The 44,419-nt window shown below is 67.2% G+C and carries 39 protein-coding genes and 1 pseudogene; 32 read left to right on the top strand and 8 right to left on the bottom strand.

Annotation, left to right across the window (positions count from 1 at the left end):
• Positions 1 to 109: 109 nt before the first annotated feature.
• Together PMI15_RS18060 and PMI15_RS25350 are read right to left on the bottom strand one after the other, a co-directional pair.
• Positions 110 to 1,858 carry a bifunctional protein-serine/threonine kinase/phosphatase gene (locus PMI15_RS18060; RefSeq protein ID WP_007872381.1) on the bottom strand — a complete coding sequence of 583 codons (1,749 nt, stop codon included), beginning with the start codon at positions 1,856 to 1,858 and terminating at the stop codon, positions 110 to 112.
• Positions 1,859 to 1,923: 65 nt separating this feature from the next.
• Positions 1,924 to 3,207, bottom strand: coding sequence for a type IV pili methyl-accepting chemotaxis transducer N-terminal domain-containing protein (locus tag PMI15_RS25350; protein ID WP_007872380.1), 1,284 nt, complete (start codon positions 3,205 to 3,207; stop codon positions 1,924 to 1,926).
• 391 nt (positions 3,208 to 3,598) lie between these two features.
• Here PMI15_RS25350 and nirB point away from each other — a divergent pair, with 391 nt between their 5' ends.
• The 9 genes from nirB to PMI15_RS18015 all read left to right on the top strand — a co-directional run bounded on the left by nirB (position 3,599) and on the right by PMI15_RS18015 (position 14,947).
• Complete coding sequence (nirB, locus tag PMI15_RS18050) at positions 3,599 to 6,034, top strand: nitrite reductase large subunit NirB (RefSeq protein ID WP_007872375.1); 2,436 nt, start codon at positions 3,599 to 3,601, stop codon at positions 6,032 to 6,034.
• Positions 6,035 to 6,070: 36 nt separating this feature from the next.
• A complete protein-coding gene (nirD, locus tag PMI15_RS18045; RefSeq protein ID WP_007872372.1) occupies positions 6,071 to 6,493 on the top strand; it encodes a nitrite reductase small subunit NirD in 423 nt (140 codons plus the stop codon).
• 23 nt (positions 6,494 to 6,516) lie between these two features.
• A complete protein-coding gene (locus tag PMI15_RS25540; protein ID WP_081499635.1) occupies positions 6,517 to 6,639 on the top strand; it encodes a hypothetical protein in 123 nt (40 codons plus the stop codon).
• Entirely contained in the window at positions 6,632 to 9,571 is a 2,940-nt protein-coding gene (locus PMI15_RS18040) for a nitrate reductase (protein ID WP_007872369.1), read from the top strand. Before PMI15_RS25540 ends, PMI15_RS18040 begins: the two co-directional genes overlap by 8 nt.
• A gap of 163 nt (positions 9,572 to 9,734) precedes the next feature.
• Entirely contained in the window at positions 9,735 to 10,643 is a 909-nt protein-coding gene (gene ybiB, locus PMI15_RS18035) for a DNA-binding protein YbiB (RefSeq protein ID WP_007872367.1), read from the top strand.
• Between the two features lie 5 nt (positions 10,644 to 10,648).
• Positions 10,649 to 11,416, top strand: coding sequence for a uroporphyrinogen-III C-methyltransferase (gene cobA / locus PMI15_RS18030; RefSeq protein ID WP_007872365.1), 768 nt, complete (start codon positions 10,649 to 10,651; stop codon positions 11,414 to 11,416).
• Between the two features lie 68 nt (positions 11,417 to 11,484).
• Positions 11,485 to 12,477, top strand: a complete 993-nt coding sequence (locus tag PMI15_RS18025; RefSeq protein WP_007872363.1) for a hypothetical protein — start codon at positions 11,485 to 11,487, stop codon at positions 12,475 to 12,477.
• Positions 12,478 to 12,557: 80 nt separating this feature from the next.
• On the top strand, positions 12,558 to 13,682 hold the full coding sequence (locus PMI15_RS18020; RefSeq protein WP_007872360.1) for a sterol desaturase family protein: 1,125 nt from the start codon (positions 12,558 to 12,560) through the stop codon (positions 13,680 to 13,682).
• Between the two features lie 32 nt (positions 13,683 to 13,714).
• Positions 13,715 to 14,947: an NAD(P)/FAD-dependent oxidoreductase gene (locus PMI15_RS18015; RefSeq protein WP_007872357.1), complete on the top strand. Its 1,233-nt coding sequence runs from the start codon at positions 13,715 to 13,717 to the stop codon at positions 14,945 to 14,947.
• On the opposite strand, the gene PMI15_RS18010 is transcribed toward PMI15_RS18015, so the two are convergent.
• Positions 14,944 to 15,771 carry an AraC family transcriptional regulator gene (locus PMI15_RS18010; protein WP_007872354.1) on the bottom strand — a complete coding sequence of 276 codons (828 nt, stop codon included), beginning with the start codon at positions 15,769 to 15,771 and terminating at the stop codon, positions 14,944 to 14,946. The two genes, PMI15_RS18015 and PMI15_RS18010, sit on opposite strands and share 4 nt — an antisense overlap.
• A gap of 110 nt (positions 15,772 to 15,881) precedes the next feature.
• Here PMI15_RS18010 and PMI15_RS18005 point away from each other — a divergent pair, with 110 nt between their 5' ends.
• The 3 genes from PMI15_RS18005 to PMI15_RS17995 all read left to right on the top strand — a co-directional run bounded on the left by PMI15_RS18005 (position 15,882) and on the right by PMI15_RS17995 (position 17,930).
• Positions 15,882 to 16,832 (top strand): alpha/beta fold hydrolase, encoded by a 951-nt coding sequence (locus PMI15_RS18005; RefSeq protein ID WP_007872350.1) that lies wholly within the window; start codon positions 15,882 to 15,884, stop codon positions 16,830 to 16,832.
• Between the two features lie 315 nt (positions 16,833 to 17,147).
• A complete protein-coding gene (gene rpsU, locus PMI15_RS18000; RefSeq protein ID WP_007872347.1) occupies positions 17,148 to 17,360 on the top strand; it encodes a 30S ribosomal protein S21 in 213 nt (70 codons plus the stop codon).
• Positions 17,361 to 17,480: 120 nt separating this feature from the next.
• Entirely contained in the window at positions 17,481 to 17,930 is a 450-nt protein-coding gene (locus PMI15_RS17995; RefSeq protein ID WP_007872346.1) for a GatB/YqeY domain-containing protein, read from the top strand.
• 125 nt (positions 17,931 to 18,055) lie between these two features.
• Here the strand turns inward: PMI15_RS17995 and pmbA are convergent, their stop codons facing one another.
• Positions 18,056 to 19,471: a metalloprotease PmbA gene (gene pmbA / locus PMI15_RS17990; protein WP_007872345.1), complete on the bottom strand. Its 1,416-nt coding sequence runs from the start codon at positions 19,469 to 19,471 to the stop codon at positions 18,056 to 18,058.
• A gap of 25 nt (positions 19,472 to 19,496) precedes the next feature.
• On the opposite strand from pmbA, the gene yjgA reads away from it, so the two are divergent.
• The 3 genes from yjgA to PMI15_RS17975 all read left to right on the top strand — a co-directional run bounded on the left by yjgA (position 19,497) and on the right by PMI15_RS17975 (position 21,108).
• Positions 19,497 to 20,105: a ribosome biogenesis factor YjgA gene (yjgA, locus tag PMI15_RS17985; protein WP_157214669.1), complete on the top strand. Its 609-nt coding sequence runs from the start codon at positions 19,497 to 19,499 to the stop codon at positions 20,103 to 20,105.
• A complete protein-coding gene (mog, locus tag PMI15_RS17980; RefSeq protein WP_007872343.1) occupies positions 20,102 to 20,695 on the top strand; it encodes a molybdopterin adenylyltransferase in 594 nt (197 codons plus the stop codon). Before yjgA ends, mog begins: the two co-directional genes overlap by 4 nt.
• 74 nt (positions 20,696 to 20,769) lie before the next feature.
• On the top strand, positions 20,770 to 21,108 hold the full coding sequence (locus PMI15_RS17975; protein WP_007872341.1) for a DUF4870 domain-containing protein: 339 nt from the start codon (positions 20,770 to 20,772) through the stop codon (positions 21,106 to 21,108).
• A gap of 95 nt (positions 21,109 to 21,203) precedes the next feature.
• Here PMI15_RS17975 and cysE read toward each other — a convergent pair whose 3' ends face one another.
• The gene (cysE, locus tag PMI15_RS17970; protein WP_007872339.1) at positions 21,204 to 21,977 is read right to left on the bottom strand and encodes a serine O-acetyltransferase; all 774 of its coding nucleotides are present in this window, start codon (positions 21,975 to 21,977) and stop codon (positions 21,204 to 21,206) included.
• Positions 21,978 to 21,986: 9 nt separating this feature from the next.
• A complete protein-coding gene (locus PMI15_RS17965) occupies positions 21,987 to 22,778 on the bottom strand; it encodes an RNA methyltransferase (protein WP_007872338.1) in 792 nt (263 codons plus the stop codon).
• 110 nt (positions 22,779 to 22,888) lie between these two features.
• Between PMI15_RS17965 and PMI15_RS17960 the strand changes: the two genes are divergently transcribed.
• From PMI15_RS17960 to fabG, 14 genes and pseudogenes are all read left to right on the top strand, one after another.
• Positions 22,889 to 23,878 (top strand): inositol monophosphatase family protein, encoded by a 990-nt coding sequence (locus tag PMI15_RS17960; RefSeq protein ID WP_036839796.1) that lies wholly within the window; start codon positions 22,889 to 22,891, stop codon positions 23,876 to 23,878.
• Between the two features lie 71 nt (positions 23,879 to 23,949).
• Complete coding sequence (locus PMI15_RS17955) at positions 23,950 to 26,235, top strand: FUSC family protein (protein WP_007872334.1); 2,286 nt, start codon at positions 23,950 to 23,952, stop codon at positions 26,233 to 26,235.
• A gap of 130 nt (positions 26,236 to 26,365) precedes the next feature.
• Positions 26,366 to 26,662, top strand: a complete 297-nt coding sequence (locus PMI15_RS17950) for a phosphopantetheine-binding protein (protein WP_007872331.1) — start codon at positions 26,366 to 26,368, stop codon at positions 26,660 to 26,662.
• On the top strand, positions 26,659 to 27,327 hold the full coding sequence (locus PMI15_RS17945; RefSeq protein WP_007872329.1) for a hypothetical protein: 669 nt from the start codon (positions 26,659 to 26,661) through the stop codon (positions 27,325 to 27,327). Before PMI15_RS17950 ends, PMI15_RS17945 begins: the two co-directional genes overlap by 4 nt.
• Positions 27,324 to 28,995, top strand: a pseudogene (locus PMI15_RS17940) (AMP-binding protein). Before PMI15_RS17945 ends, PMI15_RS17940 begins: the two are co-directional and overlap by 4 nt.
• Positions 28,992 to 29,960 (top strand): acyl-CoA synthetase, encoded by a 969-nt coding sequence (locus PMI15_RS17930; protein ID WP_007872324.1) that lies wholly within the window; start codon positions 28,992 to 28,994, stop codon positions 29,958 to 29,960. The pseudogene PMI15_RS17940 and the gene PMI15_RS17930 overlap by 4 nt, the downstream one beginning before the upstream one ends.
• 7 nt (positions 29,961 to 29,967) lie before the next feature.
• Positions 29,968 to 30,588: a LolA-related protein gene (locus PMI15_RS17925; RefSeq protein ID WP_007872313.1), complete on the top strand. Its 621-nt coding sequence runs from the start codon at positions 29,968 to 29,970 to the stop codon at positions 30,586 to 30,588.
• A gap of 23 nt (positions 30,589 to 30,611) precedes the next feature.
• Positions 30,612 to 32,930, top strand: coding sequence for an MMPL family transporter (locus PMI15_RS17920; protein WP_036839808.1), 2,319 nt, complete (start codon positions 30,612 to 30,614; stop codon positions 32,928 to 32,930).
• A complete protein-coding gene (locus tag PMI15_RS17915) occupies positions 32,923 to 33,732 on the top strand; it encodes a polysaccharide deacetylase family protein (RefSeq protein ID WP_007872311.1) in 810 nt (269 codons plus the stop codon). Before PMI15_RS17920 ends, PMI15_RS17915 begins: the two co-directional genes overlap by 8 nt.
• The gene (locus PMI15_RS17910; RefSeq protein ID WP_007872310.1) at positions 33,729 to 34,400 is read left to right on the top strand and encodes a phosphatase PAP2 family protein; all 672 of its coding nucleotides are present in this window, start codon (positions 33,729 to 33,731) and stop codon (positions 34,398 to 34,400) included. The genes PMI15_RS17915 and PMI15_RS17910 overlap by 4 nt, the downstream gene beginning before the upstream one ends.
• Before the next feature lie 81 nt (positions 34,401 to 34,481).
• On the top strand, positions 34,482 to 35,675 hold the full coding sequence (locus tag PMI15_RS17905; RefSeq protein WP_036839804.1) for a beta-ketoacyl-[acyl-carrier-protein] synthase family protein: 1,194 nt from the start codon (positions 34,482 to 34,484) through the stop codon (positions 35,673 to 35,675).
• A 27-nt stretch (positions 35,676 to 35,702) separates the two neighbouring features.
• Complete coding sequence (locus tag PMI15_RS17900) at positions 35,703 to 36,539, top strand: beta-ketoacyl synthase chain length factor (protein ID WP_051001998.1); 837 nt, start codon at positions 35,703 to 35,705, stop codon at positions 36,537 to 36,539.
• Positions 36,540 to 36,557: 18 nt separating this feature from the next.
• A complete protein-coding gene (locus tag PMI15_RS17895; protein WP_007872306.1) occupies positions 36,558 to 37,067 on the top strand; it encodes a hypothetical protein in 510 nt (169 codons plus the stop codon).
• Entirely contained in the window at positions 37,064 to 37,798 is a 735-nt protein-coding gene (fabG, locus tag PMI15_RS17890) for a 3-oxoacyl-ACP reductase FabG (RefSeq protein WP_007872301.1), read from the top strand. Before PMI15_RS17895 ends, fabG begins: the two co-directional genes overlap by 4 nt.
• 76 nt (positions 37,799 to 37,874) lie before the next feature.
• On the opposite strand, the gene PMI15_RS17885 is transcribed toward fabG, so the two are convergent.
• Together PMI15_RS17885 and PMI15_RS17880 are read right to left on the bottom strand one after the other, a co-directional pair.
• Positions 37,875 to 38,648, bottom strand: a complete 774-nt coding sequence (locus PMI15_RS17885) for a glycosyltransferase family 2 protein (RefSeq protein WP_007872299.1) — start codon at positions 38,646 to 38,648, stop codon at positions 37,875 to 37,877.
• A gap of 59 nt (positions 38,649 to 38,707) precedes the next feature.
• On the bottom strand, positions 38,708 to 39,523 hold the full coding sequence (locus PMI15_RS17880) for a 1-acyl-sn-glycerol-3-phosphate acyltransferase (protein ID WP_007872296.1): 816 nt from the start codon (positions 39,521 to 39,523) through the stop codon (positions 38,708 to 38,710).
• A gap of 395 nt (positions 39,524 to 39,918) precedes the next feature.
• Between PMI15_RS17880 and mutS the strand changes: the two genes are divergently transcribed.
• Genes mutS through PMI15_RS17865 form a run of 3 tightly spaced genes read left to right on the top strand, consistent with a single transcriptional unit; the run spans position 39,919 to position 44,256 of the window.
• On the top strand, positions 39,919 to 42,528 hold the full coding sequence (mutS, locus tag PMI15_RS17875) for a DNA mismatch repair protein MutS (RefSeq protein WP_036839788.1): 2,610 nt from the start codon (positions 39,919 to 39,921) through the stop codon (positions 42,526 to 42,528).
• Between the two features lie 41 nt (positions 42,529 to 42,569).
• The gene (locus tag PMI15_RS17870) at positions 42,570 to 43,397 is read left to right on the top strand and encodes a proteasome-type protease (RefSeq protein ID WP_007872287.1); all 828 of its coding nucleotides are present in this window, start codon (positions 42,570 to 42,572) and stop codon (positions 43,395 to 43,397) included.
• Between the two features lie 16 nt (positions 43,398 to 43,413).
• Entirely contained in the window at positions 43,414 to 44,256 is an 843-nt protein-coding gene (locus PMI15_RS17865) for an alpha/beta fold hydrolase (RefSeq protein ID WP_007872285.1), read from the top strand.
• Positions 44,257 to 44,419: the final 163 nt, after the last annotated feature.

Genomic DNA, 44,419 nt, shown 5'->3' with positions numbered 1-44,419 from the left:
ACGTTCTTTTGGCGAAGCAAAAGAAAGTAAGTCGCCCGCCGGGGCGAGACCCGGCCAGCCGCCCTCAGCAAAGAGCGCAAGGGCCGGAACAAGACCCGGCTCAACCCCCTCAACGAGGCAAAAACAACAACCAATAAATCAACAAAACATTCACCACCACACTGACCGCCAACAACAACTTCCACAACATCACCGGATCCCGCTCAATCAACGGCGTCCCCTGCGGCGCAGTCAGCGGCCGGGAGGCGCCGCGTTCCAGCGCCAGCAGCAACTCTTCGGCGGTTTCAAAGCGCCGGCGCTTGTCGCGCGCCACGGCCTTGAGCACGATGTGGTCGAGCCAGATTGGCACCTCCGGATTGATCCGGCTGGGCGCGACCGGGTCGCGGTAGTAGCGGCCGGCCTGGTAAGGCAGCACCTCGCCATAAGGCAGCCGCGCGGTCAGCAACTGGTATAGGGTGACGCCCAGCGCGAACAGGTCGCTTTGCGCGTCCGGCAATTCCTCGGGCCCATCGCTGCCTGTGGCGCTGAAGCCCCATTGCTCGGGATTGATGAAGCTGGGGGTGCCGGCGTGCAGCTTGCGCATGGCTTCGGGCTCGCGCCCGCTGAGCGCCACACCCAGGTCCAGCAGGCGCAGCACGCCGTCTTCGCCCTGGTGCAGGTTGGCGGGCTTGATGTCGCGGTGGATCACGCACTGGCGGTGCAGCCGGCCCAGCGCGCGCGCCGCCTGGGTGGCCGCGCCCAGCACCTGTTCCACGCTGAATTTGTGGCCGCGTTCCAGCAGCTGCTGCAGCGTCTCGCCGCTGTGCCAGTCGTACAGCAGGTAAAAAGCGCTGCGCTCCTGCCCGGCCGGCGGACTTTCGTGAAGCCTGACCAGATGGCCCGCCGCCGGGCCCGACTGCATGCGCATGGCCAGCCAGGCCTCGTGCGCCAGCATGGCGCGCTCCTCGCCGTCGTGGGACCGCGCGGGGTTCAGGGCCTTGAGGGCGTAAAGCACCCGCGTGCCGGGGTCGCGCACCTGGTACAGCACATGGATTTCGTTGTCGGCCACTTTCGCGGTCACCACGAGGCCGTCGATCACGTCGCCGACCTTGAGTCTGGGCGGCACCGGCAGGGTTTGCGCAATACGGCTCACATCCTGCAGGGTGGCGTCGAGCAGGCCGCGCACCCGCACCACGACGGCCGTCAGGTTGTCGTTGCTGCCGGCGGCCAGGGCGGCATCGACCAGCCCCTGGCTGGCCAGCTGGGAGCCGCCCTCCTCCTGCAGGCCGGCAAAATCCCGCAGCCGCGCATCGCGCAGCACGCCGTGCACGCCGTCGGTGACGAGCACAAACACATCACCCACCTGCAGGTCGCCCTGCATGTAATCGACCACCACATGGTCTTCGGCACCCACCGAGCGCAGCAGCTGGTGCCTGAAGTCGGGATGGTTGACCGCATGGTCGTGCGTGAGCTGCTGCAAAGCGCCGCCGCGCAGCAGATAAGCCCGTGAATCGCCCACATGCGCCAGGGTATAGGACTGCCCGCGCAGCACCAGCGCCGTGAGGGTGGTCAGGCCCACGGCCGGCTGGCGCCGGCGGTTGATGCCGGCCAGCCAGGCGTTCTGCGCGCCGATGATGCGGTCCAGCGCCACCGTGGTGTCCCAGGTTTCGGGCGTGCCGTAGTAGTCGCGGACCAGGCTGGTGACCGTGGTTTGCGCCGCTTCCCGGCCCATGCCGCCGGTGCTCACGCCGTCGGCCACCGCCACGATGGAGCCCATGCCCTCCTGTCCCGGCTCGGGCAGCATGGCCGCGCAGAAGTCCTCGTTGCTGTTTTTGCGGCCCGCCAGCGTGGCGAAGCCAATGTCCAGATCAAATGCCATGCACCAATGTAAGCAAGTTCAATGCCCGATATTGGTGCATTGCAACAATGCACCGGACTGGCGCCCTAACCGACGAGCATCTGCATGCTGCGCTCGTACTGCACCGAGAGCTGCTCGAACACGTCCAGCAGGTCCTCGCTGGCGGTGGCCAGGCCTTCCAGCCGCTTGACATCCTTGCCCCTGGCGATGCCGGAGGCGCCGGCGCGCATCTGCGCCCAGCCCGCGGCAGCCTTGTCCAAGGATTCGCGGATCTCCTTGCTGGTCAGCGGGATGTCGTTCAGGTATTGCAGCGCCTTCTCAAAAGCCGCCTGCGACTCGGCCATGCCTACTTCGCTGCGCTGGGAGGCCGTGCCGCCCAGGACTTGCAGCAAGGCGTATTTCGCGAAGCGCTGGCTCAGCATGCGCTGCCGGCCGGCCAGGTTGAGCATCTGCAGCGGCGGCATGGCGCCGGCGCTTTCAAGGATGGCGGTCATGCGCTCGGCTTCCTGCAGCAGCAGTTCGGCGAGCTCGTCCAGGTGCGCCATCTCGCCGGCCGCCCGGCTTGCCTCCAGGGCCGGCTTCAGGCGCGCCCAGGTCACGCTCACCTGCCCCAGCAAGTCGCCAAACGTGGGCTTGGACAGGCTTTTGCCGAGAGCGGCAATGTTGGCGTCTATGCGCTGCACCGACTCCTGGAGCAACTGCGCCACGCGCTCGGGCTGCACGCCCGCCAGCCGCAGCAGCGCCAGCTTGACCAGGCGCTGCGACAGCATGCGCAGTTGGCCCGAGCGGTTGACGTCTTCGGCGAAACGGGCCGAATGGATGATGTGCTGCGACACCTGGCCCAGGCGCTGGTTGGTGTGCATGGAAGCGGTGCGCAGAATCTGGAAGGCGTCGTCGTCGGACATCTGGCGGGCGCGCATCAGGATGCCCTTGGCGCGGTCCACCACCTTGCGCTCTTCGAGGCGGCCGGCGATGTCCCGCATCTCGCCCTGCAGGGCCTGCTCGCGCTTGAAGCGGGCCTGGGCCAGGTGGATCAGCGGCCGCAGGCGCTGCGGGCTGTAGCCGTTGACCACATAGGCGTGGACCCCGACCTCGGTGGCGCGCGTGATTTTTTCCGCATCGCTGTCGCTGGTAAACACCAGGACGGGGCAAGGCGCGGTCTCGCCGATCACCTGCAACAGCTTGAACAAGGCCTCATCGGGCAGCGCATCGTGGCAAACCAGCACGTCGGGCGCCTGGCGCAGCACTTCCTGCACCAGTTTGCTGCGCTCGTGGAGCAGCCCCAGGACCTGGATGCCGGCCGCCTCAAGGTCTGAGACCAGCGGGTGGGTGCCGGCGGGGCCGTTCAGGTTTACCAGTGCGGAAGTCATACAAATCAATAGCTTGGGAGGGAAATGAGGCTGGCCAGGATGCAAGTCGCGCGCCACGCGCCGGCTGCGGATTCAGGGCGCGGCTTGCAGGCCAATGATATGGCACAAGTTTTGCATTAGCTATCGCGGGCGTAACGACGCGCCCGACCTTAGCGAATGCACTGCGGGTCCTGCGCACAACGACGTGCGTAATGGTGTGCCTCATACCGGGTCAACGGCCCGGATCCCTGTTGACCGGGAGAGAGCATCATGAATTTCATCCTGTTTCCTGCAAGCCAGACCGGCTTGCACCCTCTGACAAGCCGCGTGGACGCGTGCCTGCGCGACCTGCGCGGCACGGCCGTGGCATGACGTTTGCACCTAGAAACATTGAATCCCCTGGAGTAGCCCCATGAAAAAATCAAAACTGGTAATGGTCGGAAACGGCATGGCCGGCGTGCGCACCCTGGAAGAGTTGCTCAAGGTCGCCCCCGACCTGTACGACATCACGGTCTTCGGCGCCGAGCCCCATCCCAACTACAACCGCATTCTGCTGTCGCCCGTGCTGGCCGGAGAGCAGACGCTGGACGAGATCGTGCTGAACTCCTGGGACTGGTACAAGGACAACCACATCACGCTGCATGCCGGCAAAAAAGTGGTGGAAGTCGACCGCGTCAAGCGCATCGTGCGCGCCGAAGACGGCACCGAAGAGGAATACGACCGCCTGCTGATGTGCACCGGCTCCAACCCCTTCATCCTGCCGGTGCCGGGCAAGGATCTGCAGGGCGTGATCGCCTACCGCGACATCGCCGACACCAACGCGATGATCAAGGCCTCCGAGAAATACAGGAAGGCGGTCGTCATCGGCGGCGGCTTGCTGGGCCTGGAAGCGGCCAACGGCCTGATGCTGCGTGGCATGGAAGTCACCGTGGTGCACGTCATGCCCTGGCTGATGGAGCGCCAGCTCGACGACGTGGCGGGCAAGCTGCTGCAGAAATCGCTGGAAGACCGCGGCCTGAAATTCATGATCGGCGCGCAGACACAGGAACTCACCGGCAACGAGGAAGGCCGCGTGAAGTCCATCAAGTTCAAGGACGGCACCGAAGTGGCCACCGACCTCGTGGTCATGGCGGTGGGCATACGCCCCAACACCCAGCTGGCCGAATCCATGCGCCTGCATTGCAACAAGGGCATCGTCGTCAACGACACCATGCAGACCGTCACCGACGCGCGCATCTACTCGGTGGGCGAATGCGCGGCGCACCGCGGCATCGCCTACGGCCTGGTCGCGCCGCTGTTCGAGCAGGCCAAGGTCGCGGCCAACCACCTGGCGCAGTTCGGCATAGGCCGCTACTCGGGCTCGCTGACCTCCACCAAGCTCAAGGTCACCGGCATCGACCTCTTCAGCGCCGGCGAGTTCATGGGCGGCGAGGGCGCCGAGGAAATCGTGATGAGCGACCCCTTCGGCGGTGTCTACAAAAAGCTGGTCATCAAGGACGACAAGCTGGTCGGCGCCTGCCTCTACGGCGACACGGTGGACGGCAGCTACTACTTCAAGCTGCTGCGCGATGGCCGCAGCATCAGCGACATCCGCGACAAGCTGATCTTCGGCGAGTCCAACCTCGGCGACGCGGGCCACGAAGGCCAGAACAAGGCCGCGCTGATGGCCGACGACGCGGAGGTCTGCGGCTGCAACGGCGTCAACAAGGGCACCATCTGCAAGGCCATCAAGGAAAAAGGCCTGTTCACGCTCGACGAAGTGCGCAAGCACACCAAGGCCAGCGCCTCCTGCGGCTCCTGCACCGGCCTGGTCGAGCAGATCCTGATGTTCACGGCCGGAGGCGACTACTCGGCCACGCCCAAGCTCAAGGCCATGTGCGGTTGCACCGACCACGGCCACCAGGCGGTGCGCGACGCCATCCGCGCCAACAAGCTGCTGACGATTTCCGAGGTCTTCAAATTCATGGAGTGGAAGACGCCCAACGGCTGCGCCAGCTGCCGCCCGGCCGTCAACTATTACCTGATCAGCACCTGGCCCAAACAGGCCAAGGACGACCCGCAAAGCCGCTTCATCAACGAGCGCAGCCACGCCAACATCCAGAAAGACGGCACCTACAGCGTCATTCCGCGCATGTGGGGCGGAGAGACCACGGCCAGCGAACTGCGCCGCATTGCCGACGCGGTGGACAAATACAAGATACCGACCGTCAAGGTCACCGGCGGCCAGCGCATCGATTTGCTGGGCGTGAAAAAAGAGGACCTGCAAAACGTCTGGAAGGACATCGGCATGCCCTCCGGCCACGCCTATGCGAAGGCCCTGCGCACGGTGAAAACCTGCGTGGGCAGCGAATGGTGCCGCATGGGCACGCAGGACAGCACGCAGATGGGCAAGGACCTGGAGCGCGCGATGTGGCGCATGTACGCGCCGCACAAGGTGAAATTCGCCGTCAGCGGCTGCCCGCGCAACTGCGCTGAATCCGGCATCAAGGACGTCGGCATCATAGGCGTCGATTCGGGCTGGGAAATGTACATCGCCGGCAACGGCGGCATCAAGACGGAAGTGGCCCACTTCTTCACCAAGCTCAAGACCGCGGCGGAGGTGCTTGAATACACCGGCGCCTTCTGCGAGCTCTACCGCCAGGAAGGCTGGTACCTGGAGCGTACGGTGCACTACGTCAACCGTGTCGGCCTCGACTATGTGAAGAAAAAAATCCTGGAAGACCACGAAGGCCGCAAGGCGCTGTGGGAACAGCTCCAGTTCGCGCTCGACGGCGAACCGGACCCCTGGTTCGACCTGAAAGAAGCGTCCGTGGACGCCCGCCAGTTCGAAAAACTCACACCCGCCTGACCGATTGCCCGTCCAAGCCTGAATTGAGAGATCACTATGTCTGAATGGAAAAAAATCTGCCTGGTCACCGACATCCCGGTGCTCGGCTCGCGCCGTGTCTCACGCGCCAAAGGTATTGATGTGGCCGTGTTCCGCAACGACCAGGACCAGGTGTTTGCACTGCTGGACCGCTGCCCGCACAAGGGCGGCCCGCTGTCGCAGGGCATTGTGTTTGGCACCAGCGTGGCCTGCCCTCTGCACAACTGGACCATAGGCCTGGCGGACGGCTGCGCCAAGCAGCCCGACGAGGGCTGCACGCCCAAGTTCAGCTGCAAGGTGGAAACGGGCCAGGTCTTCCTGGACGCCACCGAGCTGGCCACGCTGGCGCTGGATTTGCAGCCGCCCCGCGCGGGCCCTGGCGCCTCTGCGGGCGCTTTGGGTGACGAAAGCTTCGCCGTGCAGGCGCCCCACACGGCATAAGTGAAAAGGGCGGTAACTCTTTCATGACTGAAACCCGATCAACGTGCCCTTGCTGCGGCGTCGGCTGCGATCTGACAGCTTACGCTGTTGATCGCTTTGCGATGCACGACAAAGGCCGCAGCCTGGGCCTCGTCCACCATGGTTGAGACTCGGTCAACCTGTCCTTATTGCGGCGTCGGCTGCGGCGTCATTATTGAGTCACAAGGTGACGAGATCACCGGCGTGCGCGGCGACCCGGACCACCCCGCCAATTTCGGCCGGCTCTGCACCAAGGGTTCCACGCTGGCGCTGACGGCCTCGGCCGCCGTCACGCGGCAAACGCGGCTGCTGCAGCCCATGCGGCGCGAGCACCGCCATGAAGCGCCCAGGCCCGTGTCCTGGGACAGCGCGCTGGGTTTTGCCAGCGAAAGTTTTGCGCAAATCATCCGCGACCACGGCCCGGACGCGGTGGGCTTTTATATTTCGGGCCAGTTGCTGACCGAGGACTATTACGTCTTCAACAAGCTGGCCAAGGGCCTGATAGGCACCAACAACGTCGACACCAATTCGCGCCTGTGCATGAGCAGCGCGGTGGCCGGCTACAAACAGACGCTGGGCGCCGATGCGCCGCCCGCCTGCTACGACGACGTCAACCATGCGCAGTGCATCTTCATCGTCGGCAGCAACACGGCCTATGCCCACCCCATCCTGTTCCGCCGCATCGAGGACGCCAAGGCCGCCAACCCGGCGCTCAAGATCATTTTTTGCGACCCGCGCCGCACCGACACCGCCGAGATCGCCGACCTCTACCTGCCCATACAACCGGGCACCGACGTGTCGCTGTTCAACGGCATGCTGCACATCATGCTGTGGGAAGGCTGGACCGATACGGCCTACATCGCCGCGCACACCACGGGTTTTGACGCGCTCAAGGCCACGGTGCGCGACTACACGCCCGACCTGGTGGCCGAGACCTGCGGCATCAAAAAGGAAGACCTGCTGGCCGCAGCCAGACTGTTCGCCACCTCGGCCGCCACGCTAAGCCTGTACTGCCAGGGCCTGAACCAGTCCAGCAGCGGCACCGCCAAGAACGCCGCCCTGATCAACCTGCACCTGGCCACCGGCCAGATCGGCAAGCCCGGCGCCGGGCCGTTTTCGCTGACCGGCCAACCCAACGCCATGGGTGGGCGCGAGGTGGGCGGACTGGCCAACCTGCTGAGCGCGCACCGCGACCTGGTCAATCCCGCACACCGCGCGGAAATCGCCGCCCTGTGGGGCGTGCCCTCGGTGCCGGAGAAACCCGGCAAGACCGCGGTCGAGATGTTCCAGGCCGCCGCCGACGGCGAGATCAAGGCCTTGTGGATTGCCTGCACCAACCCGGCCCAGTCCATGCCCGACCAGGCCACGGTGCGCCGTGCGCTGGAGCGCGCCGAACTGGTGATCGTGCAGGAGGCTTTTGCCACCACTTCGAGCTGCGACTATGCCGACCTGCTGCTGCCCGCCACCACCTGGGGCGAAAAAACCGGCACGGTGACCAACAGCGAGCGCCGCATCAGCCGCGTGCGCCCGGCCGTGGCCGCACCCGGGGAAACACGCCATGACTGGGCCATCGTGGTGGACTTCGCGCAGCGGCTGGAAAAGCTGCTGAAGGCGGGCAAGCCTGAGCCTCTCCCCGAGGAAGAGGCGGACATCGCCGAGGCCCCGCCCCCTCTTCCCCGCAGCACCCTCTTCCCCTACCCCCTGAGCGACGCCGCCCTGGGCGTGGAAGTCATCTGGAACGAACACCGCGAATCCACGCGCGGCCGCGACCTGGACATCAGCGGCCTGAGCTACGAGTTGCTCGAGGACGGTCCGCAGCAGTGGCCCTTCAAGCCCGGCGACAGCGCGGGCAAGGCCCGGCTCTATGAAGACGGCGTGTTCCCCACCGCCGACGGCAAGGCACGCTTTGCCAACACCGTCTACAAACCGGTGGCCGAGCCGCGCGAATCGCGCTTCCCGTTTTCGCTGACCACCGGCCGGCTGCGCGACCAGTGGCACGGCATGAGCCGCACCGGCACCCTGGGCCGGCTGTTCGGCCATGTGGCCGAGCCGTCCGTGCAGATGAATGCCCAGGACATGGCGCGCCGCCTGCTGAAAGACGGCGACCTGGTCTACGTGACCTCCAAGCGCGGCTCCATCATCGTGCCGCTGCAGGCTTCGCCCGAGGTGGCGGTGAGCCAGGCCTTTATCGCCATGCACTGGGGCGAGGAATACCTGAGCGGGCAGTCCACCAGCGGCGCCACGCTGGCCGGCGTCAATGCGATCACAACCTCTGCCTACTGCCCCACTTCCAAGCAGCCCGAACTCAAACATGCCGCAGTCAAGATCCTCAAAGCCGATATGCCCTGGACGCTGCTGGCCATGGCCTGGGTGCCGGGCGGCGAGGTGCTGGCCGCGCGCGAGCAGCTCAAGCCGCTGATGGCGGCCTTTCCCTTCACGAGTTGCGTGCCTTTCTCCAACAACACGGCGCTGGCCGACCACGGCCGCGAGCGCTCCGGCCTGCTGTTTCGCGCGGCCGGCCACGAGGCCCCGCCCGATGAATTGCTGGCCAGGCTGGAGGCCATCCTCGGCCTGGACGGCGCCGACGTGCTGCGCTATGCCGACCGCAAAAAAGGCCAGCGGCGCACCGTGCGGCTGGTGCGCAACGGCGACGCGGCCGAGCTCGCCGGCTTTGTGCTGGCCGGCGACACCAGCGCCCAGGCCTGGATCAAGACCCTGCTGCAGGACGAGCTGCCGGCGCAGGCCTACGGCCGGCTGCTGCTGCTGCCCGGCGCCAAGCCGCCGGTGGCGGTGCAGTCGCGCGGCAAGCTGGTCTGCACCTGCCTCAATGTCAGCGACACGGCCATTGACGAACACCTGGCACTGGTCGCCGGCGGCGGAGGCGGCGGCGGCCACCTGCACACCGATGAGGAGCGGCTGGCTTCCCTGCAGGCCACGCTTAAATGCGGCACCAACTGCGGCTCCTGCGTGCCCGAACTCAAGCGCCGCGTGCGCTCGGCGCGCAGCGATGCTGCGGCGCCGGCACCACGCACTGTCATTCCCATACGCCAGGTGGCGTGATGACGAGCGGTTTATGCAAGCAGCACCTCTTTTTTCCGCCGGGCCGCCCCAAGGAAAAAACGGCCCCCTCGGGGGGCAGCGCCTTACACGCAGTGAAAAGCGTGGGGGCTATACATTTAAGCTCATAACAAGAAGTTATCTGCATTCGCAGACAATCACGCTTATGGGCATTAGCCAATACATCAAGGAAATCGGCCGCGGCAAGGACGGCGCCCGCGCCCTCACGCGCGAGCAGGCTGCCGACCTGCTGGGCCAGGTGCTGGACGGCACCGTCACCGACCTGGAAATCGGCGGCTTTTGCCTGGCCATGCGCATCAAGGGCGAAACGCCCGAAGAAATGGCGGGTTTCCTCGAAGCGCTGCAGCAGCGCCTTGCGCATTTCCCCGCCGGCGAAACCCCCACCGTGGTGCTGCCCAGCTACAACGGCGCGCGCAAGCTGCCGGTGCTCACGCCGCTGCTGGCCCTGCTGCTGGCGCGTGAAGGTGTGCCTGTCCTGGTGCACGGCACGCCCACCGAAACCAGCCGGGTGTTTGCCTCGGAAGTGCTGCAGGCCCTGGGCATCCCTGCGCTGGCGGCGGTGCGCAGGATCGGGAACGGCGAAGCCGTCTTCGCCCCCACCGAGCTGCTGCTGCCGTCCCTGAAGCGCCTGCTCGACGTGCGCCGCGCCGTGGGCCTGCGCAACCCGGCGCACAGCTTGGTCAAGATCATGAGCCCCTGCCTGGGCAAAAGCCTGGTGGTAAGCAGTTACACGCACCCGGAATACGCCATCTCGATGGCGCAGACCTTCGAGCTGACAGGCGCCAACGCCATGCTGCTGCGCGGCACCGAGGGCGAAGGCGTGGCCGACGCGCGCCGCATGCCGCAGATGGAGGCTTTCATAGGCGGAAAGCGCTCACTGCTGCAGGAAACCCAGGCCGGCACGCTGGCCACCCTGCCCGAACTGCCCAGGACGGTGGACGCCGCCGCCACCGCGGCCTATATTCAATCGGTGCTGGCCGGCGACAAACCCGTGCCGCCATCGATTGCGCGGCAGGTGGAACATATCTTGCACTTGTTGCCCCAAATCAAATGACCACAATGAACCACGGAAAAGTCACCCTCGTAGGCGCCGGCCCCGGCGACCCGGAACTGCTGACCCTCAAGGCCCTGAAGGCGATACAGCGCGCGACCGTGCTGCTGGTGGACGACCTCGTGAGCGACGAGATCGTGGCCTTCGCGCGGCCCGAGGCGCGCATCGTCTATGTGGGCAAGCGCGGCGGCTGCAAGTCCACGCCCCAGGCCTTTATTGAAAAACTCATGCTGATGGCCGCCCGCGAGGGCGAAGACGTGGTGCGGCTCAAGGGCGGCGACCCCTTCATCTTCGGCCGCGGCGGCGAAGAGGTCGAGCACCTGCGCGAGGCCGGCATTGAGGTGGAGGTCGTCAACGGCATCACCTCGGGCCTGGCCGCCGTCACCTCGCTGGGCGTGCCGCTCACGCACCGCCACCATGCGCACGGCGTGGTCTTCGTCACCGGCCATGCCAAACCCGGCGACAGCGGCACCGACTGGAGGGCCCTGGCCACCACCGCGCACAGCGCGCGCCTCACGCTGGTGATTTACATGGGCGTCAGCGGCGCCGAACGCATCCAGGACGAACTGCTGGCCGGCCTGCCGGCCGCCACGCCGGTTGCCGTGGTCCAGAATGCCTCGCTGGCGACGCAGCGCCACATCACCACCACCTTGGGTGAGCTGGCGGCAGCGATACGCGAGGCCGGCATGGCCAGCCCCTCGGTCATCGTCGTGGGCGACGTGATCAGCGGTGTGGCCCTCGCGGCGGCGCACCCCGACGCCGTGCTCGTGGCCTGAACGCAAGCCCGCGTCACACAGCAGTCACACGGCCCGCCTAAGCTTCCGGTCTTTCGACTGGAGCAAAGATGTCCCACCGTTTCCTGGCCGGTGCGCTGCTGGCGCTCGGCATGGCCTGCGCGCAGGCGCAGAGTTTTTCATTCGGCCTCTGGGGCGACATGCCCTACCAAAAAGCCGGCGACGACCCGAAAATCCCCGCACTGCTCAAAAGCATCAACCAGTCGGACATCGCCTTCTCGATCTACGACGGCGACATCAAGGACGGCAGCTCCAAATGCACCGAGGACATGTATGCCTCGGCGCTGGCCATGTTCGGCGAACTGAGAAAGCCCGTGGTCTATGTGCCCGGCGACAACGAGTGGACGGACTGCCATCGTCTCAACAACGGCGGTTACGACGCCCTGGAGCGCCTGGCCTACCTGCGCAAAACCATGTTCCCGACCACCCGCAGCCTGGGCAAGCGCAGCATGGCGCTGGTCCACCAGGCCCCGCCGGGCGAGAAATTCGTCGAGAACACGCGCTTCGCGCACCAGGGCATCGTGTTCGCGACGCTGAACGTGCCGGGCAGCAACAACAACAAAATCCTGGACGAGAAAGACTGCACCCAGAAAAGCGCGCGCACCTCGGCCCAGTGTGAGGCCTCCAACGCCGAATACCTGGAACGCGACGCAGCCAATGTGCGCTGGATGCAGGAGGCCTTTTCCCAGGCGAAGGCCGGCAAGGCGCGCGGCCTTGTTCTGGTGATCCAGGCCGACCCGGGCTTTGACTTGCCGGAAACCGAGGGCATTGACGAAAGCCAGGCGCCGGGGGTCAGCGGCTACCGCAATTTCATCAGCCATGTCATCGCCGAAACGGAACAGTTCGCCGGGCAGGTGCTGCTGGTGCACGGCGACACGCATTTCTTCAAGGTCGACAAGCCGCTCTACAGCCCCACCAGGCTGCTAGCCAACCTCACGCGATTGCAGACCTTCGGCAGCCCGCTGATCCACTGGGTGCGCGTCGGCGTTGAGCCCAGGAATCCCAATGTGTTCACGGTCCAGCCCGTCATCGTGAAACAGTGACAAGACCGCGGGCCGGCCCCGAATCCGGCGTGCGCGGCTACACTCCCGAAGTCAAAAACAACGGCAGAGGGAAAGACGCGATGCTAGACAAACTCAACGAACTGACGGAAAGCCACGGCGAACTGCGCCCCGGCAGCGGCATCATGAGCGGCGTGATCGCGCTGAGCCTGGGCGTGCTGTGCTTTCTGGGTGTGCTGGCTTTTCATTTCCCCGAATACCTGACCACGCCCGAGCTGCGCAAGAGCTACAACGTCGACGTGATCCGCATCGTGATGTTCACCTCGCTGGTGATTGCCGGCGGCATCTCGCTGGTCAACATCATCTTCAACCGCTCGCGCTGGCTGGCCGGCGCGGCTTTTTTGCTGGTCGTGGCCACCGCGCTGCTGGGCGGCCACAAGGTGCCGGTCAACGACTTCGCCGACAACACGCCCTACATCGGCCTGGACTGGTTCATCCTGGACCTGCTGGGCTCCTCGCTGATCTTCATCTTCATTGAAAAGCTGTTCGCGCTGCGCAAAGACCAGCCGGTGTTCCGCGCCGAGTGGCAGACCGACTTCCACCACTTCATCGTCAACCACATGATCGTGGGCTTCGTGCTGCTGGCCACCAACCTGCTGGTGCACAAGTTCTTCAGCTGGGCCGCCAATGACGGCATACGCGGCTGGGTGCAGGGCCTGCCTTTCTGGGCCGGCGTGCTGCTGATCGTGCTGGTGGCCGACCTGGTGCAGTACTGGACGCACCGCGCCTACCACGAGGTGCCCGTGCTGTGGCGCCTGCACGCGGTGCACCACAGCGCCAAAAGCATGGACTGGCTGGCCGGCTCGCGCCAGCACATCCTGGAATTGCTGCTGACCCGCACGCTGATCCTGGCGCCCATCTATGTGCTGGGGTTTTCCAAGGAAGTGATTGACGCCTACATCGTGATCGTCGGCTTCCAGGCGGTGTTCAACCATGCCAACGTGAGCGTGCGCCTGGGCCCGCTGCGCTACCTGATCGTCACGCCCAACTTCCACCACTGGCACCACAGCCAGGACCAGGAAGCGCTGGACCGCAACTACTCGGCGCACTACGCCTTCATCGACTACCTGTTCGGCACCGCCGTCAAAAGCACCAAGCTCTGGCCCGAGCGCTACGGCGTGCTGGGCGACTACGTGCCCAACGGTTTCCTGAAACAGCTCAAATTCCCGTTCACCTGGAAACCTTGAGCACGACGCATTGATATTGACCAGGGGCCGATTTGACGCATCAATTTGACGTCGTGGTGATTGGCGCAGGCGCCGCCGGGCTGTTCTGCGCGGCCCAGGCGGGCCAGCGCGGCCTCAAGGTGCTGCTGCTGGACCACAGCGAAAAAGTCGCCGAGAAAATCCGCATCTCGGGCGGCGGCCGTTGCAATTTCACCAACCGCGACGCCACGCCCGCGCAGTTCCTGAGCGAGAACCCGCACTTTTGCCGCTCGGCGCTGTCGCGCTACACGCCGCAGGACTTCATCGCCCTGCTGCAGCACCACAACATCCCTTTCCACGAAAAGCACAAGGGCCAGCTGTTCTGCGACCGCTCGGCCGAAGACGTGATCAACATGCTGCTGGCCGAATGCGAGGCCGGCGGGGTCACGCGCTGGCAGCCCTGCGGCGTCCAGAGCCTCAAAAGCCCCCAGGAGGCGGGCGGCAACTACGAACTTCACAGCGACCGCGGCCTCATCACGGCGCCGCAGGTGGTGATCGCCACCGGCGGCCTGTCGATTCCCAAGATAGGCGCCACCGATTTCGGCTACCGCATCGCCAAACAATTCGGCCTGCGCCTGGTGGAGCCGCGCGCGGGGCTGGTGCCGCTGACCTTTGACGGCGAAGGCTGGGTGCCCTATGCCCAGCTGGCCGGCCTGGCGCTGCCGGTGCTGATAGAAACCAGCCCGGCTGACGCGACGCCCAAACAGCGCAAAAAAGCCGTGGTGTTCCCGGAAGACCTGCTGTTCACCCACCGCGGCCTGAGCGGCCCGGCCGTGCTGCAGATTTCCAGCTTCTGGCGCGAAGGCCAGCCCATACACATCAACCTGGCACCCGGCGTGGACCTGCCGGCCCTGCTGCTGCGCGCCAAGGCCACGTCCCGAAAATTGATCGCCAACGAACTCGCGAGCCTGGTGCCCGGCCGCCTGGCCGACGCCTGGATCAGCACCGACCCTGCGCTGCAAAAACCCATCAGCGAAGCGACCGACAAGGCGCTGCTAGGCCTGGCTGCACGCCTGGCAGACTGGGAACTGACGCCGAGCGGCTCCGAAGGCTACCGCAAGGCCGAAGTGACCGTCGGCGGTGTCGACACGCGCGACCTGTCCTCGCAAACCCTGGAATCGAAGCAGCCGGGGCTGTACTTCATAGGCGAAGTGGTGGATGTGACCGGCTGGCTGGGCGGTTACAACTTCCAGTGGGCCTGGGCCTCCGCGCACGCCTGCGCGCAAGCGCTGACACCGGCGCGCTAGGCCTGCTGGGCCAGCTTCCACTCGCGCGGTGACAGGCCGCTTTGCGCCTTGAAGGCGCGCGACAGCGCCGCCTCGCTGCCATAACCGACCTCAGCGGCAATCAGCTTGAGCGGCCGCCCACGGCGCAGCGCCTGCTGCGCCAGACCCACCCGCCAACGCTGCAAATACGCGCCGGGCGTGCAGCCGACCGTATCGCGGAACTGGTTGGCGAACACACTGCGCGACATGCCCGCATGATCGGCGAGCGCTTCCAGGCTCCACTCTTGCCCGGGATTCTGGTGCATCGCGACAAGCGCGTGGCGCAAGCGCAGGTGCGAGAGCCCCGCGAGCATGCCGGAGCGGGTTTCACCGCTTTCCATGAGGTGCCGCAGCACCTGGATCAGCACCACATCAAACAGCCGGTCCAGCAGCGCCTGCCGGCCGCAGCGCTGCTCAAAAGCCTCTTCGAACAGCAGTTGCAGGACACCGGCAGCGCCCTCGATCTGCGCCAGCGGCAGGCATACAAAGGACGGCAGCGCCGCAACGATCGGGTTGGCCGCGCCGCCCTCAAAGCGCAGGTGCGCGCATACAAAGTCGGCGCCACGCCGGGTATCTGTGATGAAGCGATGCGCCATCGGCCTTGGGTAAAGCAGCAGGCAGGGGCCGCTGACACGCATCACCTCGGCGCCGCCATGGCTGATGCCGACTTCGCCGCTGCGCACGAGGTGAAGCTGGCCGGTGCCCTCATCCTCGCCGAGCTCGTTGACGCCGCAAAGCGCGCCCGAATGGAACACATTCGCGCTCACCGAGAAATGCCGCAACAGGGCCTCTAGCCGGTCGCCCATAAATACTCCAAATCAATTTTTTAGGATTATTAAACACTTATCGTATTTCGTGAAGCGTAAAGTTCATTCTGTCGATTCCGACTTGTTGCAACCCTCTCAAAGGAACAGCCATGAACGCTCTCACCCGTATCGCCGCCGCCACCGCACTGGCCGCTGCCGCCGTCACCGCCAGCCCCGCGATGGCAGCAGGCGCCGCCGCGCCGCAACCGGCGGCGTCCGCCGCACGCAGCGCCAGCTACGTCACCACCCAGGACGGCGTGCAAATCTATTACAAGGACTGGGGCCCCAAGAATGGCCCCGTGGTGAGCTTCAGCCACGGCTGGCCGCTCAACTCGGACAGCTGGGAATCGCAAATGATCTTCCTGGCCTCAAAAGGTTACCGCGTCATCGCCCACGACCGGCGCGGCCACGGGCGCTCCAGCCAGCCCTGGGACGGCAACGACATGGACCACTACGCCGCCGACCTTGCGGCGGTGATCGACACACTGGGCGTGAAAGACGTGACGCTGGTGGGTTTTTCGACCGGCGGCGGCGAGGTGGCGCGTTATATCGGCCGTTACGGCACCGCGAAGGTCAAAAAAGCGGTGCTGGTCAGCGCCGTGCCGCCCCTGATGCTGAAGACGGCGGCCAACCCGGGCGGCCTGCCGATCGAGGTGTTCGACGGCATTCGCCAGGGCGAACTGGCCAATCGTTCGCAGCTTTACCTGGACATCGCCTCGGGCCCGTTTTTCGGCTTCAACCGCCCCGGCGCCAAGGTCTCGCAGGGTTTGATCCAGTCGTTCTGGGTACAGGGCATGCAGGCGGGCCACAAGAATACCTATGACTCGATCGCGGCTTTCTCGGCCACCGACTTCACCGAGGACCTCAGGCGCTTTGACGTGCCGACCCTGGTGATCCACGGCGACGACGACCAGATCGTGCCCATCGACGCCTCCGGCCGCGCAGCCGCGAAACTGGTGAAAAACGCCAGGCTGATCGTCTACCCCGGTGCACCGCACGGCCTGGCCGATACCCACAAGGAGCGGCTCAACCAGGATTTGCTGACTTTCATCAAAGAGTAAGCCCACCCCCGTCCAGGCTCACTGCGTGTAGCCTGTTCCCCCCTTCCAGGGGGCGGGCGCCTGCGGTCTGGCAAAGCCAGTCCCGCGGCCCCCACTGGTGAAATACCGCGCTGGTTAAGCCCTGAATCTTCAACCCAGCATGAGCCGTGGAACCGGCTTTGCCGGGCCACAGGCGGGCGGCCCCCTCGGGGGGCAGGGAGTTACACGCAGTGAACGACCGTGGGGGTGCTATAATCCTAGGCTTTGCTAGCAAACCCGCGCCTGGCCTGATCCTGATCAGATCATTTAGGGCGCACCTTTTGGATCAATTGAACAATGACCACCATCCGTGTAAAAGACAATGAGCCCTTCGACGTGGCTCTGCGCCGTTTCAAGCGCACCATTGAAAAACTCGGCCTGCTGACCGACCTGCGCGCCCGCGAGTTTTACGAAAAACCAACGGCAGAACGCAAGCGCAAGAAGGCAGCCGCCGTCAAACGCAACTACAAGCGCATCCGCTCCATGCAGTTGCCCAAGAAGCTGTACTAATCCCTTAGTACCGCCTCACGGCAACAAAAAAGCCCGCACGAGGACGCTCTGCGGGCTTTTGTGCTTTTTGGCCCGCGCCAATCCATCCCTCTTCCCTATTCCCGCCCTCAGGAGCCCCGAATGTCAGCCCTCAAAGACAAAATCACCGAAGACATGAAGACCGCCATGCGCGCCAAGGACAGCGAGCGCCTGGGCACCATACGCCTGCTGCTGGCGGCCCTCAAGCAAAAAGAGGTCGATGAACGCGTGGTGCTTGACGACGCGGCCGTGATCGCCATCGTCGACAAGCTGATCAAGCAGCGCAAGGATTCACTGGAAGCCTTCCAGAAGGCCGAACGCAAGGACCTGGCCGACAAGGAAGCCGCCGAACTGCTCGTGCTGCAGGCCTACCTGCCGGCGCGCCTGAGCGCCGACGAAGTGGCGGCCGCCGTCAAGGCCATCGTGGCCGAGCTGGGCGCCAGCGGCCCCGGCGACATGGGCAAGGTCATGGGCGCGGTGAAAGCCAAACTGGCCGGCAAGGCCGACATGGGCCAAGTCTCGGCAGCGGTGAAGGCCGCCCTGGCCGGCTGAAGCCAGCGCGCGCAGCAAGAAGCTTCAAGTCAAGCCGGGGCCGCGGAACCGGCTTTGCCGGGCCGCAGGCGCAGCGCCCCCTCGGGGGGCAGCGTATTACACGAAGTGAAAAGCGTGGGGGCCCTTCAAGACCCGGCGACCTTCATCCGGTTGATGAGGATAGAGCCCACGGTTTTGGCGCCATAGTTGTAGGCGTCCGCACCCACGGCCTCGATGCCCATGAGCATGTCCTTGAGGTTGCCGGCAATGGTGATTTCCTCGACTGGAAAGGCGATGCGGCCGTTTTCCACCCAGAAGCCCGAGGCGCCGCGCGAATAGTCGCCGGTCACGTAGTTCACGCCCTGGCCCATCAGCTCGGTCACGAAGAGGCCGCGCCCCAGCTTGCGCAGCATCGCGTCCAGGTCGTCGCCCGGACGCGTGTGACGGCTGGTCAGTATCAGGTTGTGCGAGCCGCCGGCGTTGCCGGTGGTGCGCATGCCCAGCTTGCGGGCCGAATAGGTGCTCAGGAAATAACCCTCGACACGGCCGCCGGCCACCACCTTGCGCGCCTGGGTTTTCACGCCCTCTTCGTCAAAAGGAGCGCTGCCCTTGCCTTTGCGCAGGTGCGGGTCTTCGGCGACATCGATGTGTTTGGGAAAAGCCGGCTTGCCCAGGCTGTCGGCCAGGAAGGTGCTTTTGCGGTACAGCGCGCCGCCGCTCACGGCCTGCACAAAGCCGCCCAGCAGGCCCGCGGCCAGCGGAGACTCGAACAGCACCGGGCACTGCGTGGTCGGGATCTTGCGGCTTTTCAGGCGCGCCAGCGCGCGCTCGGCGGCGTAGCGGCCCACGGCCTCGGGGCGCGCCAGCTCAGCCGCGTCGCGCATGGAGCTGTACCAGGCATCGCGCTGCATCTGGTCGCCCTTGCCGGCGATAGGCGCCACTGAAATGCTGTGGCGCGAGCTGGCATAACCGCCGCGAAAGCCCTTGGTGTGGGCGCTGAAAAAATGGCTTTGCTGGGCCGACACGCCCGCGCCTTCGCTGTTGGTGATCAGTCGGCTGGTGCCCAGCGCGGCGGCCTCGCACTGCAGGGCCAGCTGCGCGGCCTGTTCGGAGTCTATGGACCAGGGATGGAACAGGTCCAGCTCCGGGTGCACGCGCGCGATGTCGCGCTCGTCGGGCAGGCCCGAGGTTTCGTCTTCGGCCGTGAAGCGCGCGATGTCGTAGGCCGCTTTCACGGTCTGTTCTATGGCTGCCTTGGAGAAATCGCTGGTCGCGGCATTGCCGCGTTTTTTGCCGATATAGACGGTGATGCCCAGGGACTTGTCGCGGTTGCGCTCGACGTTTTCCAGTTCGCCCTTGCGCACGCTGACCGACAGGCCACAGCCTTCGGACGCCTCGGCCGCGGCATCCGTGGCACCCAGTTTTTTGGCGTGCCCCAGGGCGGTGTCAACGAGGTCCTCGAAAAAATCGCGGTGGTAGCTGAAGCCGCTTTCAGGCGGATGGGAGGGCTGTGATGCGCCGCGTTTGGCGCCGCTGGCGCGAGAGGAAGCTTTTTGGGTCATATGGGTAGCTATGATACTGACTGCCATGAACAACAAGACTCCCAAGGCCATCAAGGGCTACTGGTCCAACGGCCGCTTCGTCAAACCCGAGGAAATCGCACTCGAGGAAGCCGGCCCGCCCAGCAAAACCCAACTCAAGGCCGAGGCCGACGAAAAACAGGCGCTCGGTGAAGCGCTGCTGACCCTGCGCGCCGACCTGATGGCGCGCCTGGACTTGCCCGACAAGCTGCGCGACGCGATCGCCGACGCCAAAAAGATCACCAATTTCGAGGGCAAGCGCCGCCAGATGCAGTTCATCGGCAAGCTGATGCGCCCGCTGGACCCTGAGCCCATTCGCGAGGCGATCAACGAGCAGCTCAACGGCTCGGCCGACCTGACGCTGGCGCTGCACCTGGCCGAGCAGTGGCGCGACAAGCTGATCGCCGACGACGCCGCGCTGGGCGACTGGCTGCGCGAATACCCCGGCACCGATTCACAACAGCTGCGCGCGCTGGTGCGCCAGGCCCGCAAGGACGCCAAGCCCGAAAAACCCGGCGAAGCACCGCGGCACGGCAAGTCCTACCGCGAAATCTTCCAGCTGGTGCGCCACGCCATGGCCCAAGGGCCGGGAGAGCCCGAGGAGCCCCAGGCATGAGCCAGGTCTTCGATGCGGTCAGGATCGGCATCGTCTCGGTCAGCGACCGGGCCTCGGCCGGCGTCTACGTCGACAAGGGCCTGCCGGCGCTCAAAGAGTGGCTGACGCGTGCGCTGCGCAACCCCATCACGTTTGAAGAACGCCTGATTCCCGACGAACAGGCCGGCATCAGTGCCGCGCTGATCGCGCTGGTCGACGCCGGTTGCTCGCTGGTGCTGACCACGGGCGGCACCGGTCCCGCGCCGCGCGACGTGACGCCCGAGGCCACGCTGGCCGTGGCCCACAAGGAAATGCCCGGTTTCGGCGAACAGATGCGGCAGATCAGCCTGAAATTTGTGCCCACGGCCATCCTGTCGCGCCAGTGCGCGGTCATTCGCGATAAAAGCCTGATCCTGAACCTTCCCGGCCAGCCCAAATCGATCGCCGAAACGCTGGAGGGGCTGAAAAACCCCGACGGTTCGCAGGCCGTGGCGGGCATTTTTGCCGCCGTGCCCTATTGCATAGACCTGATAGGCGGCCCTTACCTGGAAACCGACGACACCGTGTGCCAGGCCTTCAGGCCCAAAAGCGCCCAGCGCCCGCCGCGCTGAACCTTGCTGCCGCGGGTTTTCGGCCCACCGGTTTTCTCACGTAGTATTCGGGCTTTACAACTCGAGGAGCTGAGATGGACGAGCTGATTGAAACGCCGGGCAAGGACTCGAAAAACACCGCCGTGCTGATCTGGATAGGAACCCTGTTCCTGGGCTTTATCCCCGGCCTGATCGTTTACCTGGTGAAAAAGGACGACGCCTATATTCTGGACCAGGCCAAAGAAGCGCTGAACTGGTCCATCACGGCGGCCATCGGCTATGTCGCGGCGATGATCCTCACCTTTGTGCTGATCGGCTTCCTGGTGTTCGTGGCGCTGGGCATTTGCCACCTGGTGTTCTGCGTCATGGGCGCGATAGGCGCCTCCAACGGCAAAACCTTTCGCGTGCCCTTCGCGCTGCGCCTGATCAACTGATCAACTGATCAACTGATGCGTTGACCGCCCCCAGTCGGAAAAGCAAAAAAAAGGAAGGCTTGCCCTTCCTTTTTTTTGGCCGCCCTGCTTCCTGTTTACTTGCCGACCAGCTGGTTGAGCTTGTCGGCCTCAAAGGTTTCGGTGAGCGCCGCATCCTTGGGCACGCAGTCCTTGCTCATGGCGGTTTGCGGGCCGGAGAGCTTTTCAATCGCCTGCCACAGCAGGGCGATCTGGTGCTCCTGGCCGGCCGCGTTGTCGATCAGGCCGTGCATGGCCTGGGACAGCGGGTCGTCTTCCAGCGTGATGCCGTAGGCCGAAAACGGGGTCGTCGTGACGTCGGCGCTTTCACCGGTCTTGGACGGAATGATGCGCGCCGGGATGCCCACGGCCGTGGCCCCGGCGGGCACGGGCTTGATCACCACCGCGTTGCTGCCTATCTTGGCGCCGTCGCCGACCACAAAACCGCCCAGCACCTTGGCGCCGGCGCTCACCACCACGTCCTTGCCCAGGGTCGGATGCCGCTTGGCGCCCTTGTAGAGCGAGGTGCCGCCCAGCGTGACGCCCTGGTAAATCGTGCAGCCGTCGCCGATCTCGGCGGTTTCGCCGACGACAACGCCCATGGCGTGGTCAAAAAACACCCGCTCGCCGATTTTGGCGCCGGGGTGGATTTCAATGCCCGTCATCCAGCGCGAAACATGCGAAATAAAGCGGCCCAGCCACTTGAAGCCGTGGTTCCAGCACCAGTGCGCGCGGCGGTGCAGCACCAGGGCATGCAGCCCCGGGTAGCAGGTCAGCGCTTCCCAGGCCGTGCGGGCGGCGGGGTCGCGGTCGAGGATGCACTGGATGTCGGAGCGGAGTCGGGAAAACATGGTGGGAGTTTAGTGGCCGTCCGCAGACCGTGCTGGCGTGCTGTCTTTAGGCGGCATTTGGGCGGCTGTGTGCAGCATGGCCTTGGCCACGCCGCGCAGGATGTGGATTTCCTCGGGGCTCAGCCGGGCGCGGTTGAACAGCTGGTTGAGCCGGGGCATCAGCTTTTTAGGCGAGGCCGGGTCCAGAAAGCCTATGCCCACCAGCGCCTCTTCCCAGTGTTTGAGCATGCCGGCCACCGCCGCCGCGTCGGCCTGCGCCGGTTCAGCCGTCGCCGGCTGCACGCTGAAGCCGCCCAGTGCCTGGCGCCAGTCGTAGGCAATCAGCTGCACGGCCGCGCCCAGGTTCAGCGAGCCGAATTTCGGGTCGGTCGGGATGCTGAGCGCCACATGGCAGCGGTAGACATCCTCGTTCTGCATGCCAAAGCGCTCGGAACCGAATAAAAAAGCCACCGACTCAGGCCTCGCAGAAGCCGGACCCGGGGGCGGGCCACCGCCCAGCAGGGCCGCGAAATGCTCGCGCGGCGCACGCGTGGGCGGGCCGAAGTCGCGCGGTGTCATGGCGGTGGCGCACAGGTGGGCCATGCCGTCCAGGGCCTCGTCCAGCGTGGTGACGATGCGTGCATTCCTGAGCACGTCGAGCGCGCCACTGGCCCGCTGTATGGTTTCCTCGCGGTTCAGCACATTGGCCCAGCGCGGCGCGACCAGCACCAGGTCGTCAAAACCCATGGTTTTCATGGCGCGGGCGGTGGCGCCGACATTGCCGGCATGGCTGGTGTTGATCAGGACAAATCGGGTACGCATGGGCTGGATTGTCCTAGAACCGGGCCAAAGTCCCATTTATGGGAAAATACGCCCCATTGCCCGCCGCCCGCATCGCCGGCGCCGGTTTATCCCGTTCTTCCCTACAAGTTATGTCCAGCAATCTCCATCCCATGCTCAACGTGGCCATCAAGGCTGCGCGCGCTGCCGGCGCCATCATCAACCGCGCGGCGCTTGACGTCGAAGCAGTCCGCGTCTCGGTCAAGCAGACCAACGACTTCGTCACCGAGGTCGACCAGGCCGCCGAGGCGGCCATCATCGAAACCCTGCTGAGCGCCTACCCCGGCCACGGTATCCTGGCCGAAGAGTCGGGCAGCGAGCATGGCGCCAAGGACTCCGACTACGTCTGGATCATCGATCCGCTGGACGGCACCACCAACTTCATCCACGGCTTCCCGGTCTATTGCGTCAGCATCGCGCTGGCCGTCAAGGGCAAGGTCGAGCAGGCCGTGGTCTACGACCCCACCCGCAACGACATCTTCTGCGCCACCAAAGGCCGCGGCGCCTACATGAACGACCGCCGCATCCGCGTGGCCAAGCGCACCCGGCTGCAGGAGTGCCTGATCTCCACCGGTTTCCCCTACCGCCCCGGCGACAAGCTCAAGGCCTACCTCAACATGCTGGGCGAGGTCATGAGCCAGACCGCCGGCGTGCGCCGCCCCGGCGCCGCGGCGCTGGACCTGGCCTATGTGGCCGCCGGTTTCAGCGACGGCTTTTTTGAAGCCAACCTCAAACCCTGGGACGTGGCGGCCGGCTCGCTGCTGGTGACCGAGGCCGGCGGCCTGATCGGCAACTTCACCGGCGAGGCCGACTTCATGGACCACGGTGAATGTGTGGCCGGCAACCCGCGCGTTTACGGCCAGCTGGTGGCTACTCTGGGCAAATACAGCAAATTCGCCGGCGCCGGCGACAAAGCCGTGGTGCGCCAGGCTCTGCAGGACACGCCCGCGGCGCAAGAGCCTGAAGAAGGCGCCGAAGACAACGCGGCCCCTGCCGCCCCGGCCGAAAAACCCACGCTCAAAGCCAAGCGCATCAAGGCCGGCGAAAGCGCGGCCCCCAAAGCGCCTGACGCCCCGTTCTAAACAAAGCCCGCCTCGCGGGCTTTTTTCATGGCGGCGGCTTGGGGGAAAGGTAAAGTGTGAGCCAGCACACCATGAACCGGCCCGACCCCGCTCCCCCCGCCGCGCTGGCGACCCGATTGCAGCGCCGGGCGCGGGGCTGGCTGCACAAAAGCCTGCACGTGCTGCTGAGCCAGTACGTCGCCAACGGCCTGACGGTGTCGCTGGGCCTGGTGCTCATCATGCTCGCGATTTTCGAGGCTGCCGGCCTGGCGGCCGCCTCCACCGCCGCCGTCGGCGTGATGATCACCAGCCTGCCCGACGTGCCTGCGCCGCGCCGGCGCAAGATCATGCAGATGCTGCCCGCGCCGCTGCTGGGCGCGCCGCTCTTCACGCTGGTGCAGCTGGTGCGCCACGACGATCTGCTCCTGGGCATCGTGGTCGCGGCCTCCACTTTCCTGGCCGTAATGATGATGGCCTGGGGCAAGCGCGGCGGGCCCATCTGTTTTTCGCTGCTGTTTTCCACGCTGTTTTCCATGGCTGCACCGCCCGCCGCCTCGCTGCAGCAGATCGCGCTGCACGGCGCCTGGTTTGTCGCCGGCGCCGGGCTTTACCTGCTGTGGGCCGTGTTCACCACCCATTTGCTCAACCGGCGCTTTCGCGCGCAGTTGCTGGCCGAATGCCTGCACAGCTTCGCGCAGATTTTGCGCACCCAGTCCCAGCGCTTCGGCCCGCGGCCCGACCACAACGCGCTGCTGGCGCGCATGCTGCAGCAGCAGGCCGCGCTGGCCGACCACCTGCAGAACACGCGCGACGTGGTGCTGGAGTCGCCCACCACACCGGAACGCCAGCGCCTGGCGGCCATGCTGCTGAGCCTGCTGGAGGCGCGCGACCACCAGCTCGCCTGCGACCTGGACCTGGATTTTTTGCTGGAGCACAGCGCCACCGTGGCCGTGCTGCCCGCCCTGCAGCTGGCGCTGGACAGCACCGCCGCGCGGCTGGAAACCCTGGGCATGGACTTGCTGCTGAGTCGGCGCGGCGCGGCGGTCGCCGCCATCGCCGACCTGCGGCCGGAACTCGCCGGCGCGCTGCCGCCGCGCACGAAACGCGCCGACCCGCTGGCGCCCGACCCGCTGCTTGTCGACACCTCGGACCCGCTGGCGCTGCTGCACAACATGGCCGACCGCATAGGCCACATCAACGACGAGGCCGTGAAGATGGCGGCGCTGGCGCGCGGCGACATCCCGCCCGGGCTGTCGGCCGTGCGCACCCAGTGGCAGCTGTTCGTCAGCACGGTGCACTGGTCCTGGAAGCCCTTGCTGGGCCAGCTGGGCTGGAGCGCCCCCATCCTGCGCTACGCCCTGCGCTGCACGCTGGCCGTGGCGGCCGGCTATGCGGTGGCGCTGCGCCTGCCCTGGGTGGCGCATGAATACTGGATCCTGCTGACCATCGTGGTGGTGATGCGCGGCAACCTGGCGCAAACCGTGCAGCGCCGCAATGAGCGGGTGGCCGGCACGCTGCTGGGCTGCGCGCTGGTCATGGCCGTGCTGGCGCCGCACCCGGGCGCCCGCACCCTGTTCGGCGTGATCGCGCTCAGCATGGGCCTGGCCCATGCTTTCGCGCTGCGGCGCTACCTGTACACCTCCATCGCGGCCACCGTCGCCGGCCTGCTGCAGGCGCATTTGCTGCTGGCCGGTGTGGAGCCCGGTTTCGCCATGGCCGAGCGCCTGGCCGACACGCTGCTGGGCGCGCTGATCGCCTGGCTGTTCAGCTACGTGCTGCCGGCCTGGGAGCGCAAACAGCTGCCGGCGCTGGTGCTGCGCAGCACCAGCGCCCAGGCCAGGCACGCGCAGCTGGCGCTCGCGCTGCTCGACGAGGCCCGGGCGTCCGACCTGCCCTGGCGGCTGGCGCGTCGCGAAGCCTACAACAGCCTGTCCGACCTCACCCTGGCCACCCAGCGCAGCCTGGCCGAGCCCCACAAGGTGCGCCCGGCGCTGGAGCCGCTCGAGGCCCTGCAGGCGCGCAGCTACCAGCTGCTGGCCCAGCTCACGGCCGTCAAATCGCTGCTGCTGCTGCACCGCGCCCAGCTCAACCTCGCGGTGGTCAGGCCCGCGCTGGCGCGGGCCGCCGGCTGCATAGAGGCCGAACTCTCGGGCGCCGGGGCCGCCGCGACAGAAGCCGGCCCGGCCGTCACCGGCCAGCCCTTCCAGCCCCGGCCCGATCCCTTGATGATCCTGGACCTCACGCCCTGGCTGCTGCGCCGGCTGGACCTGGCCTGCGCCATGGCGCGGGAACTGCGCCTGACCCAGGCCCGCGTACTGGCCTGGGGCACGGGCTCCGCGGCCGCGGCGCAGGCGCCCATCCAGCGCCAGGTGCTGTAGGCAAAGGCCGCGAAAGGCCGCGAAGAGGGCTTCGCCCCTGTCGCCTCGGCTAAAATTTCCGCTTCAAGCAGGGCGGCGCGTGCGCGGCAACCCTGTCCTCCGAACCCTTCCCCGTACCCTAGCGAGCACCATGCCTGAATCCATTGTCAAAGCCTCTACAGCGTCGGCCGACGCAGCCCTGCTGCGCGAAGTCGCGGAACTGGTGGTGAGCGCCTTGAACCTGGAAGTCAGCGCCGATGAGATCCAGCCCGACGAGCCCCTGTATGGCGACGGCCTGGGGCTGGACTCCATCGACATCCTGGAGATCGCGCTGGTGGTTTCCAAACACTATGGCCTTCAGCTCAGGGCCGACCACGAAGACAACCACGCCATCTTCCACTCGCTGCGCAGCCTGGGCGACCATATCGCCGCCTGGCGAACCCAGTGAACGGCAGCGGGGCGGCACGGTTCGGCCAGGCCTGGCGCTGGGGCGGCGCGCTGGCCCTGGGCATAGGCTACGCCCTGGTCTCCCACCTGGCCGCCACATCGGACGTGCCGGGCCTGCTGCAGGCATCGGTCGCCGTGCTGCCCCTGCTGGCGCTGGCCCTGCTCCTGGCCTGGCGCTCACCGCGGCGGCCGGCCATGCTGGCCTTGTGCGCGCTGGCCTGCCTTGGGTTCTACGCCGCCAGGGACTGGCTGCTTTCGCACTACGGCTGGGTGTTTTTTCTGGAACACGCAGGCACCTACACGCTGCTGTGCGCCACCTTCGGCCGCACCCTGGCGCCGGGCCAAACCCCCATGATTTCGCAGTTCGCCCGCATCGTGCACGGCGAACTCACACCGGCAACCAGCGCCTACACCCGCTCCGCCACCTGGGCCTGGACCCTGTATTTCGCCGGCATCGCGGGGCTTTCCCTGCTGCTGTTCTGGCTCGCGCCCATGGCGGTCTGGTCCACCTTTGCCTACCTGCTGGGCATTCCCCTGCTGGGACTGATGTTTGCTGCGGAATATGCCGCGCGCTGCTACGTCCTGCCCCCAGAGGAGCGAGCCGGCCCACTGGAGGCGATCCGGGCCTACCGTCAGGCCTCACAGCGCCGCGCGCCCCGGCCATGAGCAGCCTGCCGCTGCTGGCCCACGCCCGCGAACAGGACCTGCTGGCCCTGCGCCATGGCCAGTCCGTCAGCGCCGGGCAATTCCTCGCCGACGCCAGGCGGCTGGCCGCGGCCTTGCCGGCGGGCCGGCATGTGCTGAACGCCTGCGCGGACCGCTACCGTTTTGCCGTCGGCATGGCGGCCGCGCTGCTGGCCGACAAGCTCAGCCTGCTGCCGCCCACGCTGACACCGGAAATGGTCAGGCAGATCCAGGCCTTTGCGCCCGACGTGTTCTGCCTGACAGACCAGGCCCAGTCCCTGGCGCTGCCGCAACTGGCCTGGGCCGACGCGATGGCGGGCGCCTCGCCGCACGCGCAGGCCCCCGGCGCCGCATGGGAGGTCCCGCAAATTCCCGCCTCGCGTGTCGCGGCCATCATGTTCACCTCGGGCTCCACCGGCGTGCCGGTGGCGCACCGCAAAAGCTGGGGCAGCCTGGTGCGCGGCGCCCGGGCCGAAGCGGGCCGCCTCGGCCTGCTCGGTGAACGGCGACACAGCATCGTGGCCACCGTGCCTCCCCAGCACATGTACGGCTTCGAATCCACCGTGCTGCTGCCCCTGCAGGGCGGCGGCGTGCTGGACGCCGGCCACCCGTTTTATCCGGCCGATATCTGCGCCGTGCTGGCGCAGGCGGCGCGACCGCGCATGCTGGTGACCACGCCGGTGCACCTGAAGGCCTTGCTCGCTTCGGGTCTGGACATCCCGCCCATAGACCTGCTGCTGTCCGCCACCGCCGCCCTGCCGCCGCCGCTGGCGCTGGCCGCCGAGACCCGGCTGCAGGCCCCGCTGCTTGAAATCTACGGATCGACCGAAACCGGGCAGATCGCCACCCGGCGCCTGAGCCAGGGCGAAGCCTGGACGCTGTTCCCGGACGTCGAGCTCAGCGCCCGCGAGGGCCAGGCCTGGGCATCGGGCGGCCATGTCGAGCAGGCCACGCCCCTGGCCGATGAGCTCGAGGTGCTGCCCGAAGGCCGCTTCCTGCTGCACGGCCGGACCGCCGACCTGGTCAACATCGCCGGGAAACGAAGCTCGCTGGGTTACCTGAACCACCAGCTGGCCGCCATACCGGGCGTGCTCGACGGCGCCTTCTTCATGCCGGACGAGCAGAGCGGCGACAGCGTGGTGAGGCTGATGGCTTTTGTGGTGGCGCCGGGCCTGGCGGCGCCCGCCCTGCTGGCGGCGCTGAGGGAGCGCATAGACGCCATCTTCATTCCCCGGCCGCTGGTGCTGCTCGAGGCCTTGCCGCGCAACAGCACCGGGAAACTGCCGCGCGAAGCGCTGCTGGCCCTGGCGCGCGAACATCTTCGCAAAAGGCCCGGCCATGCAGCTTGAAACCCGGTTCGTCGTGGCGCCGGACCATCCGGCCTTTGCCGGGCATTTCCCCGGCAACCCCATCGTGCCCGGCGTGCTGCTGCTCGATGCGGCCGTGCACGCGGTGCAGCAGGCCCTTGAGGCCGCAGGCGCCGCGACCCGGCCCTGCGAAATCAGCGCCGCCAAGTTCCTCAGTCCCGTGGGGCCCGGCGAAACCCTCACGGTATCCTGCAGCCCCGGCGCCCGCGGCATCCATTTCGAGATCCGCAGCGGTACGCGACAAGCGGCCACCGGCACCCTGGTGCTGCCGCCCCCGCCATGAACGCGCCGCATCGGGAAGCCCAGGCATCGGCGGCCGAATGGCGGCGCCAGCCTGAGCGCAGCAGCGTCTTCATGCTGCGCGTGATGACGCTGATCTCCCTGCGCCTGGGCCGCCGCGCGAGCCGCGCCGTCCTGTACGGCATCGCGGCCTACTTCCTGGCTTTCGCACCCACGGCACGCCGCATGTCGCGCAACTACCTGCACCGCGTGCTCGGGCTGCCCTCGCCCGCCGCCGTCGGCTGGCGCCACCTGTTCCGGCATTTCCTGAGTTTCGCCTCGGCCGTCCATGACCGGGTCTTCCTGCTCAACGACCGCTTCGACCTGTTCGACATCCGGGTGCACAACCAGGCGCTGATCGACGAAGCGGTGGCCGGCGGCAAGGGTGTCTTCCTCATAGGCGCCCACCTGGGAAGCTTTGAAGTGCTGCGCGCCATAGGGCGGCGCCAGCCCGGGCTGCGCGTCGCCATGGCGATGTACGAGGACAACGCGCGCAAGATCAACGCCGCGATGGGCGCCATCAATCCCCAGGCGCAAATGGACGTGATAGCGCTGGGGCACATCGACTCCATGATCCGCGTGCACGCACTGCTGGACCAGGGCGCCGTCGTCGGCATGCTGGGCGACCGCACACTGGGCACTGGCGATACCTGTCCCGTCGACTTCCTGGGCGCCCCGGCCGAGTTGCCGCTGGGGCCTTTTCGCATGGCCGCCGTGCTCAAACGCCCGGTGCTGTTCATGACCGGGCTGTACCGCGGCGGCAACCGCTACGACGTCCACTTCGAGGCGCTCGCGGACTTCTCCGCGCTGCCTGCGCGCGGCCGCACGCAGGCGGTGCACGACGCCGTGACGCGCTATGCTGCACTGCTGGCGCGGCATTGCCGCAGCGCACCCTACAACTGGTTCAATTTTTTCGATTTCTGGCACGCCGCGCCGCCGCAGGCCGGCCGTCCCGGACAACAGCCCTGAGCAGCGCATGACAGACCTTCTTTCGCACACCACACCGGCCCCTGCATACTCCCTGGCGGCGAGGCTGGCAGCCGTCCTCGCGGGCCTGGCCCTGGCCGTGTGGAGTCCCGGCGCGATGGCCGCCTGGGACTTGCAGCAGTTGATGGATACCCTGGCGCAAACCAAGTCGGGCCGCGCCACCTTCATCGAAAAAAAGCACATCGCGCTGCTCGACAAACCGGTGGAGTCATCCGGGGAGCTGCTCTACACCGCGCCCGACCGGCTCGAAAAACGCACGCTCAAGCCCAGGCCTGAATCCATGGTCGTCAACGGCGGCGAGCTGGTGATAGAACGCGGCCGTCAGAAATACCAGCTGCAGCTGCAGGCCTACCCCGAGCTGGCCGCCTTCATCGACAGCATACGCGGCACGCTGGCCGGCGACCGCGGCGCGCTCGAGCGCAGCTACCGGCTCAGCCTGGAAGGCAGCGCCGAACGCTGGACCCTGCAGCTGCAGCCGCTGGACCCCAAGATGCAGGCGGTGATCCAGCGCATCCGCATCAGCGGCGTGCGCAACCAGGTGCGCGGCATAGACATCGCCCAGGCCGACGGCGACAGCTCCAGCATGGCCATCGAACAGGCGGCGCCGTGACGGCAGGCGCGCCGCGCGGCCGCATGGCCGCCATCGCGCTGTGGCTGGTGTTCCTGGCCGGCTGCGCGCTGGTCATCAGCCGCACCCACTTCACCACCGACCTGTCGGCCTTTTTGCCGCGCACGCCCACGCCCGAGCAGCAGTTGCTCAAGGACCAGATCACCGAGGGCCTGGCCTCGCGCCTGGTGCTGGTGGGCATAGAGGGCGCCGATGCCCCGACCCGGGCCCGGCTGTCGCGCCAGCTCGCGCAGCAGTTGCGCGCCGACCCCGCCTTCGCCAGCGTGTCCAACGGCGAGCCCGTCAACACCGCGCGCGACCGCGAGTTCCTGCTGGCCAACCGTTATGTGCTGAGCCCCGCCGTCACGCCCGAGCGCTTCAGCGAAGCCGGCCTGCGCGCGGCCCTGGGCGAAAGCATAGACCTGCTCGCCTCGCCCGCGGGCCTGATGGCCAAGGCCCTGCTGCCGCGCGACCCGACCGGTGAAATGGTGCAGCTGCTGGGACAGTTCAACGCCGGCAGCCAGCCGAGGCAGGTCGACGGCGCCTGGGCCTCGCGCGACGGCCGGCGCGCGCTGATGCTGCTGCAAACCCGCGCGGCGGGCTCCGACACCGACGCCCAGCAGCAGGCCATGGCGGCGGTCCGCAAGGCCTTCGACGCGGCCGCCGGCCAGAGCGGCGCCTCGCTCGTCATGACTGGACCCGGCGTGTTCTCCGTCACCTCGCGCGAGGCCATCCAGAGCCAGGTCAGCCTGCTTTCGATGGTCAGCGTGGTGCTGATCGCGGGCCTGCTGCTGTTGGTCTACCGATCCGTCGGCGCGCTGGTCCTGGGTTTCCTGCCCGTCATCACCGGCGCGCTGGCGGGCATTGCCGCGGTGAGCCTGGGCTTTGGTTCGGTGCACGGCATCACCCTGGGTTTCGGCACGGCCCTGATCGGCGAGGCGGTGGACTATTCCATCTACCTGTTCGTGCAGTCCGAAGACAGCGGTGCGGACCCGCAGCATTGGGTCAGGCGTTTCTGGCCCACGGTACGGCTGGGCGTGCTGACCTCCATCGCCGGTTTTGCCTCGCTGCTGCTGTCCGGCTTTCCGGGCCTGGCGCAGCTGGGCCTGTATTCGATCGCCGGCCTGGTCACGGCCGCCGCGGTCACCCGCTATGTGCTGCCGCACCTGCTGCCGGCGGGCTTTCGCATCCACGACGTCTCGGCCGTCGGGCGTGTGCTGCAGGCGCTGGCCGGCCGCGCGCCCGCCCTGCGCTGGCCGGCCGCGGCCCTGCTGCTGACCGCCTGCGCCGTCCTGGCCGGCAACCATGCCAGCCTGTTCAACGACAAGATCTCCTCGCTGAGCCCTGTTTCACAGGCCGATGTGGCGCTCGACGAAAGCCTGCGCGCCGACATGGGCGCGCCGGATGTGCGTTATGTGGTGGTGGTCTCCGGCGACAGCCGGGAAGCGGTGCTGCAAAGTGCCGAGCGGGTGTCCGTCGTGCTCCAGGCGCAGGTCGAGCGCGGCCAGATCGCCGGCTTTGACAGCCCCAGCCGCTACCTTCCCAGCCTGGCCACACAAAACGCCCGCCAGGCCAGCCTGCCGCCGACCGAACAGCTGCAGCCGCGGCTGGCCCGGGCGGTGCAGGGCCTGCCGGTGCGCGCGGAAATCTTCGCGCCCTTTCTGGCCGACGTCGCCGCGGCCCGCGGCCGGCCCCCGCTGCAAGCGGCCGACCTGGAAAAAACCTCCATGGCCATGGGCCTGGACGCCCTGCTGCTCGGCAAAGCCGAACGCTGGAACGCCTTGCTGCCGCTGACCGCGCCCAAGGGCGGAAACATCCGGGCCGCCGACATCCGCGCCGCCCTGGCGGCCGCCGCCCTGCCCGGCGTGCTGTTCGTCGACCTGAAAACCGAATCGGACCGCCTGTACGCGGGCTACCTGCACGAGGCCATCGTGCTGTCGCTCGGCGGGCTGGCCATCATCGTGGTGCTGCTGCTGGCGGTGTTCCGGTCACCGGCCCGCGTGCTGCGCATCCTGGCGCCGCTGGCCGCCGCGGTCGTCACGGTCACGGCCGGACTGGCGCTGCTGGGGCAGCAATTGATCATCCTGCACCTGGTCGGCCTGCTGCTGGTGGTGGCCGTCGGCTCCAACTACGCGCTGTTCTTTGACCGGCCCGACCCGGCCACGCCGATCGCGCCGCGCACCCTGGCCTCCATGCTGCTGGCCAACCTGACCACGGTGGCGGGCTTCGGGCTGCTGGCGTTTTCCAAGGTCTCCATCCTGCAGGCCATGGGCGCCACGGTCGCGCCCGGCGTCATCCTGGCGCTGCTGTATGCGGCGATTTTTGCGCGGAGGGCCCATGCCTGAGCCAGGCACAGCGTGGAAACCCGGCGCGCTGCTGCGCGCCAGCGCCGCTGTGCATGTGCTGGCGCTGGCGGCCGTCATTGTGAAGGTGGGCCTCTGGCCCTGGGCCCTCGCGGCCGTGGTGCTCAACCACGGGCTGATCGCCTTTGCCGGCCTGTGGCCACGCAGCCATTGGCTGGGCCCGAACTGGACGCGCCTGCCCGCCGCGGCCGAAGCGCGGCGCGAAATCGCCCTGACCATCGACGACGGGCCCGACCCCGCCGTCACCCCCCTGGTGCTGGACCTGCTGGACCGCTACGCGGCCCGCGCCACGTTTTTCTGCGTCGGCGAAAAAGCCGCGCGCCATCCCGAGCTGTGCCGCGACATGGTGCGGCGCGGCCATGCCGTCGAAAACCACAGCCAGCACCACCGCCACCATTTTTCCGTGACAGGCCCGCGCAGCATGCTGCGCGAGCTGCAGGCCGCGCAGGACACGCTGGCCAGCGCCAGCGGCCAGCGCCCGCTGTTCTTTCGCGCGCCGGCCGGCCTGCGCAACCCTTTCCTCGACCCGGTGCTGGCCCTGCTGGGCCTGAAGCTCGCCAGCTGGACGGTGCGCGGTTTCGACACGCGCACCGGCGACGCCGCGCGCGTCCTGCGCCGGCTCCAGGCCGGGCTGCGTCCCGGCGCCATCGTGCTGCTGCATGACGGCAATGCGGCGCGCACGCCGCAAGGCGTTCCGGTCATCCTCGAGGTGCTGCCGCCCCTGCTCGAATCGATCAGCGCGGTCGGGCTGCGCACCGTGACCTTGCGCGAGGCCCTCGCATGAAGCCACCGCAAACGCGCCCCACCGAGTGGTCCCGGATGGCCCAAGCCATTTCGCGGCACTTCTACCTCAAGGGCGTGGGGACGGCGCTGTTCATCGCCCTGTTTTTCGGCGCCTATTTTTACCTGCTCAAGCACCCGGCCTTTCCCGTCGCCGTGATGCCGCGGACCTGGCCCGACCATTGGATCGGCTTTGCGCCGCTGGCCCTGCCGGTCTACCTGTCGCTGTGGGTCTATGTGTCGCTGCCGCCGCTGTTCTTCAGCGACAGGCACGAACTGCTGCACTACGGCCTGGCGATGGCGCTGACCTGCCTCTTCGGCCTGGCGGTGTTTTTTGTCTGGCCCACGGCCGCCCCGCCGGCCGACGTCGACTGGCTGAAATACCCCGACATGCAATTCCTGAAAAACATCGACGCGGCGGGCAACGCCTGCCCTTCGCTGCATGTGGCGACGGCCGTTTTTTCGGGCCTGTGGCTGCACCGCCTGCTGCGCGGCTTTTCCGCGCCGTCCTGGCTGCTGTGGCTGAACGCCCTGTGGTGCGCCGGCATCGCCTACTCGACGCTGGCCACCCGCCAGCACGTCGCGGTGGACGTCGCCGCCGGCATCGCGTTAGGCGGGCTGGCGGCCTGGCTGTCCCTGCGCCTGCACCGGCAACGCGGGGGACGCGCGTGAGCGCCGGCCCGCGCCGCGGCACGCGGCCGCCCCTGTGGGCGGTTTGCTAAAGTGTCTTTTTCTTCAGAGAGGCCCTCTCCCCTGTACCCCCTTTGGCTTTCCCATTTCACCGCGACCAGCAGCATGGGCCGCGGCCTGGCACAGACCCTGGACGCGCTGCGCGCGCGGCGCGGCGGGCTGGTGCCCTGCGGCTTCGACACGGTCGACCTGCCCACCTTTGTCGGCGAGGTGCAAGGCGTGGACGAGACCCGGCTTCCCGAGCCCTGGACCGCTTTCGACTGCCGCAACAACCGGCTCGCCCTGCTGGGATTGCAGCAGGACGGCTTTGAGGCCGCCGTGGCCGCCGCCGCCGGGCGCCACGGCGCGCAGCGCGTGGGCGTCTTTATCGGCACCAGCACATCGGGCATCCTGCAAACCGAACTGGCCTACCGCCGGCGCGATCCGCACAGCGGCGCGCTGCCCGCGGACTTCCACTACAACACCACCCACAACACCTTCTCGGCGGCCGACTTCACGCGCCAGTACCTGGGTCTGGCCGGCCCGGCCGTCGTGGTCTCGTCGGCCTGCTCGTCCAGCGCCAAGGTCTTCGCCTCGGCGCAAAGAATGATGCGCGCCGGCCTGATCGACGCGGCGGTGGTGGGCGGTGTGGATTCGCTGTGCCTGACCACCTTGTACGGCTTCAATTCATTGGGCCTGATCTCCGGGCAGGCCTGCCGCCCCTTCGACGCCGGGCGCAACGGCATCTCCATCGGCGAGGCCGCCGCCTTTGCGCTGCTCGAACGCGCACCGGCGCGGCCCCGACCCGGCGACGTGCTGCTGCTGGGCGTGGGCGAATCCAGCGACGCGCACCACATGTCCTCGCCCCACCCCGAGGGCCTGGGCGCGCGCCTGGCCATGGAGCAGGCCCTGGCCATGGCCGGCCTGGGCGCGGCCGACATCGACTACATCAACCTGCACGGCACCGCGACACCCAGCAACGACGCCGCCGAAGCGAAGGCGGTTGCGGCGCTGTTCGGCACCGGCGTTCCCTGCAGTTCCACCAAGGGCGCGACCGGCCACACCCTGGGCGCCGCCGGCGGCCTGGAGGCCGTGGTCTGCGCACTGGCGCTGCAGCACGGCCTGCTGCCCGGCGGCCTCAACACCCGCACGCCCGACCCGGCGCTGCCGGTCCACTACCTGGTGGACAACCAGGAAGCGGCGCCGCGTCACGTGCTCAGCAATTCCTTCGGCTTCGGCGGCACCAACTGCAGCCTGCTGCTGGGCCGCGCCGGCTAAAGCCAGGGCATGATCCCGGACCCCGACATGACGCAGACATCCCCTCCCCCTGCCCCGTCCCCGGCCCTCACGGTGTTTGTGGACGGCATAGGCCTGCTGGGCCCCGGCCTGGCGAACTGGGCGCAGGGCCGCGAATGCCTGCTGGGCGCCGCGCCCTACCAGGCCGCGCGCTGCGTGCTGCCGCCGCCCATGGCCTTGCCGCAGGCCGAGCGCCGCCGCGCCGGCGCGGTGGTCAAGGTGTCGCTGGCGGTCGGCGAGGAAGCCGTGGCGGCTTCTGGCCTGCGGGCGGCCACGCTGGCCTCGGTGTTTTCGTCCTCCAGCGGCGACGCCGTCAACTGCCACGAGATCTGCAGCACGCTGGCCTCCAGCGACAGGTTGATCTCCCCCACGCGCTTTCACAACTCGGTGCACAACGCCGCGGCCGGCTACTGGAGCATCTCCAGCGGCGCCATGGCGACCTCGTCGGTGCTGTGCGCGCGCGATGCCAGCTTTGCCGCCGGCCTGCTCGAGGCCATCACCCAGGTGGCGGTGGAGCAGGTGCCGGTGCTGCTGGTCGCCTATGACACCGACTACCCGGAGCCGCTGTACAGCGCGCGCACCATTCCCGACAGCTTCGGCGTGGCCCTGGTGCTGGCGCCCGCCCGCAGCGAACGCAGCCTCGCGCAATGGACGCTGGAGCCGGCCGGCTGCCTGAGCCGCCTGCCCGCGGACCGGCTGAACGACCCCGCGCTCGAGAAACTGCGCCGGGACATTCCGGCGGCGCGCTGCCTGCCCCTGCTGCGCGGCGTCGCGGGCCGGCAGTCGGGCCGCGTCGTACTCGACTACCTGGAGGGCTCACAACTGGCCCTGCAGGTCGCGCCCTGAGCTTTGCGAGCCCCGGCCATGCCTCTTGCCGCCACCCCGCCCGCAAGCCTGGACCGCCAGGAGATCGCGCGCCGCATCCCGCACCAGGGTAGCATGTGCCTGCTCGAGCGCGTGAGTGCCTGGGACAGCGAGCGGATCAGCTGCGAAGCCACCAGCCACCTGGATCCCGACAATCCGCTGCGCGCCCACGGACGGCTGGGCGCGGCCTGCGGCATTGAATACGCGGCCCAGGCCATGGCTGTGCACGGGGCGCTGGTCGCCGAAGCACAGGCCGCCGCGCCGGATGAGGCGCCCAAATCCGGCTACCTGGTCAGCGTGCGCGGCGTGACCCTGCATGTCGAGCGCCTGGACGACCTGGGCGAAGCGCTGGCCGTGCGCGCCGAACGCCGCAGCGGCAACGCCGCCAGCGTTCTGTACGACTTCACCGTGCATGCGGGGGACGCGCTGCTGCTGTCGGGCCGCGCCGTGGTGATGCTGGACGCGGCCATGGCGTCCATGGCGCCCATCAACCCCAAGGAGACCCCATGACCCCCTCTGCACCCAAACGCGCGCTGGTCACAGGCGGCAGCGGCGCCATCGGCTCCGCAATCTGCCGCCAGCTGGCCGCCGACGGCTTTCATGTCCTGGTGCACGGCAACCGCAGCCTGGACGCCGCATCGGCCGTGGTGGCGGCCATCCGGGCCTCGGGCGGCCAGGCCGAGGCCGTGGCCTTCGACGTGACCGACGCCGCGGCGACCGGCGCGGCCCTGGAAGCGCTGCTGGTGCAGGGGCCGGTGCAGGTGGTCGTGAACAATGCGGGCATCCATGACGACGCGGTCTTCCCCGGCATGCAGCTGCGGCAATGGCAGCAGGTGATTGACGTCTCGCTCAACGGCTTCTTCCACGTGACCCAGCCCCTGATGATGCCCATGATCCGCACGCGCTGGGGCCGCATCATCAACATCACCTCGGTCGCCGCCGTGGCCGGCAACCGCGGCCAGGTGAACTACGCGGCGGCCAAGGGCGCGCTGCACTCGGCCACCAAATCGCTGGCGCTGGAAGTCGCCAGCCGCGGCATCACCGTCAACGCGGTCGCGCCCGGCATCATCGCCACGCCCATGAGCCAGGACAGTTTTGATGCGACCGAGATTGCCCGGCTGGTGCCCATGAAGCGGGCCGGCCAGCCCCAGGAAGTCGCCGACCTTGTCAGTTTCCTGGCCTCGGAGCGCGCGGCTTACATCAGCGGGCAGGTGATTTCGATCAACGGTGGAATGGTCTAGCCCCCACGCTTCTTCACTGCGTGTAAGCGCTGCCCCCCGAGGGGGCCAAATTTCCTAGGGGTGGCCCGTCGGAAATTTAATTCCCACGAATCCTGCGTGCCAGCAGCAAAGGCAGGCGCAGCAAAAAACCCAGCAGCAGGCGGCCGTGCATCCAGCTGAGCAGCAGGTTGTCGCGCAGGTAGTTGAAGTGCGACACGCCGCCCTCGTCGGGGCGGAAATACCGGACCGTGGCCGGCAGGTTGATGGGCTTGACGCCGAGCCAGCACATGCGCACCACCGCCTCCGGGTCGAAATCGAAACGGCGCATCCAGCGCTGCCCGGCCATGACTTCGCGCAGCGGCGCGATCGGGTAGACACGAAAGCCGAACAGCGAATCGCCTATGCCGGCCCACAGGGTTTCCAGGTCGGCCCAGCCGTTGGACACCTTGCGCCCGTTGACGCGCAGGCGCGGGGCGTCGGCGGCGAACACGGGCACGCCCAGCACCATGGCGGCGGGCTGGGCCTGCGAAGCGGCCATGAAGTCCGGGATCAGGTGGGCCGGGTGCTGGCCGTCGGAGTCCATGGTCAGCGCATGCGTGAAGCCCTGCGCCGCAGCCAGCGCTATGCCGTGCAGCACGGCGGCGCCCTTGCCGACATTGCGCGGCAACACGAGCACGCGCAGCCGATCGTCGCTTTCAGCCATCGCCTGCAGGCGCGCGGCGCTGCCGTCGGTGCTGCCGTCCACCACCACCCAGACCGGCGCCCACTGCGCCAGCGCGCCGCGCACGGTTTCGTCGACCTTGACGCCGGGGTTGTAGCTCGGAATCAGGACCAGGTGCGTGGCGGAGGCGGCGCGGGGGGGATTGTTCATCGGCGGGAGGATCGAGAGATGAAGGAGGCGGGAAACGGGTCGCAAAGCTTGCGCCGGCCCTAGGCCGGCGGCGCCGCGGCGATGGACGAAAGCGGCTGGGACCGTTGCAGTTCGGCCTCGAAGTAACGCTCCAGCTCCGCCGTGAACTGCGCGATGTCGCCGGCGGGTTCAAAGCGCTTGCCCAGGCGCACGCGGTAGGTGACGGGCATTTTCGGCGTCCACAGCAGGGACCAGCCCTTGCCCAGGAAAGCCGAATCGGTTTCGATGAAGACGGCCTGCACCGGAACGCCCGCATGCTTGGAAATCAGGCCGGTCGTGCCCTGTATGCGCCCGACGGGGAAACGCCGGGTGCGGGTGCCCTCGGGAAACAGCAGCAGGCTGCTGCCCTGGCGCAGGTCGGCCACCGACAGCTGCACCATGGTGCGCAGCGGCATGTTGCGGATGTAGCCGACCAGGCGCGCGCCGGCGCCGAAGAAGACGCTGTTGACGATGTCGGCCTTCATGATGCAGGTGGCATCCGGCAGGCGGGACAGGATCATGATGGCGTCCAGCAGCGAGGGATGGTTGGGCGCGATGATCAGCGGCGGGCCGTCCCGCAGCGCGTCCAGCGCCGCCAGGTCGAAGCGGCATGCGCCCATGAGCGCCAGCAGGCGCAGGTAGCCGCGAAAGCTGCCCGCCGCGAGTTTGCGCCCCCAGCGCCGGCTCAGCGCCCTCGGCAGCAGCGCGCGCATGGCGACAGCCATCACCGAAACGCTCAGGCATAGCACCACCAGCAGTGCATAGCCCAGGCACAGGCGGACCGTCTCATGCACGGCCCTGCGGCCCGTGTTCAGCGGGGACGGTTCAGCAAGCAAGGCGTCGGATTTGTTGTCCATGGAGCGGTTCGCAGGATGGCTTATGGTTTTTGGCTTGCGCTGGTTTCGGTGCTCTCGGCGACCCGGATGTCGGCCTTGCGAAGGGTTGTGAAGCCCGGCGCGGGCGGGTGCGCGCCGGCTGGACGTGGCTGGAATGAAGGAATTCCAGCGAGTCTACCTCTGCGCGACAGCCGTTTTCCGGCCGATTGCCGGCTTGTGGCGTCAGGTTTCACGCCGTCCGGTGGCTGCCCGCCGGGCTTTTCGGGGGTAAGCCGGCGGGGCGCGGCAGGTATCCGGGACTGAAGGACAATCAAAGGACAATCGGGGCGTACGGGGGGAGCACAAGCTCCACCTAAGATAGCGGATTGAGTGAAAAAAATGCCAAAAGAAGGGGGCGCCGGCGCGCCGGTTCATTGATGCAAAAGGAAACAATTCGGGGCAAAAATTCCGCAACGGGGGCAGAAGACACCCCCATGATGACGCAGTACAAGCGCATCAAGGCGGACTATCCCGACACGCTGGTTTTTTACCGCATGGGCGACTTCTATGAAGTGTTCTTCGCCGACGCGGAGAAAGCCTCACGCCTGCTCGACATCACGCTGACGCGGCGCGGACAGTCGGCCGGCGAGCCGGTGGTCATGGCCGGTGTGCCCTTCCACTCGCTCGAAGGCTACCTGGCCAAGCTCATCAAGCTCGGCGAATCGGTCGCGATCTGCGAGCAGGTCGGCGACGTCGCCACCAGCAAGGGGCCGGTCGAGCGCAAAGTGGTGCGCGTGGTCACGCCCGGCACGCTGACCGACACCGAGCTGCTGAGCGACAAGACCGAATCCATCCTGCTGGCCGTGCACCAGGGCGCGCGCAACACCTGCGGCCTGGCCTGGCTCAGCGTGACCCAGGGCGAAATCCATCTGGCGCATTGCGCCGGCGACGAACTCGAGGCCTGGCTGGCGCGCGTGGCGCCCAGCGAGCTGCTCTACAACATCGACGTGACGCCGGCCTTCGAGCAGCGGCTCAAGGCCCAGCGCTGCGCCAGCACCGCCCGCCCGGCCTGGCAGTTCGACGCCGCCCTGGGCGCGCGCCGCCTGCTGGACCAGCTCAAGGTCGCCTCGCTGGCCTCCTGGAACGCCGAGGCATTGAACGAAGCCCATGCGGCCGCCTCGGCGCTGCTAGGTTATGCCGAACACACCCAGGGCCGGGCGCTGTCGCATGTGCAGGGCCTGCAGGTGGTGCGCTCCGGCGAACTCATCGAGCTGCCGCAAAGCACGCGCCGCAACCTCGAACTCACGCAGACCCTGCGCGGCGAGGACTCGCCCACGCTGTTTTCGCTGCTGGACAGCTGCACCACCGGCATGGGCAGCCGCGCGCTCAAGAGCTGGCTGCTCACGCCGCGCCGCGACCGCGCCCAGGCGGCCGCGCGGCTGGACGCCATCACGCATTTGCGCGGCGGCTCGCAGCAAAGCCTGCGCGCCAGGCTCAAGGGCTGCAGCGACGTGGAACGCATCACCGCCCGCATCGCGCTGCGCCAGGTGCGGCCGCGCGAACTGGTGGCCCTCAAGGACACGCTGCAAAAAGCCGAACTGGCCGCCCCCGCGGGCAACGATTTCCCGGAGCTGCTCACCCGCATCTTCGAAGACCTGCAGCCGCCGGCCGGCTGCGCCGCGCTGCTGGGCCGCTATGTGCTCGACGAACCCGCTGCGCTGATACGCGACGGCGGCGTCATCAACCACGGCTGCGACGCCGACCTCGACGAGCTGCGCGCCATCCAGACCAATTGCGACAGCTTCTTGCTGGACCTGGAAGTGCGCGAAAAAGCCCGCACCGGCATTGCCAACCTGCGGGTGCAGTTCAACAAGGTGCACGGCTTTTACATCGAGGTCACCCAGGGCCAGGTCGACAAGGTGCCCGACGACTACCGCCGCCGCCAGACGCTGAAAAACGCCGAGCGCTACATCACGCCCGAACTCAAGGCCTTTGAAGACAAGGCCCTGTCGGCGCAGGAACGCGCGCTGGCGCGCGAAAAATGGCTGTACGAACAGCTGCTGGACCAGTTGCAGGACTTCATCCCAGCGCTGAGCCGGCTGGCGCGCGCCCTGGCTTCGCTGGACGCGCTGTGCGCGCTGGCCGAACGTTCGCTCACGCTGAACTGGGCCGCGCCGGTGTTTGTGCGCGAACCCTGCATAGACATCGTCCAGGGCCGGCACCCGGTGGTGGAGGCGCGCCTGGCCGAGACGGGCGGCGGCTCCTTCATCGCCAACGACTGCGCCATGAGCGGCAAACACCGCATGCAGGTCATCACCGGCCCCAACATGGGCGGCAAATCGACCTATATGCGCCAGGTGGCGCTCATCGTGCTGCTGGCCAGCGTGGGCTCCTACGTGCCGGCGGCCAGTTGCCGGCTCGGGCCCATAGATGCCATCCACACCCGCATAGGCGCGGCCGACGATGTGGCCAACGCGCAGTCGACCTTCATGCTCGAAATGACCGAGGCCGCGCAGATTTTGCACGCCGCCACGCCGCACTCCCTGGTGCTGATGGACGAAATCGGCCGCGGCACCTCCACCTTCGACGGCCTGGCGCTGGCCGGCGGCATCGCCGCCTATTTGCATAACAAGACGCAGGCCTTCACGCTGTTTGCCACGCACTACTTCGAGCTCACCGAATTCCCGGCCCAGCACCACGGCGCCATCAATGTGCACGTCAGCGCGGTCGAGTCCGGCGCCGACATCGTGTTCCTGCACCACATCGAGCCCGGGCCCGCCAGCAAGAGCTACGGGATTGCCGTGGCCAAGCTGGCCGGCGTGCCCGCCGCCGTGGTCAACCACGCCCGCCATGCGCTCAATGCGCTGGAGGCCCACCAGAACGAAGCGCGCGCCCAGGTCGACCTGTTCGCCGCCCCGCCCGAGGCGGCCGCGCCCGAACAAAGCGCGGTGGACAAGGCATTGGGTACCATAGACCCCGATGCACTGACGCCGCGCGAGGCGCTGGACGCCCTGTACCGCCTCAAAAAGATGTCCGCCTCGCCGTGAACCAGCGCAAACCGACCTCCCCCACATCCCAAAGCCATCTCATGACCTACTGCGTCGCCGCCAAACTCAACGCCGGGCTGGTGTTCTTGTCAGACTCCCGCACCAATGCGGGCCTGGACCACATCAGCACCTTCCGCAAGATGATCGTCTATGAAAAAGCGGGCGACCGCTTCATGGTGCTGCTGTCGGCCGGCAACCTGTCGATCTCCCAGTCGATACGCGAGATCCTGCAGGTCGAGCAGCTCAAGGACCACGAAGGCGGCGAGCCCATCACCATCTGGAACGCCAAAAGCATGTTCGACGCCGCGCGCGTCCTGGGCTCGGCAATCCGCCGCGTCTACGACCGCGACGCCGAGGCGCTCAAGAATGCCGATGTGGACTTCAACGTTTCGCTGGTTTTCGGCGGGCAAATCCGCGGCGAGAACATGCGCCTGTTCCAGATGTATTCGGCCGGCAACTTCATCGAAGCCACCGACGAGACGCCTTACTTCCAGGTCGGCGAGTCCAAATACGGCAAGCCCGTGCTGGACCGCGTGCTGACCCCCGCCACGCCGCTGGCCGAGGCCGCCAAATGTGTACTGGTGTCCATGGACTCGACCATGAAGTCCAACCTCTCGGTAGGCCTGCCGCTGGACCTGGTGGTCTATGAGGCCGACACCTACAAAAGCGACAAAATCGTCTGCATCGACAACGACAACCCCTACTACCGCATGATGCACAGCAGTTGGGGCCAGAAGCTGCGCGAGGTCTTTGACAGCATCGAGGACCCGGTCTGGGACGACGCGCACACCGACATCCCGCTGAAGATGCCGGCCACGCGCCATGAACCCCTGAAGAAAATCAGCACGCCCGACGAAAAGCTGATTTAGCAGGTACTGTTAAACCGTGCCCACTTCGTCAAAACCGCTGGTCATTTTTTCCCACGGCAACAGCTTTCCGGCCGGCACTTACAGCGCGGTTTTCCAGAGCCTGAAAGCCCGAGGCTTCCAGGTCAAGGCTGTCGACAAATTCGGCCATGACCCAAGCTACCCCGTCACCAGCAACTGGCCGAATCTCGTTCAACAGCTCGCTGACTTCACCGCGCATGAGGTTGAAAAGGCGGGCCAGCCGGCCTTCCTGGTCGGCCATTCACTGGGCGGTTTTTTAAGCCTGATGTGCGCCGCGCGCAACCCGCAGCTGGGCGGCCAGCCCGTCAAGGGCGTGGTACTGGTCGATTCGCCCATCCTGGGCGGCTGGCGCGCCCGCGCCCTGAGCGTCGCCAAACGCGCGCAGCTGGTCGGTGCCATCTCGCCCGGCGCCATCAGCCGCAAACGCAAAAACCAGTGGCTGGGCAAGGACGAAGTGTTCGAGCATTTCCGCGGCAAAAAAGCCTTTGCCGCCTGGGACGAGCAGGTGCTGCGCGACTACATCGCGCACGGCACTTATGAAGGAACGGGCGAGGACGAAGGCAAGCAGTTATTGAGCTTCGACCGCGACGTGGAAACCGCGATCTACAACACCCTGCCCGACAACCTTGAAGGCCTGCTCAAGCGACATCCCCTGAAATGCCCCGTCGCCTTTATCGGCGGGCGGCAGTCGGCCGAGATGAAGCAGGTGGGGATGGCGATGACCGAAAAAGTCACCAAGGGGCGCATCATGATGCTGGACGGCAGTCATCTGTTTCCGATGGAAAAGCCTTTGATGACCGCGGCGGCCATCGAGGCGGCCCTGCGAAATTTCCTGGACTAGGGCCTACCAGACCTCCGCCGAGGACAAGGCCGGCGTCTCGGCAATCCGTGCCGAGATGGCCCAGCAAACCTCCAGCAGCGGCGCCACATAGGCCTGCTCGGGGTTTTCTTTCTGACGGAACATCAGCGTACTCACGCTGATGGCCGCCACCGGCAGGGCGCGG

The sequence above is a fragment of the Polaromonas sp. CF318 genome, from assembly GCF_000282655.1.
Taxonomy (GTDB): Bacteria; Pseudomonadota; Gammaproteobacteria; order Burkholderiales; family Burkholderiaceae_C; genus Polaromonas.
The sequence above is the reverse complement of the archived record's forward strand: the minus strand, read 5'-3'. Positions and strand labels throughout refer to the sequence as shown.

Coding starts and splice junctions, on each gene's coding strand:
- PMI15_RS18010 (WP_007872354.1), bottom strand. CDS start 15,771: ATGGGCGACCGGCTAGAGGCCCTGTTGCGGCATTTCTCGGTGAGCGCG.
- PMI15_RS25350 (WP_007872380.1), bottom strand. CDS start 3,207: ATGACTTCCGCACTGGTAAACCTGAACGGCCCCGCCGGCACCCACCCG.
- yjgA (WP_157214669.1), top strand. CDS start 19,497: ATGAACAACAAGACTCCCAAGGCCATCAAGGGCTACTGGTCCAACGGC.
- PMI15_RS17920 (WP_036839808.1), top strand. CDS start 30,612: ATGGCCGCCATCGCGCTGTGGCTGGTGTTCCTGGCCGGCTGCGCGCTG.
- pmbA (WP_007872345.1), bottom strand. CDS start 19,471: ATGACCCAAAAAGCTTCCTCTCGCGCCAGCGGCGCCAAACGCGGCGCA.
- PMI15_RS17895 (WP_007872306.1), top strand. CDS start 36,558: ATGCCTCTTGCCGCCACCCCGCCCGCAAGCCTGGACCGCCAGGAGATC.
- ybiB (WP_007872367.1), top strand. CDS start 9,735: ATGGGCATTAGCCAATACATCAAGGAAATCGGCCGCGGCAAGGACGGC.
- PMI15_RS17910 (WP_007872310.1), top strand. CDS start 33,729: ATGAAGCCACCGCAAACGCGCCCCACCGAGTGGTCCCGGATGGCCCAA.
- cysE (WP_007872339.1), bottom strand. CDS start 21,977: ATGTTTTCCCGACTCCGCTCCGACATCCAGTGCATCCTCGACCGCGAC.
- nirB (WP_007872375.1), top strand. CDS start 3,599: ATGAAAAAATCAAAACTGGTAATGGTCGGAAACGGCATGGCCGGCGTG.
- PMI15_RS17885 (WP_007872299.1), bottom strand. CDS start 38,648: ATGAACAATCCCCCCCGCGCCGCCTCCGCCACGCACCTGGTCCTGATT.
- PMI15_RS17955 (WP_007872334.1), top strand. CDS start 23,950: ATGAACCGGCCCGACCCCGCTCCCCCCGCCGCGCTGGCGACCCGATTG.
- PMI15_RS17950 (WP_007872331.1), top strand. CDS start 26,366: ATGCCTGAATCCATTGTCAAAGCCTCTACAGCGTCGGCCGACGCAGCC.
- PMI15_RS17995 (WP_007872346.1), top strand. CDS start 17,481: ATGTCAGCCCTCAAAGACAAAATCACCGAAGACATGAAGACCGCCATG.
- PMI15_RS17965 (WP_007872338.1), bottom strand. CDS start 22,778: ATGCGTACCCGATTTGTCCTGATCAACACCAGCCATGCCGGCAATGTC.
- mutS (WP_036839788.1), top strand. CDS start 39,919: ATGCAAAAGGAAACAATTCGGGGCAAAAATTCCGCAACGGGGGCAGAA.
- PMI15_RS18040 (WP_007872369.1), top strand. CDS start 6,632: ATGGTTGAGACTCGGTCAACCTGTCCTTATTGCGGCGTCGGCTGCGGC.
- PMI15_RS17975 (WP_007872341.1), top strand. CDS start 20,770: ATGGACGAGCTGATTGAAACGCCGGGCAAGGACTCGAAAAACACCGCC.
- PMI15_RS25540 (WP_081499635.1), top strand. CDS start 6,517: ATGACTGAAACCCGATCAACGTGCCCTTGCTGCGGCGTCGGCTGCGAT.
- PMI15_RS17900 (WP_051001998.1), top strand. CDS start 35,703: ATGACGCAGACATCCCCTCCCCCTGCCCCGTCCCCGGCCCTCACGGTG.
- PMI15_RS17960 (WP_036839796.1), top strand. CDS start 22,889: ATGTCCAGCAATCTCCATCCCATGCTCAACGTGGCCATCAAGGCTGCG.
- cobA (WP_007872365.1), top strand. CDS start 10,649: ATGAACCACGGAAAAGTCACCCTCGTAGGCGCCGGCCCCGGCGACCCG.
- fabG (WP_007872301.1), top strand. CDS start 37,064: ATGACCCCCTCTGCACCCAAACGCGCGCTGGTCACAGGCGGCAGCGGC.
- rpsU (WP_007872347.1), top strand. CDS start 17,148: ATGACCACCATCCGTGTAAAAGACAATGAGCCCTTCGACGTGGCTCTG.
- PMI15_RS18020 (WP_007872360.1), top strand. CDS start 12,558: ATGCTAGACAAACTCAACGAACTGACGGAAAGCCACGGCGAACTGCGC.
- PMI15_RS17880 (WP_007872296.1), bottom strand. CDS start 39,523: ATGGACAACAAATCCGACGCCTTGCTTGCTGAACCGTCCCCGCTGAAC.
- mog (WP_007872343.1), top strand. CDS start 20,102: ATGAGCCAGGTCTTCGATGCGGTCAGGATCGGCATCGTCTCGGTCAGC.
- PMI15_RS18005 (WP_007872350.1), top strand. CDS start 15,882: ATGAACGCTCTCACCCGTATCGCCGCCGCCACCGCACTGGCCGCTGCC.
- PMI15_RS17925 (WP_007872313.1), top strand. CDS start 29,968: ATGACAGACCTTCTTTCGCACACCACACCGGCCCCTGCATACTCCCTG.
- PMI15_RS17930 (WP_007872324.1), top strand. CDS start 28,992: ATGAACGCGCCGCATCGGGAAGCCCAGGCATCGGCGGCCGAATGGCGG.
- PMI15_RS17915 (WP_007872311.1), top strand. CDS start 32,923: ATGCCTGAGCCAGGCACAGCGTGGAAACCCGGCGCGCTGCTGCGCGCC.
- PMI15_RS18060 (WP_007872381.1), bottom strand. CDS start 1,858: ATGGCATTTGATCTGGACATTGGCTTCGCCACGCTGGCGGGCCGCAAA.
- PMI15_RS17870 (WP_007872287.1), top strand. CDS start 42,570: ATGACCTACTGCGTCGCCGCCAAACTCAACGCCGGGCTGGTGTTCTTG.
- PMI15_RS18025 (WP_007872363.1), top strand. CDS start 11,485: ATGTCCCACCGTTTCCTGGCCGGTGCGCTGCTGGCGCTCGGCATGGCC.
- nirD (WP_007872372.1), top strand. CDS start 6,071: ATGTCTGAATGGAAAAAAATCTGCCTGGTCACCGACATCCCGGTGCTC.